34 protein-coding genes are annotated in these 43,887 nt (G+C 60.2%); 25 read left to right on the top strand and 9 right to left on the bottom strand.

Translation table 11 applies throughout. The annotated features are described in order from the left end of the window. The 3 genes from AC6FTP_RS10395 to AC6FTP_RS10405 form a co-directional block, all read left to right on the top strand. Positions 1-2,846 (top strand): beta strand repeat-containing protein (locus tag AC6FTP_RS10395; RefSeq protein WP_497206847.1); only part of this gene is annotated, 2,846 nt, incomplete at its 5' end. A gap of 8 nt (positions 2,847-2,854) precedes the next feature. Continuing rightward, positions 2,855-3,652 (top strand): hypothetical protein, encoded by a 798-nt coding sequence (locus tag AC6FTP_RS10400; RefSeq protein ID WP_497206848.1) that lies wholly within the window; start codon positions 2,855-2,857, stop codon positions 3,650-3,652. A gap of 28 nt (positions 3,653-3,680) precedes the next feature. Then, positions 3,681-4,055, top strand: coding sequence for a hypothetical protein (locus AC6FTP_RS10405; RefSeq protein WP_497206849.1), 375 nt, complete (start codon positions 3,681-3,683; stop codon positions 4,053-4,055). Positions 4,056-4,071: 16 nt separating this feature from the next. On the opposite strand, the gene AC6FTP_RS10410 is transcribed toward AC6FTP_RS10405, so the two are convergent. After that, complete coding sequence (locus AC6FTP_RS10410) at positions 4,072-4,554, bottom strand: PIN domain-containing protein (RefSeq protein ID WP_497206850.1); 483 nt, start codon at positions 4,552-4,554, stop codon at positions 4,072-4,074. Then, positions 4,547-4,801 carry a UPF0175 family protein gene (locus AC6FTP_RS10415; protein ID WP_497206851.1) on the bottom strand — a complete coding sequence of 85 codons (255 nt, stop codon included), beginning with the start codon at positions 4,799-4,801 and terminating at the stop codon, positions 4,547-4,549. The genes AC6FTP_RS10410 and AC6FTP_RS10415 overlap by 8 nt, the downstream gene beginning before the upstream one ends. A gap of 150 nt (positions 4,802-4,951) precedes the next feature. Between AC6FTP_RS10415 and AC6FTP_RS10420 the strand changes: the two genes are divergently transcribed. From AC6FTP_RS10420 to AC6FTP_RS10450, 7 genes are all read left to right on the top strand, one after another. Then, positions 4,952-7,705, top strand: coding sequence for a hypothetical protein (locus AC6FTP_RS10420; protein ID WP_497206852.1), 2,754 nt, complete (start codon positions 4,952-4,954; stop codon positions 7,703-7,705). Between the two features lie 283 nt (positions 7,706-7,988). Continuing rightward, positions 7,989-13,097, top strand: coding sequence for a DUF1549 domain-containing protein (locus AC6FTP_RS10425; protein WP_497206853.1), 5,109 nt, complete (start codon positions 7,989-7,991; stop codon positions 13,095-13,097). A gap of 182 nt (positions 13,098-13,279) precedes the next feature. Continuing rightward, positions 13,280-14,092, top strand: a complete 813-nt coding sequence (locus tag AC6FTP_RS10430) for a transglutaminase-like domain-containing protein (protein WP_497206854.1) — start codon at positions 13,280-13,282, stop codon at positions 14,090-14,092. 94 nt (positions 14,093-14,186) lie between these two features. Continuing rightward, entirely contained in the window at positions 14,187-15,281 is a 1,095-nt protein-coding gene (locus AC6FTP_RS10435) for an amidohydrolase family protein (protein WP_497206855.1), read from the top strand. Positions 15,282-15,335: 54 nt separating this feature from the next. Continuing rightward, entirely contained in the window at positions 15,336-16,115 is a 780-nt protein-coding gene (locus AC6FTP_RS10440) for an SGNH/GDSL hydrolase family protein (protein ID WP_497206856.1), read from the top strand. 98 nt (positions 16,116-16,213) lie between these two features. Beyond that, a complete protein-coding gene (locus AC6FTP_RS10445; RefSeq protein WP_497206857.1) occupies positions 16,214-18,631 on the top strand; it encodes a DUF1592 domain-containing protein in 2,418 nt (805 codons plus the stop codon). Between the two features lie 24 nt (positions 18,632-18,655). After that, positions 18,656-19,918 carry a DUF1552 domain-containing protein gene (locus AC6FTP_RS10450; RefSeq protein WP_497206858.1) on the top strand — a complete coding sequence of 421 codons (1,263 nt, stop codon included), beginning with the start codon at positions 18,656-18,658 and terminating at the stop codon, positions 19,916-19,918. Positions 19,919-19,926: 8 nt separating this feature from the next. Here the strand turns inward: AC6FTP_RS10450 and AC6FTP_RS10455 are convergent, their stop codons facing one another. Next, positions 19,927-20,676: a hypothetical protein gene (locus AC6FTP_RS10455; RefSeq protein ID WP_497206859.1), complete on the bottom strand. Its 750-nt coding sequence runs from the start codon at positions 20,674-20,676 to the stop codon at positions 19,927-19,929. Between the two features lie 97 nt (positions 20,677-20,773). Between AC6FTP_RS10455 and tsaA the strand changes: the two genes are divergently transcribed. Together tsaA and AC6FTP_RS10465 are read left to right on the top strand one after the other, a co-directional pair. Then, positions 20,774-21,448 (top strand): tRNA (N6-threonylcarbamoyladenosine(37)-N6)-methyltransferase TrmO, encoded by a 675-nt coding sequence (gene tsaA, locus AC6FTP_RS10460; protein ID WP_497206860.1) that lies wholly within the window; start codon positions 20,774-20,776, stop codon positions 21,446-21,448. Positions 21,449-21,472: 24 nt separating this feature from the next. Continuing rightward, a complete protein-coding gene (locus AC6FTP_RS10465) occupies positions 21,473-22,324 on the top strand; it encodes a phosphotransferase (protein WP_497206861.1) in 852 nt (283 codons plus the stop codon). Here the strand turns inward: AC6FTP_RS10465 and AC6FTP_RS10470 are convergent, their stop codons facing one another. Next, positions 22,325-23,512: a Gfo/Idh/MocA family protein gene (locus AC6FTP_RS10470; RefSeq protein WP_497206862.1), complete on the bottom strand. Its 1,188-nt coding sequence runs from the start codon at positions 23,510-23,512 to the stop codon at positions 22,325-22,327. A 42-nt stretch (positions 23,513-23,554) separates the two neighbouring features. On the opposite strand from AC6FTP_RS10470, the gene AC6FTP_RS10475 reads away from it, so the two are divergent. Next, positions 23,555-24,964, top strand: coding sequence for a neutral/alkaline non-lysosomal ceramidase N-terminal domain-containing protein (locus AC6FTP_RS10475; RefSeq protein WP_497206863.1), 1,410 nt, complete (start codon positions 23,555-23,557; stop codon positions 24,962-24,964). 1 nt (position 24,965) lies between these two features. On the opposite strand, the gene AC6FTP_RS10480 is transcribed toward AC6FTP_RS10475, so the two are convergent. Further along, complete coding sequence (locus AC6FTP_RS10480) at positions 24,966-26,591, bottom strand: hypothetical protein (protein ID WP_497206864.1); 1,626 nt, start codon at positions 26,589-26,591, stop codon at positions 24,966-24,968. A gap of 103 nt (positions 26,592-26,694) precedes the next feature. Between AC6FTP_RS10480 and AC6FTP_RS10485 the strand changes: the two genes are divergently transcribed. Then, the gene (locus tag AC6FTP_RS10485) at positions 26,695-28,347 is read left to right on the top strand and encodes a CocE/NonD family hydrolase (RefSeq protein ID WP_497206865.1); all 1,653 of its coding nucleotides are present in this window, start codon (positions 26,695-26,697) and stop codon (positions 28,345-28,347) included. Here AC6FTP_RS10485 and AC6FTP_RS10490 read toward each other — a convergent pair whose 3' ends face one another. Then, a complete protein-coding gene (locus AC6FTP_RS10490) occupies positions 28,348-28,935 on the bottom strand; it encodes a hypothetical protein (RefSeq protein WP_497206866.1) in 588 nt (195 codons plus the stop codon). Between the two features lie 150 nt (positions 28,936-29,085). Here AC6FTP_RS10490 and AC6FTP_RS10495 point away from each other — a divergent pair, with 150 nt between their 5' ends. Both AC6FTP_RS10495 and nadA read left to right on the top strand, forming a co-directional pair. Next, the gene (locus AC6FTP_RS10495; protein WP_497206867.1) at positions 29,086-30,669 is read left to right on the top strand and encodes a TonB-dependent receptor; all 1,584 of its coding nucleotides are present in this window, start codon (positions 29,086-29,088) and stop codon (positions 30,667-30,669) included. A 69-nt stretch (positions 30,670-30,738) separates the two neighbouring features. Further along, positions 30,739-31,680, top strand: coding sequence for a quinolinate synthase NadA (gene nadA, locus AC6FTP_RS10500; protein WP_497206868.1), 942 nt, complete (start codon positions 30,739-30,741; stop codon positions 31,678-31,680). Between the two features lie 3 nt (positions 31,681-31,683). On the opposite strand, the gene AC6FTP_RS10505 is transcribed toward nadA, so the two are convergent. The 3 genes from AC6FTP_RS10505 to AC6FTP_RS10515 all read right to left on the bottom strand — a co-directional run bounded on the left by AC6FTP_RS10505 (position 31,684) and on the right by AC6FTP_RS10515 (position 35,852). Further along, positions 31,684-33,711 (bottom strand): sensor histidine kinase, encoded by a 2,028-nt coding sequence (locus AC6FTP_RS10505; protein WP_497206869.1) that lies wholly within the window; start codon positions 33,709-33,711, stop codon positions 31,684-31,686. Between the two features lie 122 nt (positions 33,712-33,833). Next, positions 33,834-34,514, bottom strand: coding sequence for a response regulator transcription factor (locus tag AC6FTP_RS10510; RefSeq protein WP_497206870.1), 681 nt, complete (start codon positions 34,512-34,514; stop codon positions 33,834-33,836). Between the two features lie 195 nt (positions 34,515-34,709). Continuing rightward, positions 34,710-35,852 (bottom strand): vWA domain-containing protein, encoded by a 1,143-nt coding sequence (locus tag AC6FTP_RS10515; protein ID WP_497206871.1) that lies wholly within the window; start codon positions 35,850-35,852, stop codon positions 34,710-34,712. Between the two features lie 97 nt (positions 35,853-35,949). Between AC6FTP_RS10515 and AC6FTP_RS10520 the strand changes: the two genes are divergently transcribed. From AC6FTP_RS10520 to AC6FTP_RS10560, 9 genes are all read left to right on the top strand, one after another. After that, positions 35,950-36,984: a quinone-dependent dihydroorotate dehydrogenase gene (locus tag AC6FTP_RS10520; RefSeq protein ID WP_497206872.1), complete on the top strand. Its 1,035-nt coding sequence runs from the start codon at positions 35,950-35,952 to the stop codon at positions 36,982-36,984. Between the two features lie 95 nt (positions 36,985-37,079). Next, the gene (gene hisG / locus AC6FTP_RS10525; RefSeq protein WP_497206873.1) at positions 37,080-37,964 is read left to right on the top strand and encodes an ATP phosphoribosyltransferase; all 885 of its coding nucleotides are present in this window, start codon (positions 37,080-37,082) and stop codon (positions 37,962-37,964) included. A 36-nt stretch (positions 37,965-38,000) separates the two neighbouring features. Further along, the gene (locus AC6FTP_RS10530) at positions 38,001-38,105 is read left to right on the top strand and encodes an AURKAIP1/COX24 domain-containing protein (RefSeq protein WP_497200784.1); all 105 of its coding nucleotides are present in this window, start codon (positions 38,001-38,003) and stop codon (positions 38,103-38,105) included. A 155-nt stretch (positions 38,106-38,260) separates the two neighbouring features. Continuing rightward, on the top strand, positions 38,261-39,961 hold the full coding sequence (locus tag AC6FTP_RS10535; RefSeq protein ID WP_497206874.1) for a tetratricopeptide repeat protein: 1,701 nt from the start codon (positions 38,261-38,263) through the stop codon (positions 39,959-39,961). Between the two features lie 139 nt (positions 39,962-40,100). Then, entirely contained in the window at positions 40,101-40,595 is a 495-nt protein-coding gene (locus tag AC6FTP_RS10540) for a hypothetical protein (protein ID WP_497206875.1), read from the top strand. A gap of 118 nt (positions 40,596-40,713) precedes the next feature. Continuing rightward, positions 40,714-41,262 carry an STAS domain-containing protein gene (locus AC6FTP_RS10545; protein ID WP_497206876.1) on the top strand — a complete coding sequence of 183 codons (549 nt, stop codon included), beginning with the start codon at positions 40,714-40,716 and terminating at the stop codon, positions 41,260-41,262. A 78-nt stretch (positions 41,263-41,340) separates the two neighbouring features. Beyond that, a complete protein-coding gene (locus AC6FTP_RS10550; RefSeq protein WP_497206877.1) occupies positions 41,341-42,786 on the top strand; it encodes a PP2C family protein-serine/threonine phosphatase in 1,446 nt (481 codons plus the stop codon). A gap of 88 nt (positions 42,787-42,874) precedes the next feature. Further along, positions 42,875-43,483 carry a nucleotide exchange factor GrpE gene (locus AC6FTP_RS10555; protein ID WP_497206878.1) on the top strand — a complete coding sequence of 203 codons (609 nt, stop codon included), beginning with the start codon at positions 42,875-42,877 and terminating at the stop codon, positions 43,481-43,483. 36 nt (positions 43,484-43,519) lie between these two features. Then, positions 43,520-43,887: DnaJ domain-containing protein (locus tag AC6FTP_RS10560; RefSeq protein WP_497206879.1), on the top strand; the 368-nt coding region annotated here is incomplete at its 3' end.

Raw genomic sequence — 43,887 nt, forward strand, 5'->3', positions numbered from 1 at the left:
TCACCATCAATGCAGGCACCGGCCTGGGCGGCGGCGGGCTCGTCTCGCTCGGGGGAAATGTCACGCTCAGCAATGCTGGCGTGCTGTCACTCACGGGCGGCGGCGGCATCAGTGTGGATGCAGGCACCGGAGCCATCACCCTCGGCAGCAGCGCCACCAGCGCGGGCACCGCCGGGGCCATCGTCGCCCGCGATGCCAGCGGCGGCTTCACCGCAGGCACCATCACCGCAGCGCTGAATGGGAATGCCGCCACGGCCACCAGCGCCACGAGCTTCACCGGCCTACTCACGGGCGATGTCACCGGCACGCAGGCCGCCACGACCATCGCCGATGCCACGGTCACGGGGAAGGTGCTCACCGGCTTCACCTCCGCCTCAGGCAGCGTCGCCGCCAGTGACACCCTCCTCAGCGCGATCAGCAAGCTGGATGGCAATGTCGCGCTCAAGGCCCCGCTCGCCTCGCCCACCTTCACCGGCAGCGTCACTCTGCCCACAGGCAGCGCCACCGCCGCCCCGCTGCTTCTACAAACCGGCCCCCAACTCACCACCCCGGCCTTGGGAGCCGTCGAGTTCGATGGCACGAATGTCTTCGTCACGAACAACAGCGCCAACCCCACGCGGAAGACCGTCGCATTCACGGATTCCACCATCGCCGCTGCCCAGATCTCTGATGGCACCCTCACCTCGGCCAAGCTGGCCTCCAATCTCACGCTCGGCGGCACCACGTCCGGCACCTTCAGCGGCAATCTGACGGGCAACGTCACCGGCAACGTGAGTGGCAGTGCCGCCAGCTTCACCGGCAGCCTGTCGGGAGATGTCACGGGCACTCAGGCGGCCACCGTCGTGTCCACCGTTGGCGGCATCACCTCCACCAGCCTCGCTGCCGGAGCCACTCTGGCAAATGCCGCCACCCATGCCAACACCGCCAGCACTCTCGTCAGGCGCGATGCCAGCGGAAACTTCACCGCAGGCACGATCACCGCAGCGCTGAATGGCAATGCCAGCACAGCCACCAGCGCCCCGAGCTTCACCGGGATGCTTACTGGTGATGTCACGGGCACGCAGGGAGCTACCGTGATCTCCACGGTCAGCGGCATCAGTGCGGCGAATATCGCCGCAGGAGCTACCCTCGCCAACAACTCGACCGCAGCAAACACTGCCAGCACACTCGTCGCCCGCGATGCCAGTGGGAACTTCTTGGCGGGTATCATCACCGGCACCCTGAATGGCAATGCGGCCACGGCCACCACGGCAGGCAGCTCCACCAGCTTCACCGGCAGTCTGATGGGCGATGTCACTGGCACGCAATCCGCCACCGTGGTTTCAAGCTTGGGCGGCCTCACAGCTGCCAACATCGCCTCAGGTGCGACGCTCTCCAACAACGCCACCTCAGCGAACACGGCCAGCACCCTCGTCAGGCGCGATGCCAGCGGGAACTTCGCCGCAGGCACCATCACGGGCAGCCTCGCTGGCAATGCTGCCACAGCCACGAACTTCACCGGGATGCTCGCTGGCGATGTCACCGGGACTCAGGGTGCAACGGTCGTGTCCACAGTCGGCACATCCTCCTCCGCCAACGTCCACGCCGCCGAACTCGCTGCGAATGCCGCGACCAGTGCCAACACGCCGGGCACGATCATGAAACGAGATGCGAATGGTGATATCACTGCGGGAACGATCACCGCTTCGACCTTCATGGGCAAAGGAGCGCTTCCATGGGTCGTCGTGTCAGGGACTTCACAGCAAGCCGAACCAAACACGGGCTATGTCGCTGCCAATGCGGCTGAGGTGACGATCACTCTGCCGACCTCTCCAGCTATCGGCGACATCGTGAGAGTGTCGGGCGTCGGCGCTGGTGGTTGGAAAATCAGTCAAAACGCAGGCCAACAAATCGACTCGAGTATCGTCAGCCCTGTTGGAACCTCTTGGGCTCCCAGAGATGAGGCGAGAAGCTGGTCATGCGTAGCATCTTCCAGTGATGGTTTGAAACTGCTCGCCGGGGTAATATACGGGAAGCTTTATGTATCCATCGATGGTGGCCTCACTTGGACTGCTCGTGAGAGCGATCGATACTGGTCTGGGGTAACCATGTCAGCAGATGGCGGAGTCATGGCAGCAGCAGCTAAAGATGGGCAGATATATATCTCCAACAACCAGGGCGTAACCTGGATCGCAAGGGACAGCGTCAGAGCGTGGAAATGTATTGCTTCAACAACTAATGGAACCATTCTTTATGCCGCTGCTGATGGAGCTGCACTGTATCGCTCCATCAATTCGGGGGTGTCTTGGACTTTAATTCGGGTTGGTAATTCTAATTTAAACGCAAATCACATCGCTTGTTCATCAAATGGCCAGATCATCATGATGGTAGGAACACCAGATGCGACATGGTCTTCAGATGGTGGTGCAACTTTTTTTGCTCCAAGCGGTGCTTCGGCTAGCTCGCGCATGGCAATGACCCCAAGTGGAAAAGCTTATGTCTCTGGAGGCACTGCTACTTACAGCGTAAATGGAGGCTCGTTCTACAAAATTGCAGACTTCAATGTGGGTGATTTGGCGTGCTCTTCCGATGGCACCAAATTACTTGGCGGTACCCACTACTCGTATGATTCTGGAAAGACCTGGGTCAGGCATACATGTCCAGCATCTCGCCCAGCCGTATCGGCTGACTTCCGAAAATTGGTGATGGTGGAGAACGGCCACCCTATCCAGACTTCTTCTGTAGAGACCACCCTTGGAACTGGAGGGTTTATTCGTGGCAGCACTTCGACTGCGGTCGAGCTCCAGCACATTGGAAATGGTCGTTTCCTACCTTTAAGCTCCACCGGGACAATTTACTCCAATTGATCTGAAGTATGACTCAAACACAGTTGCCTATAGAGCTTGATTCAAGCGCATCTAAACAATTCCGTGAACAGCTCCGGGAGGCAAGAGAATATGCCTTGAAGGATGCAGAGGCGTTCGATGGCATCATCCATGTGATTGAACGCCTCGGCAGCTTCTTGCTGGGAGAAGTTGCGTCATTAGGTCCATATCACAAAAAATTAAAACCGCTTGCCGCTCACTCCGCCCTATCCGGGGAAATTCCGAACCTCTGGCGGGACTTTCACACACCTTTTAGCCAACTGTATTGGATGCTCACGACAGCGCGCAATGATGCGATGCATATGGGAGCGTCTGCTAGACATATAACCACCCATGCCATTGAACTCGCTTTAATTTTAGAGGACGCCCTGAATATGAATGAAGAACTGAATGCCAAAGACAAACCGAAGTGCATTAGCGATTATATGGTTCGAGACATCACGCTTGCCCACCTCTGGGAGCCAGTGAGCTTTGTCCGTCAGAAGATGCTCGCGAACTCCTTTTCTTTCCTACCACTTCAGAACAAAGACAATGAGTGGTGCATTATTTCAGACCTCGAAATCGCGCAGTTTTTACAAGGGCACCGCAAGGATGGGCGAAACGAAAGGCTTGCTGAAAAGCTCGAAAAGGTAAAGAACGGAACTCCCTTTGAACCTGCGTGTTGCCATATGGGCAATGAAGCCATCGAATCAATTCTGAAGGTGTTCAATGGCAAGCCAGTCTTGGTATTCACTGATAACTTCAAAAGCTCACCCATCGGAATCTTGACGGCTTTTGACTTACTTTAAGCGGCCATTTCGGAACTCCTCCAGCAACATGAACACAAGGCACAAGGTCATCATCGCAACTGCGCTCAGCCTTGCCGTGATTCATGCGGAAGAAGGCTCCAGCTCGAACTACACGATTGGTCTCGGCATCACTGATTCCTCCGGCGGCAAGGCCACGAGTACGAACTATAGCGACGAAGCCACGGTCGGCGACATCGTCGGCACTTCGACGGGGGCGGCTGCGAGCGTGAGCATGAAGTCGGGCTTCATCGGCCAGCTTTATGAGGCGAGGTCGCTCGCGGTGAGTGCCGCGCCTGCGGCGGTGGTGGAGAGTGGCACGACGCAGCTCAGCGCGGTGGCGACAATGGATGATGACAGCCTCGTGCGGCTCGGCGGCAGTGCCTTCATGGGGACAAACTTATGACATCGGCACCAACAACTCACTCGCCTGCCGCCCCTAGCAACTGGGCTTCGAGCGGCTTGCTAATGAAGAACCGGGCATCGCGTCGCAGCTTGAGGATTTCGTCTTTGAGTGATGGGATGGCTCCAGCCTTTCTGGCTGCGAGCAGCACGCCGAGCACGCCAATGGTGCGGATGCCGAGACTACTGGCTCGTTGGCGGCCCTCCTGCTCATCCATGAGCACCCGATCAGCGGAAATCGAAAGCGCCAGCCTGAGCGCCTCGGTTTCTCCGGCATCAAGGCCGTGCAGTTCATCAGGGAACAGGGCGGCGGAAGGCAGCGGCAGGGTCAGCAGCCAGCCATCAGCGGCAGCACGCGTGAGCAGCCTGCGGGCGGCGTGGTCGCGCAGGGCCGCCAGCTCATGCTCCACGGCGGGTGGCATGTACACGGTGCCGAACTGCTCGCGCAGCAGTTCCAGTCTGCCAATGATGGCGAGGTTCGACAACGCCGAGGTGTCACTCACCACCAGCATAGGCGAGATCGGCTGCCAGTTCGGTTTTGCCGTAATGCCGGGGGATGCCGCGCTCGCCGATCTCCCGGCCAAAGTCGAGTTTTGCCATGCCAGCGAGTTCCGCCGCCCGGCCCAGGCTGAGCAGTCCACGGGCATAGAAGGAGCAGGCGATCTCAAGCATCACGTAATGGTTCCGCTCCGCCGCCGGCACGGGCAGCGCCGCCATCACGTCGTCAGGGATGTCGAGGGTCACACTCATGGCGGATGCTACGTCGTGGCCCGGCTCGGGTCAATGCTGCGCGTCGCGGTTCTCAGCCCTGACGATGCAGATGTAACCACAGAGGCACAGAGCACACCGAGGAAAGCCAAGTATCCTGCTCTTTCAGACCTCTGTGCTCTCTGTGTCTCTGTGGTGCAATTCATAGGCTGGCTGGGCCTCGGCAGCTTGTTCTTTGCCACTGCCGCCCTGGCCAAGCAGAGCAACAGTACAAACTACGTTATCACCACGAACACTGCCGACTCCGCTGGAGGCCGTGTCTCAAGCGCGAACTACAGCGACGAAGCCACGGTCGGCGACATCGTCGGTGTCTCGACGGGGCCGAGTACGGGAGTGACCCTGAAGTCGGGCTTCATCGGCCAGCTTTATGAGGCGAGGTCGCTGGCGGTGAGTGCCGCGCCTGCGGCGGTGGTGGAGAGTGGGGCGACCCAGCTCAGCGCGGTGGCGACGATGGATGATGACTCGCTCGTGCGGCTCGGTAGCAGTGATACGAAGTGGGCCGTGCAGGCGGGGCCGCTGGCGGGGATCACGCTCAGTGGGTTGGCGGCGGCGGGTGAGGTTTTTATTAATGCTCCAGCGACGGTGCGGGCGCGGTGGGATGGCATCTCGGGGGATCTGACTTTGACGGTGCTGAATGCGAACGTGACGCCGCCCGGCGATGCGGTGGAGGTGCCAAGTTTCATGGCGCAAGTTTTCCAGCCGAGCATGGCGGGGCTGTATCACGGGCTGCTGAAGGATAGCGGCGGGAATGTGGTGGGAGCGGTGACGGGCTTCACGCTGAAGAGCACGCGCAGCTTCACGGCGAAGGTGGTCTTCAACGGCATCACTTACTCGCTGGCAGGTGCGCTGCAGGCGGATGGCAGCTTCAGCGGGGAGATCAAGCGCACGGGCAAGACAGCTCTCGTGGTGACGCTGCAACTCGGCAGCACTCCAGGCGTTGGTTTGACCCTGCAAGGGACGGTGTCGGGCGATGGCACGGTGGGTGGCGGACTGGTGGCGCACTCGCCTTTCACCAAGACGCAGCCCGTGCCGGGGACGCTGGTGAAGAGCTACACCTTCCTGGTGCCCTCCACGGTGACGGGGAATGCGCTGCTGCCGGAGGGCGATGGCTATGGATCGGCGAAGCTGACCGCGCTGGGCACGATCACCGCAGCCGGGAAGACAGGCGATGGCGTGGCCTTCACCGCTGGTGGGTTCCTGACGCAGGACCGGCAGTGGCATCTCTTTCAACCGCTCTACAGCAGCAAGGGCCAGCTCGCCGGAGTGCTGACCTTTCGCGATGTGCCGGACGTGAGCGATGTGGACGGCGGTCTGCGCTGGGTGAAGAACCCGAACGCGAAGGACAAGAGCTATTCGGGCGGCTTTGCCATGGCTCCGACGCTGGTGGGTACGGTCTATACGCCGCCGCTGACGGGTCAGCGTGCGCTCGCCGAGCTGGCGGATCAGACCTACAACACGCGGCTGACGCTGGCGGGCACGGTGCTGCCAGAAGGTGGCTTTGCCAAAACGCTGAGCTGGCTGGGCACGAACAAGCTGGCCTACTACGGCCCGGAAACCCTGACCGGCGCGCTGACCGCTGCCACGGGCATCCTGACCGGCAGCTTCACAGACCCGGCGACGAAACTGACCGTGCCCTTCGCCGGGGCGGTGCTGCAAAAGCAGGGGCTGGCAGGCGGGAACTTTCTGGTGAGCAACAAAGCGGGCTATCTCTTCATCGAGCCGGGCACGAGCTTTGGTTATCCCGGCAGTGAAGACGCAGGCACGCTGCGTCGCGTGGCCCTGCCCGATGCGGGGGCCAGCGCCCCGACGACGAGCGCGGTGACCTTCACCGCCCTGGCCGCAGGCAGCTACGGAGGTCTGCTGACGCATGGCGGCGACATCACGGGCGGGCTGGAAAGCGTGGTCATCAGCAAGACGGGTGCCCTGAGCGGCACGGTGGTCATTTTAGGCAAGCGCTATGCCTTCAAAGGCACGCTCGGTGTGGATGGCGCGGCCACGGTGGTGATCGCCCGCACGGGCCTGCCGAACATCGTCGGCACGATCCAGCTCGCCCGCGCCGATGGCACGACGGATGGCTATCAACTCACCGGCAGCTTTTCCGCCGATGGCACCGCCCACGCCGTGGATGCGGCCTTTTACCCCATCTACCCGAAGACCGCTCCCGCCCCGCAAGCAGGTCAATACACCCTCGCCATGCGAGCCCCCGACGCGGTGGATACCGCCACCCAACCCGGCGGCGATGGCTACGCCAGCCTGAATGTCTCCCCCACCGGCGACTGCACCGGCACGCTCACCCTCGCCGATGGCATGACCGCGACCTTCGGCGGTCGCGTGTCCCGCAAAGCCGAGTGGACCCTGCATCGCAGCCTTTACGGCACCACCGGCGGCTATGTGGCCGGGAAGCTGACCTTCCGCGATGTGCCCGGCGTGAGCGATCTGGACGGCACCCTGCGCTGGATGAAACCGAACGCCGTGCCTGCCACGAAAAGCTACGCGGCAGGCTTCGACACCACTCGCGGAGTCGTCGGCAGTCGCTACACCCCGCCGCTGACTGGTCAGCGCGCCTTGAGCACTTTGGCGGACCGTTTCTACAACACTTGGCTCCGCCTCAGCGGCCCCGACATGTCCTCTCTGCCCGCCTTGACCTTGACCAATCTTGACCGCGCCTTGACCTGGACGTCAGCGAATAAGCTCCTCTACTACGGCCCCGATAAAATCACGATGACCTTCACCGCCGCCACGGGCCTGATCACCGGCACCTGTGTGGATGCAGGGAAGGGGATCAACCTCACCTTCGGCGGCGCTTTGCTGCAAAAGCAGGGGCTGGTGACTGGAATGTATGCCGCCGGGGAGCAGACGGGCCAGATGGTGATGGAGGCGAGGTGAGGGGTATGCTGCGAGTCTGTTTTCGGGCAGCGCACAGAGGATTGTTCGGTGGCTGTCATCCGCCTCGTTGGAGCGTTTGGCTCCGTAGGCTTGCCCGAACGAGTGCGGTGTAAATGCGCCGAGGAATGAGAGCATCCCTTGCAGCCTTAGCCGGCGCATCCAAGTGCCCTGTCCCTTTCCACCCGTCGCCATAGACAATCCAGCCGCTTTCCCCTCGGGAGCAAGAGCCTCCTCTTCTCTGGCGTTTTGGCGTGCTGATTTTGTCCTCCCCCATTTTCCTGCCATGAAAAAGACCCCCATCATCCTCTCGGGCTTCGTGTTTCTCGCTGCGTCGCTTCAGGCCGCTGCGCCGAAGAAGGAGGAGACCATCGATCCCTCGAAGCCGGTGTCGTTTTACAAACATATCAGACCGATCCTCCAGGCGAACTGCACGGGCTGCCATCAGCCGGCGAAGGCCAAGGGCGACTACATCATGACGGACTTCGCCAAGTTGCTCGCGGGTGGTGAAGAGGGAAACGCCATCGTGCCGGGCAAGCCTGAGGAGTCGAATTTGCTCAAAGTCTCCGTGCCGAATGCTGAGGGCAAGGTCGAGATGCCGCCGAAGGGTGATCCGCTCCACGAATCCCAGATCGCGCTGATCAAAAAATGGGTCAGCGAAGGTGCGAAGGACGACACGCCTGCGTCGGCGATGGCACATTATGACATGGAGCATCCGCCCGTGTATGTCACCGCGCCTGCTGTGACCTCGCTGGAGTATTCGCCCGATGGCTCACTGATCGCCGTCGCCGGCTATCACGAGGTTTTGATCCACAAGGCAGACGGCAGCAGCATCGTCACGCGCTTGGTCGGTCTCTCTGAGCGTGTGCAAAAACTCGCTTGGTCGCCCGATGGGAAGAAGATCCTCGTCACCGGTGGCAGCCCGGCTCGCATGGGGGAAATCCAGATCTGGGACGTGGCGGCGAAGAAGCTCGAACTCTCCAAATCACTCACTTTTGACACGCTGTATGGCGCGAGTTGGTCGCCCGATGGCAAGTTCATCGCGGTCGGTTGTGGCGACAACGGCATGAGGGCCTACGAAGCAGCTTCGGGCAAAGAAGTCGTCTTCATGGGCGGGCACTCGGATTGGGTGCTGGACACGGTTTGGGGACTCGAAGGCAAGCTCATCGCCTCCTGCGGTCGCGACATGAGTGTGAAGCTCACGGAGGTCGCCACGCAGCGCTTTGTGGACAACATCAGCTCCATCACCCCCGGTGCGCTGAAGGGCGGCGTGCAGACGCTCGCACGGCATCCTTTGCGCAATGAAATCCTCATCGGCGGCACCGATGGCGTGCCTGCGATCTATCGCATGGAGCGCATCACGAAGCGGGTCATCGGCGACAACGCCAACCTCATCCGCAAATTCCCCGTGATGCAGGGCCGCATCTTCGGCGTCGATTTCGCGCCGGATGGCAAACGCATCGCTGCGGGTGCTTCGCATGAAGGCGCGGGCGCTGTGAACATCTACGCGAGTGAGTATGACAGCACGTTGCCAGAGCCGGTGAAGAAGATCATCGAAACCGTGAACGGCAAAGGCCCGGAACTCGACGCCTGGGTGACGAAGGATGTGAAGCAGCTCAGCAGCACGCCAGTGCCATGCGGCATCTTCAGCGTCAGCTTTTCGCCCGATAGTAAAAACGTCGCCGCCGCAGGTCAGGATGGCCGTATTCGTCTCATCGACGCAGCCACGGGTAAGATTGCCAAAGAGTTCGTCAGCGTGCCTCTCGTGGCCGATAAAGCCCTGGCTGCCAGTGATGTGATCGCCGACGACAGCGTCCGCGCCACGGCAAAGAAGGACGACAAAGTCGAAACACTCGTCCCCGGTCTCACCGTCGCCAGCATCGAGGTCGAGCCCAAGAGCGTCAGCATCGCCAAGCCGACCGAGTATGCGCAGCTCCTCGTCACCGCCACGATGAGCAACGGCACCAAAGCCGACATCACCCGCATGGCGAAGCTCACCAGCACCAACGAAGCCGCCGCCATCATCAATGATCGCGGTTTGGTGCGCCCTGGCAAAGATGGCAAAGGCGAGGTGAAGATCGCCTTCATGGGCAAAGCGGCCACGGTGCCCGTCAGCGTCACCGGCATGAACGTCGCGCTGAAGCCCGACTACGTCCGCGATGTGATGCCCATCTCCAGCAAGCTCGGCTGCAACATGGGCACCTGCCATGGAGCCAAGGATGGCAAAGCAGGCTTCAAACTCAGCCTGCGCGGCTACGATCCTATTTATGACGTGCTCGCCTTCACCGACGAACTCGCCAGTCGCCGTGCCAACGTGGCCTCGCCGGAGCATTCGCTCATGCTTTTGAAGGCCAGCGGCAGCGTGCCGCATGAAGGCGGCCAGCTCACCGTGCCGGGCGAGCTTTACTACGAGACGCTGAAAGCCTGGATCAGCCAGGGCGCGAAGCTCGACATGAAAACACCGCGCGTCACCAGCATCGAGATCTTCCCAAAAAACCCCGTGCTGGAGCGTATCGGCAATCGCCAGCAGATGCGCGTCATCGCCCGCTATGCCGACGGCTATGTCCGTGATGTCACGGCGGAATCCTTTGTCGATAGCGGCAATGGCGACGTGATCGAAGCCGACAAAACCGGACTCATGACTAGCCTGCGTCGTGGTGAAGCAGCGATCCTCGCCCGCTTCGAAGGCTCTTATGCCGCCACCACCATCACCGTCATGGGCGACCGCACCGGCTTCGCCTGGAAAGAGCCTGAGAAGTGGAACAAGATCGACGAACTCGTCACCCGGAAGTGGGAGCGCATGAAGATCGAGCCGAGCGGTGTTTGCAGCGATGAAGACTTCCTCCGCCGCTTGCATCTCGACCTCACCGGCCTGCCTCCGAAAGCCGAAGAAGTCCGCGCTTTCGTCGCCGATACCCGCGACACGCGAACGAAGCGCAACGAGGTCATCGACAAGCTCATCGGCAACCCCGACTTCGTCGATCATTGGTCGAACAAATGGGCCGACATGCTCCAGGTGAACTCCAAATTCCTCGGCAACGAAGGCGTGACTAATCTCCGCGCCTGGATCAAGCAGCAGGTCGCTGACAACACGCCGTATGACCGCATGGCCTACCGCATCATCACGGCCACCGGCTCGAACAAAGACAACCCCGCTGCGGCTTACTTCAAGACCGTCCGCACCCCGGAAGAACTGGTGGAAAACACCACGCATCTCTTTTTAGCCACCCGCTTCAACTGCAACAAGTGCCACGACCATCCTTTCGAGAAATGGACCTGGGATCAGTATTACCAAACCGCAGCTTTCTTTGCCCAGGTGGAGCTGAAGACCGACCCAGCCAGCGCTGGTAAAACCATCGGCGGAACTGCTGTCGAAGGTGCGAAGCCACTCTACGAAGTCGTCGCCGACAAAGCCGTGGGCGAGATGAATCACCTCCGCACGAATGCGCCTGTCGCGCCTCAGGTGCCCTTTGATGCCGAGTTGGTGAGCAAGACCGCCACCTCCCGACGCGAGCAGTTTGCCACCTGGATGACCAGCCCGGACAACGACTACTTCGCCATGAGCTACGCCAACCGCATCTGGGGCTACCTCAACGGCACCGGCGTCATCGAACCGCTGGATGACATCCGCGCTGGTAATCCCGCGAGCAATCCAGAGCTGCTGCAATACCTCACGAATGAGTTCATTACGAGCGGCTTCAACGTGCGCCACCTAATGAAGATCATCACGCAGAGCCGCACCTATCAGCTCACTCTCGCCACGAACAAATGGAACGAAGACGACAAGATCAACTACAGCCACGCCAAAGCCCGCCGCCTGCCTGCCGAGACGCTCTTTGACTCCGTCTTCGCCGTCACCGGCAGTATGCCAAACATTCCCGGCGTGCCCAAAGGCACCCGCGCCGCGCAGCTCATCGACGGCCAGACGCAGCTCCCCGATGGCTTCCTCACCAACTTCGGCAAACCCGCCCGCGAATCCGTGTGCGAATGCGAACGTAGCAATGACCTCAACCTCGGTCCAGTCATGGCCCTCATGAGCGGCCCGACCGTTGGCGATGCCATCAGCGACCCGAACAATGCCATCGCCAAACTTACCAAAGAGGTCAAAGACGACGCCAAGCTCGTGGAGGAGATTTTCATCCGCATCCTCAACCGCAAACCCACCGGTCAGGAGATCAATGCCGCGCTCGCCAGCATGGCTGGACTTGAAGCCGAAAACAAAATGCTCGCCGCCGAGTGGCAGGCCAAAGAAGCCGAGCAAAAACCCCTGATCGACAAAGCTGAGGCTGAACGTGTAGCTGCCATCGAAGCTGCGAAAAAGGAACTCGAAGTCTACAAGGTGAAGATGGCCCCCGAAGTGAAGAAGCAGGAAGTGGCCCGTGCTGCGGCGATCACCAAAGCAGAAGCCGACGTGAAGAAGGTCGCTGACACCGCCCCCGCTCAGCAGCCACGCTGGGAAAGTTATGTCGATCTCACCACCGAATGGCAGCCGCTCGATGTCAAAGTGCAGCGTGCCAATGGCGTGGAGAAACTCACCGTCGAAGCCGATGGCAGCCTCTTTGCCACCGCCATGCCTGCGGGCCGCGAAACGGCAGGCACCTACATCCTCGTCGCCAAAACACCGCTCACCAACATCACCGCCATCAAGCTGGAAATGCTGCCCGATGACCGCCTGCCTAGCAACGGCCCCGGCCTTGCCCCCGATGGCAACTTTGTCCTCAGCGAATTCAACGTCCGCGCCGACCCCGGCGATGCAAAGCGCAGCAAACGTGGTGGCGAAGCCATGACGCTGAAGAATCCGAAAGCCGACTTCATGCAAAACGGATTCGACATCGCCGAGAGCCTGAAACCGCGTAATCGCGACAAAGGCTGGGCCGTGTCTCCCGAGGCGGGTTTCCGCCACGAGGCCACCTTTGAGTTCGCCAAACCCATCGCCTACGAAGGCGGTGCACAGCTGACTATCACGCTCAGTTCGCAGTTCCAAAACGGCAAATACAACCTCGGACACTTCCGCCTCTGGGTGACAACGAATCCCGTCGTCCGTTTCGGCACCGCCAAAATCGTCGCTGACGCCATCAAGACCCCGATGGCCAAGCGCAGCAAAGAACAGCAGGCAGCCCTCACCGCCCACTTCCTGGCTCAATTCAAAGACTATCAGGCGCAGAAAGAACTCTATGCCATCGCCAAAAAGCCTCTGCCGGTGGACCCACAACTCGTCGTACTCGAAACCAAGCACACCGAAGCCCAGAAGCCGATCTCCCTGGACCCCAAACTCGTCCAGCTCCGCCGCGACGCCGACCTCAGCACCAAACAGCTCACCAACAAACGCCTGACCGCTGCCCAGGATCTGGCATGGGCCTTGATCAATTCACCGGCGTTCCTGTTTAATCATTAAACAAACTCGGTAAACCTGACTTCGTTTGGGGAATTGGTAGTGTTGATGCTCGGTTGGACGGTCTTCGTCGCCGATCACGAGGCGATTGGCTGGATATGTGCTGATTCTATTTGCCCATTGTCCAGCCCCCACGACAGGGGGGGCATGCCTCATCATCTGCCATTCCTACTCAAACCAAGCTCATGATTCTCGATGCATGTTGCCAGCTGGATTATCAGGCCATGGAGGACGTGCCGGTGGTCTTCATGCTACGCCCGCGCAGTGGCTGGGCGCAGTGGATTATGCGGGAGGAGTTTCATATCCAGCCCCAGGTGCCCGTGGTCGAGTTCACGGATGTGTATGGCAATCTCTGTCAGCGCACAGTCATGCCTTTCGGTGATTTCCACCTCTCGGTGCGGTATCGCGCACTCGTGCCTGATTATGTGGACGCAGACCCGCAGGCACCGTTGATGCTTGTACAGAATCTTCCACCCGAGCTGCTGCATTACCTCCTGCCCAGCCGCTACTGTCAGTCTGATGAGTTGTCAGCACTGGCGCTCTCGATCATCGGAGATGCCTGGCCAAACTTCCAGCAGGTGGAAACGATTCGCCAGTGGGTGCGACACAGCATTTCCTATGAGGCAGGCTCCAGCAACACCTCCACCACGGCCCTGGAGACGGTGAATCTCCGTCGCGGTGTCTGCCGTGACTTTGCGCATCTCTGCATCGCGCTGTGTCGCGCCATCAACGTCCCAGCCCGCATGGTGGTCGGCTTCCTTCACAACCTTTACCCGATGGATCTGCATGCCTGGTTTGAGGCTTACATTGGCGGACGCTGGTTCACCTTCGATGCCACCGATGAAGTGACTCGCGGTAATCGTATCGTCATCGCCTACGGGCGGGATGCAGCGGATGTGGCGCTGGCTACCATGTTCGGAAACTTCACTCTGCAAAACATGGTTGTCACAGTGACTTCCGTCGATCCATCACAGGCTCATTGGCCTGTCATGCAATGAAATAGGCGTTCTGACGGACGGGCAGGCCAGCCGCAGCTCTTCAAGGCCAATCGTCAGGAGTTGATCCGAAGATATAGCGAGCTAACGAACGTGCATGACCCTCACGCTTCCCAAGTGGTTCGACCTCCACACGCACTTCCGCCAAGGCCCGGCGATGGCTTCGTATGTCCAGGCACATCTCGACATGGGCTGCGCGGGCGCTTTGGCGATGCCAAACACACAGCCACCGGTGTCGCGAGTCTCGGGCGCAGCTCAAAGTGATGGCTGGAGCATCGAGAGTTATTCGGCGGAGCTTCGGGCGGCGGGGGCGGATGTCTTTGAGCAGCTCATCGTGCCGCTTTATCTCACGCGGCAGACGACGGCGGCGATGATCCGCGAAGGCGCGGCTTCCGGTCTGCTGCGGGCCTGCAAATACTACCCTCCACATGGCACGACGAACTCGGAGCACGGCATGCCGATGGATGACCTCATCGGCGGCGATGTTCTGCGGGCGATGGAGGAATGCGGCATCGTCCTCTGCATTCATGGGGAGCAGCATGCACTAAGCGGGCCGGACTACATCGACGCGCAGCAGAATGCGGAGACACGATTCTACACCGAGCGCATGCCGCGCCTCATCGCAGCACATCCGAAACTGCGCATCGTATGCGAGCACATCACCACGCGCACAGCGGCGGAGTTTGTGGCGAGTGCGCCGGAGCATGTGGGGGCCACGATCACGCCGCAGCACCTGCTCTACACGCTGGGGCATCTGATCCAGGGGCTGAAGTATCACCTCTACTGCCTGCCCATCGTGAAGTTTCAGGATGATCGCACCGCGCTGCGAGATGCCGTGATAACCGCAGGCCAAAACAAGTTCTTCGCCGGCACCGACAGCGCTCCCCACACGACGAAGGCGACCGCCTGCGGCTGTGCGGCAGGTTGCTTCACCGGTGGTTGCGCGCCGCAGCTCTATGCGATGGCTTTTGAAGACGCAGGCGTCGATCTCAGCACCACCGAAGGCCAGGTCATCTTCGAGCGCTTTCTCAGCCTCAACGGACCCGCCTTCTACGGCTTCCCGGCTTCCGCGAAACGTTTCCAGATGGAGAAATCTTCTTCACAAACACACATCCTCGAAACTCCTGCCGGTCCCGTGACGCCGCTGCCGCTGGGCATGGGCATTGAGCTCACATGGCGGATGGCGGGGTGACAAGAAAAGAAGATGCAAAGGCACCCATCCGGCGATCCACGAACCAACCACACCATGCACCTCCTCACCCGATTTGCGGTTCTCCTTTCCGTGATATCTGCCGCGCTGGCGGCTGATCTCGCCGCCAAGAAGCCACTACGCATCCTGCCGCTCGGTGACAGCATCACGCGGGGATCCTATCTGGCTAAGAAGGATGGCAAAGCCACCGGTCTGGCGAATCCCGCCGCCGGGGGGTGGCGGAAGACATTGCAGTCCAAACTTCGTGCCGCAGGCATCGCACATGATTTCGTCGGCGAACTGAGCTACGCCGCCTTTGGCCGCGATGGCGTGGTCGATCCGCAGTTTGATCCGGATCACCACGGGCTCGCCGGTTTCAGCAATGCTCTCATCATGAACGGAGGCGTTGTGCCCACTCCTGCGGATGTGCTGGCAGCGCTGGGTGTGCAAAACGTCCGGGTGCCCTCCATCAGCGAAGTGCTGAAGAGGCATCAACCTGATGTGATCCTGCTGATGTCCGGTGCCAATGGATTCGATGCGGCGGCACGCGATTCCCTCATCCGCCATATCGGCGACGCAAGTTCTGCGCATCTCCTGGTCGCTACCATCCTTCCACAAAAAGCGCCGCGCGCCGGGTGGGAGAAAGTGGACGCCTACAACGCCACTCTGCCCGCCATCGTTGCCGCTCAAAAGACAGCCGGGAAGGCCATCACCCTCGTGGACATGCATGGCACCATCACGACGGATGACCTCCTGTCTGATGGAGTTCATCCCACCCAGACCGGCATGGACAAGATGGCCGGCACATGGTTTGAAGCCATCAAAGCCCTGCGCTAGCCCCTGCGCCGGAAGTTCTGCAATGGACCGGGATCACAGATCCTCGGAGACTGCCGACAAAGCCGGATGTGCCGTGCGTATAACTGAGCACCAAGCAAATGTCCCCAGGCCTCATCCATCCTCGCTTCTTGAAGAACCGGTGTCACGGAACGCCTCTGGCCATCCTTTTGATTGCGGGAATGGCGTTTGCCAGCCCTGCAAAAGGGACTCAGACTCAAGTGCAGGCGTTATTCACTCAGCACTGCGAGAAGTGCCACTCGGGCGCGAAGCCCAAGGGCCACTTCGCCATTGCGAGTCTGTCGGATGACTTTAACGACAGGAAGAACCGCGAGCATTGGTTGGCCGTGCTGGAGCAGCTCAAGAATGGTGAGATGCCGCCGAAGGAGAAACCGCGCCCACGTGAAAAGGATGTGCAAAGCGTGATGGAGTGGATCAGCACGCGCGCGGCACTGGCGGAGAATGCCCGGCGGGAAGCGGAGGGGCGTGTGGTGATGCGGCGGCTGAACCGCGCGGAGTATGCGAACACCGTGCGCGATCTGCTCGGCGTGGAGGTCGATTTGACCGACCTGCTGCCGCCGGACACCTCGACGAATGGCTTCGATAACAACGCCGAGCTGCTGCACACCTCGTCGTATCTCATGCGCAGCTACCTCGATGCGGCGGATCGAGTGCTGGATGAAGCCATCGCGAACGAGCCGCAGCCCTGGATCTTGAAGAAGCGCTTCGACATCAAGGAGGAGCGCACGGTGAAAGCCAAGGGCAGTGTTTACCGACACATCGACGACGGCGTCGCCATCTTCGCCGCGTGGGAGTCGGCAAACATCCGCGTCACCATGTGGAACTTCCGCAGCCATGTGCGCGGCAGGTATCGCTTTCGCATTTCCGGCTACGGCTTTCAAAGCGAAGGCAAACCCATCACCTTCCGCGTCACCGCTGGCACGCTCAAAGAAGTGACCGAGGAGCATCTCATCGACTACTTCGCCGTGCCTGCGGACAAACCGACCGTGATCGAGTTCACCGAACAACTCGAGCCGGAGAACCGCATTCGCATCCTCGCCACCGGTCTGCCCGCGCTGCCGCCAGCCGTCGAGAAAATCGGTGCCGACAAATACACCGGCCCCGGTCTCGTGATCCAGTGGGTCGATGTCGAAGGCCCCATTCTTGAGTCTTGGCCACCACCGAGCCACAAGGCAATCTTCGGCGATTTGAAACAGACGCGTGTCTCGCCTGAGCGCTATGAAGTCGTGTCAGAACAGCCTCTGGTAGATGCCGAGCGCATCCTGCGCGACTTCGCACGGCGCGCCTTTCGTCGCAATGTCACCGACGCCGACATCCAGCCCTTCCTCGCCCGTGTGAAGTCGAAGCTGGATCAAAAATACACTTTCGAACAAGCCATGCGCGTCGGCCTTAAAGGCATCCTTGTTTCGCCCGACTTCCTATTCCTGCGCGAGAAAGGCCCCAAGCTCGATGACTTCGCGCTCGCCAGCCGCCTCTCGTATTTCCTGTGGAGTTCGATGCCGGACGAGATTCTCTTGAAGCTCGCTGCCGCCAACAAACTGCATGAGCCCAAAGTGCTGCGGGAGCAAGTCGAGCGCCTGTTGAGCGATCCCAAGGCCAAGTCATTCAACACCAACTTCACCGGCCAATGGCTCAGCCTGCGCGCCATCGACGCCACCTTGCCCGACCGCACGCTCTACCCCGAGTATGACGACATCCTCAAGACAGCGATGCTGAAGGAGACCTCTTTGTTCTTCGACGAAGTGCTGAAAAACGACCTGCCGCTCACGAGCTTCGTCAGCTCCGACTTCACCTTCCTCAATGCCCGCCTCGCGAAGCACTACGGCATTCCCGGCGTGGAAGGCATGGAAATGCGCAAGGTCGCGCTGCCGCCCGACAGTCATCGCGGCGGCGTGCTCACGATGGGAAGCGTGCTAAAAGTCACGGCCAACGGCACCACCACCTCGCCCATCATTCGCGGTGCCTGGGTGCTCGACCGCATCCTCGGCACACCGCCCGCGAAACCGCCGCCCGATGTCGAGGCCATCGAACCCGATATCCGTGGCGCCACGACGATCCGCGAACAGCTCGCGAAGCATCGCGATGTCGAAAGCTGTGCGAGCTGCCACAAGAAGATCGATCCGCCCGGCTTCGCGCTCGAAAACTTTGATGTCATCGGCGGCTGGCGCGAACACTACCGCGCCCTCACCAACGGCGGCGAAAAAGATGCTCAAGGCCGCCGGGTGCGTCCCGGCCCCGCCGTGGACCCCGCCGATGCGCTGCCCGACGAACGACGCTTTCAAAACATCGACGAATACAAGAAACTCATCCTCGAAGACAAAGACCAGCTCGCCCGCAACCTCGCCGAAAAACTCCTCGCCTACGGCACCGGTGCCATCCCGGCAAAAACAGACGCGCCGCAGATCGAAGCCATTGTCACACGCCTTCGTGACAAGAACTACGGCTTTAAATCGTTGATCCACGAGGTCGTGCAGAGCGCCCTGTTTCAGAGCAAGTAGAGATCGGTAATCCTGAACCCACCCATGAAGATCCACCGCCGCCAATTCATCCGCTCCACCGGCATCTCGCTCGCCTTGCCATGGCTCGACATCTTCGCCGCTGGCGCGGTCGAACAGTCCAAACGACGCATGATCTGCATCTGCGCACCGCTCGGGCTGCATCCCGACAACTTCTTCCCCACACAATCGGGCAAGGACTACGCGCTTTCGCCTTACCTCGACATCCTCAAGGACTTCCGTGACGAGTTCACGGTCATCTCCGGGCTGGCTCATGCGGGCATGGGTTCGAGCTTCGCGCATCAGGCATCTGCGAGCTTCCTCACTGGCGCGCCGGGCGCGGGCAGGCCGGGCTTTCGGAATGCGATCTCACTCGATCAATTCGCCGCCGATCACATCGGCACGCAGACACGGTTTCCGAGCCTCGCTTTGTCAGGTGAGGGCTCTGGTGGCCTGTCCTGGACTCGAACAGGTGCCTTGATTCCTGCCGACAACTCGCCTTCCAAAGTCTTCGCCCGCTTGTTCCTCGAAGGCCGAGCTGACGATGTGCAGGACCAACTGCGCCGTCTCGAAGACGGTCGCAGCATCCTTGATGACGTCAGCGATCAGGCGAAATCTCTGCGCTCCGGTCTCGGCAGCGAGGATCGCGACAAACTCGACGAATACCTCACCAGTGTGCGCGAACTCGAACAACGCATGGTCAACGACGAAAGCTGGGCGAAGAAACCAAAGCCCAAGGTGAACGTCGAGCCACCCAAGGACATCCCCAACGCTGCTGATCTCATCGGCCGCACTCGCCTGATCTTTGACCTCAGTCATCTCGCGCTGCAAACCGACTCCACGCGGCTCATCACCATCATGCTCGCCGGTTCCACCTTCGCCCCGCCGATTGAAGGCGTGTCACTCGGTCATCACGATCTGTCGCATCACGGCAAAGACCCCAGCAAGCTCGCGCAGCTCAAGATCGTCGAGGAGGAAACCATGAAGACCGTGCGCGACCTGCTCACGAAGCTCAAACAATCGCAGGAAGCCGACTCCAACCTGCTCGACCGCACCACCGTCTTCCTCGGCAGCAATCTAGGCGACGGCAGCAGCCACTCCACGAAGAATCTCCCCGTCTTCCTTGCCGGTGGCGGCTTCCAGCACGGCCAGCATCTGCCCTTCGATCCCAATAATCCGCCGCCCTTGTGCAACCTCTACGTCAACATGCTCCAGCGCATGGGCATCGAAACCGGCAAGTTCGGTACGAGCACTGGGACGCTGACGGGATTGGAAATGAAGCGGGGATAATGCTGCCGCTAACGCAGCAGGAATGCTGCAAATTGATCCCAGACCGCCGTCTTTGCCAGAAGCGCACTCGCCACAGAAAACACCGCCAGCATACCCACGGCAATTGCCAGCCAGCGATCCAAGGCTTTCGACAACGCTGTTTTGATCGCCAGCAGCAGGATGCCGACAAGGATGGTCGAGAGAAACGCGGTGAACCAGACCTCCAGCGAAGTTCCAGCATACCAGGAGTTGAGCACCTCAATGCGGCCCATGGCGGCAGAGCAGATCGCCAGCGTGGCCACCAGCATCATGGGCCGGTGAATCTCGGGCCTCTTCCGCTGCCATACACCGATGATCACGAAGATGAGAAATGCCACGACGCTCGACAACGGCACGGTGAGGAACTCCTTTGGCGCGAGTCCAAAGAGACGCATCTCCGGAGGCATGACACTGATCGCCGCCACACCTGTTTTCCATCCGAGGAAAAAAATGGCCAGAGCCAGCACCGCGCCGATGCGGCCCAGCATCATGTGTGCTTTTCGATTCCTGCCCGCGATCAAAAAAGGCTGCACCACTGACAGCAGAATCCACGCGGTCATCGCCATGCCGTGGGCGATGAGCAAGGTGCGAATCGGCGGCGTCAGCGGACGTCCTGGATAGGCTCCACCGCCGAAGTAAAAGTGGCGGAAACCGATGGCCGTCATCACCAGCAGCAGAAGCGCCGCCAGGGAATAGAAGTAACGTGTCGAGTGGGAACGCGGAGATGAAAGTGAGTTCATGAGAAGCGTGGCGTCATGCTAACGGAAGCCTCCGCAAGGTCAATATCCGTCACTCAAATCAACCTTGCCGCATCGGCTGCTTCGTCCTACATGCCTCATGCCATCACTGAACATCATTGCCACATTGCGCACTTGTTACACCGACAAGTTTGGCGTGCCGCGCCAGTCAGGGCTGGTGCCCAGCGCGTGGGGAGTGATCGAGTTTGAGCCAGCGTATCGACGCGCCGAAGCCGTGCGCGGGATTGAGCAATTCAGCCATCTGTGGCTCATCACGCAATTCCATCTAGTGAATGAAGAGCCGACCGCACTGACGGTTCGTCCTCCCCGGCTTGGGGGAAATGAGCGGCGAGGCGTGTTTGCCACACGCTCGCCCTTCCGTCCGAATCGTCTGACGCTGAGTGTCGTGAAGCTAGATCGAGTGGAACTCGATGGCGAAATGGCACCGCGTCTGTTCGTCTCCGGCGTCGATCTCGTCGATGGCACGCCCATTTTCGACATCAAGCCGTATGTGCGCTACGCAGACTCGATCCCCGAGGCTCGCAGTGGTTTTGCGGACACACCGCCGCAGACAGTCTCCGTGATGTGGCAGTGTGAAAGCAACGTGCCGGACGATGTGCGGCGGATCATCGATCAATCCCTCGCCCAGCAGCCGCAACCGGCTTATCACGATGATAATGATCGCGAATACGCGACAGAGATCTCGGGATGGCGAGTGAAGTGGCTGTCCAAAGAGGAAGGCGCGAGGGTGAAAAGTTGCGAACCTGTCGGCTGAGGAGCAAAGGCTGATTATTGCATCATGTCATCGACTGACCTCCCCATCCGCGCCGCCGTGGAAACCGCCATCGCCCACGGCATCACGCCGGACCGCTGTGACATCCTGCAAAACGCCAGCACACTCGTTTTGCGGCTCACAGAGACGCTCGTAGCACGCGTGGTGCAGGACACAGAAGGGCCGCGTCAGGGCACGGAGTGGTTTGCTCGGGAAAACGCCATCGCCCAGCATCTCACGCAGCATGGAGCACCGACGATCCCTCTGCATCCCGATCTGCCGCCGGGCCCTCGTGAGCATCTGGGCTATCCGCTGAATTTCTGGGAGTTCGTGACCAGGATCGATGAAGAGCCTTATCCGTGCGAGATCGGCCACACGCTGCGTCAGTGCCACAAGATCATGAGTCGGTTTTCGGAGCCGTTGCCAAAGCTGATGATCCTCACCGAGAGTCTCTCCATCCTTGATGAGCGGGAGCTTTTCCCGAAATCGACGCAGCAGATGCTGCGGGATCATCTCACGACCTCCATCGAAGTTCTGAGCAACCACCCACATCAGCCGCTGCATGGCGATGCCCACATGGGCAACCTCATGAACACGACTCGCGGCCTGCTATGGACGGACTGGGAGGACACCTTCGCCGGTCCGGTCGAGTGGGATGTGGCATCCATCATCTGGAATGCGAAGCTCCTCGATGAAGATCAGGCCACAGTGAAGGCGATCCTCGATGCTTATGGTCCTGTGAATGACGAAGGGCTGCACCAAAGCCTCATCGGACGAGCAGCGGTGATGACGGCGTGGTATCCCATCCTGTATCCGAATCCAAATGAAGAACGGCAGCGCAGACTGCGAAGCCGCATCGAGTGGCTGGAGAAGGTATGATCAAATGGCGATCAGCGGATGCGTGCGCTTCACCAGCGGGAACTCGACACGTTCACCCGTGATGCCAGCCTGGAAAACACCATGCGCCATCTCGATGGCCTTCATGGCGCGTTCTCCCGAGCCAAGCGGCTCGCGGTTTTCCGCGATGGCCTGGAGCCAGTCACGCACGACACGGCGATGCGACGCATCGTAGCCGGTGAGACCTTCAAAAGTGGTCTCGGTGGCGGGATCAACTCCGCCTGTCCAGTCGAGCCATGACTCACTGCGCGTGGTCGGCGTGCGGTTCGGATCGGTGAGCAGAGAGATCGTGGGTGCAAAGCCGGAGAGCAGCCGCACGATGCCGCGCGTGCCGATGATCTCCATGCCGAACGGACCGGCGGCCTTCTCCAAACCCACGCGGCTGCGGAAGGTGACGTTCACGCCAGAGTCCATCGCGAAGCTCGCAAAGATGTCGTCACCGACCACCGGCCCGACTTTGTCAGTGGGTGATTCTTCGGCATCGGCAATCGTTGCCATTTTGCTCTGGTGTCGAATGCGTGCCTGACAAGATTGCACCTCGCCACCAAAGAGCCGCGCGAGATCAAAGACGTGCAATCCGAGCACCATCATGTCCTGCCCACCGGCTCGCGCACCCATCTTGCCAACGGTGTGGATTTCCAACAAGTCACCGATGAGGCCCTCGCGCAGCGCTTTCTCCAGCCGCAGCACACTCGGAGCCATGCGCGTGACATGAGCGACTGCGACGCGAAGCTGTTTGGACTTCGCGAGTCGCAGAATGTCGTCCGCTTCGGCGAGGGTGATGGTGAAGGGCTTCTCCAAATACAAGTGAGCCCCAGCCTCCAGAGCCGCCATCGACATCGCATGATGCTCCGTGGCCCAGCGTGGTGCTATCGCGACGAGGTCAGCCTTCTCTTTCTCCAGCATCACGCGGTAGTCGGCGTAGTCTCGTGCCGCGCCGCAGGCAGCCTTTGCTTTCGCACGACCGACATCATCAGGATCGGCGACAGCGACGACGCTCACATTTGGCAGGCCTGCAAAGAGGCGCTCAATGCCATGACCATAATCACCCGCGCCAGTGTGGCCGATGATGGCGGCTTTGAGCTTCGTGGCATCGGCGGCATGAAGCGCGTGCGTGGCGGCCCATGCTGTGCTGCCGAGAAGAAGTTGGCGTCGGGTGGTGGTTGTCATGGTGAATGGAATACGAGCCGGGAGGCGTTGGTTTGGCATCGCATGAAAATCACCGCACTCCTTTCCGTCTTTGCTCTCATCAATCTGCCTGCTGCCGTCATAGCGCAAGACAAGGTCTTCAAAGCAGGCGCGGCCACCAGCAACATCACGCCGCCGCTGGGCATGGAGATCGTGGGAAACTTCGCCCCACGGCCGATTGCGAGCCATGTGCATGATGAGCTTCATGTGCGCTGCCTCGTGCTCGATGATGGCACCACGAAGCTCGCCTTTGCCGTGGCGGACACGATTTCACTCGGGCGCGATGTTTGGGACGAGGCCAAGAAGAATCTCGAGGCCGCCACGGGCATCCCGGTGTCGAACATGATGTTCTCCGGCACGCATACGCATTCCAGTGTCTCGGCGATCACGAACAAGGATTCGTCGCTCGATTACCGAAGCTTCATCATCTCGCGCGTGGTGGATGGCGTGCGGCGTGCGCTGAACAACCTGGAGCCTGCCCGCATCGCGTGGGGTTCAGGACAGGTTCCGCAGCACGTTTTTAATCGCCGCTGGTTACTGAAGGAAGGCGTCACAAACGACAACCCGTTTGGTGGCAAAGATCGCGCGGTGATGAATCCCAGCAGCCTCTTGCGCTCACGACTCGCCGGTCCTGCCGGACCGACGAACCCTGAGGTCTATTGCCTCTCTGTGCAGGCCATCGACGGACGCCAGATCGCGCTCATGGCGAACTACTGGCTGCATTACGTCGGCGGCGTGAACAAAGAGGATCTGTCGGCGGATTACTTCGGCGAGTTCTGTCGTCGCATCGAAGAAAAGGTCGGCGCACCCTGCGTCGGCATCCTTGCCAATGGTCCCTGTGGTGACGTGAACAACAACGACTACAGTGGCAAAACTCCCGCCGTGAAGCGAGAGCCTTACGAGAAGATCAAACTCGTCGCCGGCGACCTCGCGCAGGAGGTGTTGCGTGTGCGCGAGACACTGAAACATCAAGACTGGGTGCCTTTGAAAGCAGCCGCGAGTGATCTGGAACTCGCCGTGCGTCGTCCCACACCGGAGATGATCGCGTGGGCTGAAGGCGTGCTCGCCAAACCCAAAGACGCCACGCCCACGCACCGCCTGGAGCAGCCCTACGCCGAGCGTACGCTCGCCGCACGCGATGCGAAGCCTGACACCATTCAAGCCGTCATCCAGGCCTTTCGCATCGGCGACCTCGGCATCGCATCCATCCCCTTCGAGGTCTTCACGGAGATCGGCCTCGAACTCAAAGCCCGCAGCCCCTTTAAAGACACCTTCACCATCGAACTCGCCAACGGCAGCCAAGGCTACCTGCCCACGCCGAAACATCACGACCTCGGCGGCTACGAGACCTGGCTCGGCACCAACCGCGTCGAGCGCGAGGCTTCGGTGAAGATTACCGCGAGAGCGTTGGAGATGCTGGAAAAAGTGCGGTGACTCACACGCGCCGCAGCGGCTGTGAGAAGATCATGTCCACGATGGGAATCGGCGTGCGAAGCGCGGGGTCGGTGCTGGCAAAGGCCGAGCCTCGCAGGGCTTTTTGATCGTGGAGGAGCGAGATGTCGTGGACGTTCATGCCACGCAGTCTTTCGGCGGTGAGGGGGTCGCCTTGCAGATGCGTTTCTGGATACGCAAAGGCCTCCACACGGACGAATTGAGCCACGAGTTGGCCGCTGGCGTTACGTTTCAGCGGGAACTCGGCCTCCGCGCCATCCACGATGCTGGCGATGCCTTGATCGGTAACGAAGCGGATTTGCACCTTGGGCCGTTTGGCGGGATCGTTACCTGCGACGGCGACTTGGAGTTTATTGTTTTGCACAACGATGCGGCTGAAGCGGAAGTCGCTGCGATCATACGGTGCGACGACTTCGGCGTTCTCGCTCGCTGCGAGTGATGCCACAGAGCCGAAGAAGGCTCCTTTTCGATACGCACGCAATGCGGTGGCTTCGCGCTCGGCAGGAGGTAGCGCGGAGAGCTTCGGCACGAGCAGCACGTTGCGTCCACGACCGAAGGTGTTGTGATCTTTGACGAAAAAGCCCCAGCAGCGGCGGCCGGTGCGCAGGATGTCATCCCAGAGCTGGTAGAAGTGCAGGTTCGGCTCACCGCTGTGATCGTAGAAGCCTCGACTGGAGCCGAACCCGGAGGTGAGCTGATTCCACACCTCGATACCGAGCACGCGCGGGTCGAAGTCGAGCATCGGTGCATAGTCCGCCAGCTTGCCGGTCGGATGATTCAACGTGAGACCGCCGTCATCGCCATGCAGTAGGCCGCCGCTGCGTTTGCCATCGATCATCTCGCCATCGAGCGCGGCGCGGAAGACATCGCGCCACGGGCGGTTGGCCCCTTGCATCAAGCGATACTGCGTGACGCTGAGCGCGGCCGTGTCGAACACAAGTTTGGTTTCAACGCTCGTAGCGGTGGTGCGCAGGTAGAGCGTGTGATTGCCCGGCGGCAGTTCACGATCGCAAATCGGGCCTTTGTCGCTGAATCCTTCGCGGAATCCGCACTCATTGGCACCTTCGATCGTCAGCCGGGCGGTGGGTTTGCCCTCGGATGCGGAGAGTCGCACATCCAGCCGATACACGCCGAGCCAGGGCCGTTCGGTGTTAAAGACTTCGAGATTTTCGAAGCGATGCACGATGGGCGAGATCGCGCATTCCTTGGCGCTGACATTGCTGCCGTATCCGGTGGCCAGCAGGCTGCCGAGCGCGTTGAAATGCAGCCCGGCATCGGTGAACGAATGATGCTCCGCATTTGGCGCGGCGATCACTTCAGGATGCTTTGCCAGATAGTTGGCGGGCAACGGGTAGGTGGGCGCCGAGGGGTAGTAGTTGCTGAAGGCGAGATGCCGGTAGCCCATCTCCAAAAAGCCATCTCGCGAAGCATCGGTCTGCCCCTGGTGCTGATGGGACATCGAATGCAGGCAATCCCAGGTGTCCCAGTCCACCTCGGCATACGGATTGTCCAATTCGCGGCCCGTGGTGCTCGATGCCGCGCCACTTGGCGGCAGAGACGCGGTGGCAGGCAGTCCGGCGAGGGTGACGAGCAGGTTTCTTCGTTTCATCCATGGCAGTCGGCACCTTGGTGCTGATCCTTTCAGCCGATGATGGAGGCGAACTTATCGTCAACGGCAGCAAGGCACTCCCAAGCGCTGGCGTATCGCTCTCATGCGCATTCTCCTGCTCTTATCGTGTTTCGCTGTTCATGCATCCCTGCTTGCCGCTGATCTTCCCAAGATCGATTTTGGCAGTGTGCGCGAGGAGCACATCATGATCCCGATGCGCGACGGCAAGCGCCTCTCGGCCTATGTCTTCTTTCCCGCAGGCAACCAGAAGTGGCCCGCGATTTTCGAGCAACGCTACGCGGACATTTCCAGCGCTGGATCACGCAAAGCCGCCGCCAAATTCGCCGAGGGCGGCTTTGTCATCGCGTTGGTGAACTATCGCGGCACGCATTTGAGCGAGGGCGTATATCGCGGCTATCGCGGTCTGCAATGGGGCGAGCTGCGCGATGGCTATGACGTGTGCGAGTGGCTCGCTGCGCAGCCCTGGTGTACGGGCAAGATCGGCACCTACGGTGGGTCGCAGGCTGGCTACGCGCAGAACTATCTCGCCGTGACCCAGCCGCCGCATCTCGTTGCACAATACATGACGGACACCGGCTTGAGCCTGTATCACGAAGGCTACCGCATCGGTGGCGCGACGAAGCCGCAGCGCTTCATCAAAGGCGGTGCCGTAGCGCGCGACATCAAGGACAACGAAGCCATGCTGCGTGAGTGGGACCAGCACCCTGATTATGACGACTTCTGGAAGGACGAAGATGCCTCGCTGCATTTCGACAAGATGAACTACCCCTGCTTCACCATCGGCAGTTGGTTTGATTTCATGTGCCAGGGCAGTGTCGCCAGCTTCATCGGGCGCAATGAGAAAGGCGGACCCAACTCACGCGGGCAGCAGCAGCTCATCATTGGTCCCTGGCTGCATGGCGGCTATCCGAAGTCGAACAAGATCGGAGAACTGGTGTTCCCGGAGAATGCCTTCTTCGATGTGTATCCGCACATGACGAAGTGGTTCAATCACTACCTCAAAGGCGAGGACAACGGCATCGAGAAAGACATGCCCGTGAAATACTACGTCATGGGTGCATGCGGTGAAGTTGGCGCTCCTGGTAATGTCTGGCGTGAGGCCAAAGACTTCCTGCCTGCGAGCACGGCGGCGGATTGGTTCCTGCAACCTGATGGCAAGCTGACCCCCAAGAAGCCCTCCGCGCCAAGCGCCAGCACCTCGTATGCGAGTGATCCTGCACACCCGATGATTCTCAATGCCGTTGGTTTCCCCGGAGCCAGGGATGCGCGTGCCTTTGAAGAGCAGGCCGAGGTCCGCACCTGGACCAGCGATGTGCTGACCGAGCCGCTCGAAGTCACCGGACGCATCAAGGCCGAGGTCTTCGTTTCCTCCACGGTGAAGGACACCGACTTCGTTCTGCGCGTGACCGATGTGTATCCCGATGGCCGCTCGATCCTGCTGGTCGATTACCCGCTGCGTGCGCGTTATCACGAAGGCTTCGATCATCAGAAGCTACTCGTGCCTGGCCAGGTCACGAAGCTCGCCTGGGACATCGGCTGGGTGAGCATCATCTTCAACAAGGGGCACCAAGTGCGCATCACTATCGCCAGCACCGGTGCGCCGTATTTTGAGCCAAACACGCAGACCGGCAGCCCGATCACCCACTTCGTCACTGAGCCCGGCACCGCCGCGATCAACACCATCTGGCATGATGCCAAACACGCCTCACGCGTGATCCTGCCGACGATGAAGTAGTCAGGGCTTGGTGCCGCTCGGAAGATCCTTCGGATCGTACTTCGAGCCCTTGGATACCTGGATCAGCGTCATGCGCACCTTCGTGGGGAAGAACTTCTCGGGATCGGGGCGCTTGTGGGCGTGGAGGTTTTTGTCGTCCTTGAGCACGAGGTGCATCTCCTTGATGCCCTCGCTCCAGATGATGTCGTTGTTCTGCCAGAAGGTGGTCATCAAGAGATCCTTCTCGATCACGCCTGTCTTTGAATACGCACCGGTGCCTATGCAGCCGTAACCGTGGTTTTGGCCCTTGTAGGGGATGTAGCACACGCTCCACGACGTGGGCTGGTCACCCACCGGTTTTTCGAGCACTTCGAGACGCAGATGCACCGTGCCGTTGCGGTAATCCACCGGCGTCGTCCAGTCCTTCGGTCGCTCCGCGTTGAGCCGGTCGCTTTTGACATAGTAATGCGACTGGCTGGGCTTCGAGTTCAGCGCGTCCTCTTGTGTGAACGTGAAGGTGACATCGAAGAGCACGAACTGGTCGGCGCGGGCGAAAGGCAGGAACAAAAGGAGAAACGAAAGCAGGGCGGTGTGGAAGTAGGCTGGCATGGCTTGAGGGATCGGATCACATGGAACGCATATTTTGGCCTTCGACATCAAACATATGTGTGCCGGGGCCTGGTTGTGGTCACTCAAAAAAGCAGAATGGATAGCTTCTGCTTGCCAGTGGGAATTTGGTTGATAGGCAGGGGGGCCTCCATGGCAACTCTCCCCCGCCTCATTGTTTTACTCGGTCTCAGCGCGACTTTGGCTCAAGCTCAAGTGGGTATAGCCCCTTCATTGAGCGCCTCCTTTCTTCAGGAACTGCGTGCCCGTGACGCTGATCATGCCGATGAAGCACGCGATGTCCTCGGCGATGACCGCCAAGCCCTGGACCGTAGCCGCGAGCTCTCCCGCCCGGAGGTGTTCAAGATTTTTTCCGCTGACTCCGAGCGCATGAACGCTGACATCACGGGCTTCAACGGCCCTTACCAGCTCGGTAGAAAGTGGTTCTCCCCCTTCTGCTTCGGCGAGCAGGCACCCGCGCCCTTCATCCAGAACAAAGACGGGCTCACCCTTGGCATGGCGGTCGAGTTCCAGACGGAATACAACAGTGTGGTCAACTCCGGCAAAGGCGGCGTGGTCTTCTCCCCCAGTCTGCTGTGGGACGGCAGCTACCAGATTTCCCCGGAGCAGCGCTTCACCTTCAGCGGTGGACTCGGGCTGAACTGGATCAGCGGCAATGATCAGATCGACTCCGAATACTGGTCCGATGAGTTTGGCTTCTTCCTGCTGCCAGGCACGAGCCTCGCGTATGATGTCGATCTCGGCGCACTGCACCTCACCGCTTACGACCGTGTCAGTGCACGTTCTTATTTTGGCATGTTCCAAAACGACCTCGGGCTCGCCGCCACGATGGACCTGACCGACCGCTGGTCCTGGACCCTGAACTACACCTTCACCAAGACCTACGACATCGATGGCGCATACGGCAGCTACTGGCGCGGTGCCAATTTCGACCAGCACACGATCTCGACCGAGCTGGCATTCAAGCAATCGGACACGTTGAGCTTGGGTTTTGAGGGGGCCTGGAACTGGTATAATCCCGACAACGGCTTTGAATCTCCGGTGGTCTTCGGTTTCCCTTTTTTCTCCTTGGGTGATGACGACGCGGACCCTGCTCAGTTCATGAATGCTGGTCTGTTTGCTACATGGACGCCAAGGCAGGACACACGTGTGCGATTTGCCTTCGGGTGCCAGCACTACGACTCCAAATCCCACCGTATCTTTGACGACGATTCCATTCCGCAGGAGGACGATGCCATGCCCTACTACTCGCTAGCCCTTTCTCAGCGGCTGAATGATAAGTGGAGCCATGAGTTCGCACTCGGTTATGAGCGCATCCTCGTGCTTGGTGGGAATTACGAGCGGGCACACTATGCCAACTACGGCCTCACCGGCCAGGTCTGGGAGGGCGGACAATTCTCCAGCAGCCTCTTCATGGAGTATATCGATTCCCCGAACATCACCGGCCTGAACTTCGAAAGCACCAACGTCGGCATCGATCTTCACCTGGACCAACGCATCACCTCGAAGCTCCATCTTGATCTCGCCTATGCCTCCCAGCGCATCTACAGCGATGGCAACTACGGTTTTAATCAGCAGATGGGCTCCCTCGGCTTCCGCTATGCCCTGGATGCCAAAACGCAGGTCAAACTCGGCTGGCAGGGCTTCATTGCCCAATTCAATGAAGACAATGATGACCAGCACCGCGTCATCCTCAGCCTCCGTCGCGAATTCTGAGTCTGGGGGAAGCGCAGGGCAGTGGCTTCTTCCCGCTTGAGCCGCCGCCGCTCTCCGCTACATGCAGACATGGTCGCCACCGCCACACCCTCCCTGGTTTCTGAAATCCTCCGCCTCAAGAAGGAGCGGAATGCCGTCATTCTCGCGCACAATTATCAAACGCGGGACATCCAGGAGATCGCCGATTACGTGGGCGACTCCCTCGGGCTGGCTTACAAGGCCAAGGAGACGAACGCCGATGTCATCGCCTTCTGCGGCGTGCATTTCATGGCCGAGACCGCGAAGATCGTGAACCCCGCGAAGACGGTCATTTTGCCAGATGCCAATGCCGGCTGCTCGCTGGAGCAAAGCTGTCCGGGGCCGCAGCTTGAGGCCTTCCTCAAGGCCAACGCGGAGAAGAACTACTACGTCATCGCCTACATCAACTGCAGCGGTCATGTGAAAGCCCTCTGCGACTGCATTTGCACCAGCGGCAACGCCGTCAAAATCGTCGAAGCCGCTCCGAAGGATCGCCCGATCCTTTTCGTGCCGGATCAGAATCTCGGCTCGTGGGTCATGGAGCAGACAGGCCGGAAGATGGATCTCTGGAAAGGTGCCTGCTACGTGCATGTCGAGTTCACCCGCGACAGCATCCAGGCCATCAAAGACGAGTATCCCGATGCCAAAGTCGTGGCGCACCCCGAATGTACTTATGCCGTGCGCATCTTAGCCGATGAAGTCAGCTCCACCGAAAAGATGGTCGGCTACTGCCGCAACAGTCCTTCGAACACCTTCATCATCGTCACTGAAAGCGGCATGCTCCATCGCCTAGAGCGCGAGGTGCCGGGGAAAAAGTTCATCCCTGGTCCCACCGGCCACTGCGCCTGTGCCGACTGCCGCTACATGAAGCTGAACACCTTGCAAAAGCTGCACGACGCCCTGCGCGATCTCTCCCCCCAGGTGACGATGCCCGAAGACCTCCGCGCCCGTGCCGAAAAGCCGCTGCTGCGGATGCTGGAGCTGAGCAAGTGAGGCTCAGCGCTTTGGCAGCGTGAGGCAGAAGCAGGCACCACGTCCGGCACTGCGCTCATGCTCCAACCTCCCGCCAAGCTCCTTGGCGAGGCGACGACTGAGCGCCAAACCAAGACCAACACCCGGCGCACTGTGCGCCGCCTCCGTCGCTGATTTCGCGAAGGGCTGGAAGAGCTTCTTCAAAGCCTGTTTGGACAGACCGGGGCCGAAGTCGCGGAAGAGGAGGCGGAGGTGCTTGCCTTCGGCTTCGAGGCGGAGATGAAGCTCGCGCGGGGCGGAGTCTGGGGCGGCGTATTTGCAGGCGTTATCGGTGAGATTGAAAAGGATCTGCTCCACGGCGAGGGCATCGACCTGGGCTCTGGCGGCGATGGCGGCGGGGGCAATCTCGACTCTCAAGGCGAGGTCGCACATATCGGCGCGCTGACGCAGGCGGGGCTCGATGCGGTGGAGGAGATCGCCGACGTTGATGGTTTCCAGACGAGCGGCGGTGCGGCCACGTTCGATGCGGGAGTAGGAGAGGACGTTTTCCACGAGGTGCATTAGGCGCGTGGATTCATCGCAGAGGGTGGTGAGGTATTCCTTTCGCTGCTCCGGCTCGGGCACCATGTCGTCAGCCAGCATTTCGGAATAGAGGCGGAAGGTGGTGAGCGGGGTGCGCAGCTCATGCGTGACGGCGGAGACGAAAGCTCCGCGACGCTCACTCAAAAGCATGGCACGATGCAGCACGAAGGCGATGGCGAGCGCGGCGGCGATGAGGCAGCTCCAGGCGATGATGAGCGCGGGGCGCAGGGCGGAGCCAAAGTCGAGCGCAGAGATGGGCACGCGGCCGGTGACGAGCTTCACGGGCAGGGTGACGAGCGCGGTGGCATCTGTGCTGGCGGTGGCGGGCGAGACAGGGATGAGCTGTGCCTCGGGCAGCAGATCGCGCACGGTGTCGATGAGGCTGGTGCGGAGTTGCGGCCAGTCCAGCCACACGCCCTGGAGACGGGAGATGCCTTCGAGCCGGGCTTGGCGGACAAGAAGGAGCTCGCTGTCAGCCCACACAGGTTTGAGATCGCCAGCAAGTGCGGGCAAAGATTGGCGCTGAGCGGGTGCGGGGGCTTCCGCGAGAACGATGGAGGGCGCGGCGGCAGCTGGAGCGGCGGCTGGTGATCCTGGGGCTGAAGGGGCGGCGGTGATGGCATCGCTCATCGACTCGGCATCGGCAGGGCGGGCACCGCCTCGGGTGGTGGAACTGCGGTAGAGGTCTTTGACCTTTTGCAGCGAGCTGACGGGCTTTTCGGCTGCGGCGATTTCTGTCTTCGCCGCAGGCTTGGGTGCGGGGGCGGTCTTCTTCAGAGGCGTTTTATAGTTCTCTGTTTTCTCGGTGACGAGGTTCTTGTTAAAGATTTGCGCGCGTTGGTTCTGCTCGATGGCGTTGGAGATGGAGAGGTCGAGCTTCTGAGGCATCTCCACAGCGGCGGTCTTGGCTTTTTCTTCCGGCAGTGGCGCGGGCTTTGGCTGTGGAATGGGAGTGCTGCTGAGCGCGGGCACTGTCGTCTGTACTTCGGGATGCCCTTTGAGCAATACATCGAGCTTCTGGAGCTTCTCCGTGGCCTGGCCTGTCTGCGGGCTGGTGGCATACCAGTTCGATGCGAGCTCCTTTTGCTGGCCCATCGGTGCCTGTGGACTGCACGCAAAGCCTGACACGATTTCAAAGTGGAGCTGCACGTGCTCTGGCAGGCTGCCGAACAAGGGCGATGGCATGAGCGCCTGGCCTTTCGGAATGCTCTGCGTGCTGCTGGCGAAGAGGTCATCCGGTGCGTAGAAGGCCTGATAATGCCAGGCGGGGCGAGAGTTCTCCCGAATCAAAAGGGCGCTGGTGAGCGAGTCCATGCGCCACAGAGCGAGTCGCACTTTTTCCTGCACCTGCGCGTCTTCAGCGGTGCTGCGGCGCTGCTCTTCGAGATCGAGCATCCGCGTGCTGATCCACACCATCGCCCCGCCGAAAACGGCGATGCAGGTGAGGAAGAGGAGCCAGCGAGGGAGCATGGGAATGACGAATGACTAAAACCGAATGACGAAGGAATGACGAGTCTCGAATGACGAAAAAGGCCCGCTGATTTCGGGCTTCGGATTTGGGAGTTCTTTCGTCATTCGGGCTTCGTGATTCGTCATTGCGCCAGCATGTAGCCTTTGCCGCGAACGGTGAGGAGGAAGGCTGCGTCGGCATCGCGGAGCTTGGCGCGGAGGTTGGCGATGTGCATGTCGATGGTCCTTGTCTCGGTGTGCTGGGGTTCGAGACGCCAGACGCGGCGGAGGAGTTCATCGCGGGCGATGGCGCGGCCACGATGGGCGCTGAGGTATTCGAGCAGGTTGGATTCGCGCTCGGAGATCTCAGCGCGGGTGCCATCGTCGAAGCGCAGCTCCATGCGGGCGAGATCGGCGGTGCCGCCGGGGAAAGGGAGCTGCTGGACGGGCTTGGGTCGCTCGGGCGAGCGGCGTAGCACGGCATCGACCCGGGCGAGCAGCTCCCGCACGCTGAAGGGTTTTACGACATAGTCATCGGCTCCGAGTTTCAGGCCCTTCACGCGGTCGGCCTCTTCACCGCGAGCGGAAAGGATGATCACGGGAGTGCCGGGGCGATGCTCCTGCACGGCCTGAAGGATCTCAAAGCCGCTGTAGTTCGGCAGCACGAGATCCAGCAGGATGAGGTCAAAGCTGGCACGCTGAGCCTGCTCCATGCCCGCCTTTCCCTCCGCCGCCTCCAGCACCGTGTGCCCGGCGAAGCGCAACGCATCACACACACCACGCCGTATGGCGCTGTCGTCTTCGATGACGAGGAGAGTGGGCATTGTGGGGAACCGTTGACGGTGGTTTACGATGGTTGACGGTTGTTGACGGTTGTTGACGGTTGTTGACGGTTGTTGACGGTTGTTGACGGTTGTTGACAGTGGTTGCTGACGACGGGGACGGATTGGACAAACAACCGTCAACCATCGTCAACAACTGTAAACCACTGTCAACGGTATCGGCAGGCTTTGCCTGCCTCATTTGAACTCAATCGCCTTCTTCGCGGCCTGTTCGCGGACGACCTGGCTGATGGCGTTATCGAGGGTGGCTTCGGCACCTTTTTCTTTGGCCTTCTCGGCGACGAATTTCTTCCGCTCTTCGTTTAAGCGGCTGATGTCGGACTGGAGCTTGGTGCGTTCGGCGGCTTTTTGGTCGATGTAGGCCTGACGTGCACCTGGAGCGAGGGGCTTGAGTTCTTCGGGGAGTTCGGCGGCGGGGATACTTTCGAGCTTCACGCCGTCTTTTTTGGTCGCATCGACGAGGTCCCAGGTGCTGTTCTTATAGTTGCTGGAGGTCTTCGTCAAAGCGCGCTGCACGGCGGCTCCGGCCTTCTCGTATTTGGAGGCGTTGCTGTCCTGCGCGGTTTGATTGGCGATGCCGCGTGCGCCGTCTTTGCCATAGGTGACGTAGGTGCGGTTTAGCTCGATGCTGAGGCGGGTGATCTCCTTGTCCTGAGGGGCTTCGATGTGAACGACGGCTTTGTCCTGGTCGATGGTGAGGAAGCGGCCCTCGGCCAATGCAGCGCCCGTGCGCCAGCCGCTGTTTTCACCTTCGGCGCGGTTGCCGCAGTGGATCGTGTTCACGACGATGCCTTTTTGAATGGCGGTCTTGCAGGAGTCGTTGGGCTTGATGGGGCCTTGGTCAAAGGGCTCGTTGCCGGCGATGAAGACGGCTTTGTAGGTTTGGCCGTTCTTGTCCCAGTCGAGCTTGTCGATGGCCTCGCGGATGACGGCTCCGCAGTATTCGTCGCCGCCATTGGTGGTGAGTTTGAAAAGCTGCTCGCTGACTTTATCGAGGTCGCGGGTGAAGGGCAGGACCTGGCGGATGTAGTTCGTGCCGACGCTGAGGTTTGTGTTGCCATACTCATAGAGGGCGACCTGCACGACGGGCTTTTTGTCGCCCTGCTTGGCGTCATTGAACTCATTGACGATCTTCCAGAGCTGGCTCTTCGCCTGCTCGATGAGGCCGTCCATGCTGTTGCTGGTATCCAGCAGGATGGCGAGCTGCACGAGCGATTCGTCAGCGCTGAGTTGGGTGTCTTTGACCGGCTCTGCCGCGTGGAGCAGCGAGGCTGAGGCGATGAGACTGAGTGCGAGTTTGTGGATGGGGTATGCTTTCATAGCACCTCGAGCCTGCGTCACACCGCCATCTGCGTCTGTAAACGCGGTGTAAAAGGACACTTCTTGACACTCCCGCCGGGCCGCGTTTCGGAAAGGCATGTCCCTCGTGTCTGCCCTCTACCCCGCGCTGAAACCCTGGCTCTTCAAAATGGATGCCGAACGCGCCCATGAATGGACGACGCGTATGATGCGGATCACCCATGCGCTGGGTTTGTTGAAGCCAGACGAGCTGCCACGCTGTGCGCCCATCGATTGCCTGGGGCTGCGTTTTCCGAATGTGCTGGGGCTAGCGGCGGGCATGGACAAGTCGGCGTCTGCTGTGGAAGCATGGGCGGCGCTGGGGTTTGGTTTTGTGGAAGTGGGCACGCTGACGCCACGCCCGCAGCCGGGGAATCCGAAGCCGCGTCTGTTTCGCCTGCCGGAGCATGAGGCGCTGATCAATCGCATGGGTTTCAACAATCCCGGCATCCACGCAGCGGTGAAGCGACTGGAGAAGCGCCGCACGAAGGCCGTGGTGGGCGTGAACATTGGAAAGAACTTCGACACGCCGAATGAGAAGGCGGTGGATGATTATCTCTATTGCCTGAAGGCGGCGTATCCGGTGGCGGATTACATCGCGGTGAACATTTCTTCGCCAAATACGAAGGGGCTGCGCGACTTGCAGGCGGAGGAGTCGATCCGGCAACTGCTGTCGGCGCTGAAGAATGAGCAGGCGTCTTTGCAGAAGGAGCATGGCAAAAAAGTGCCGATGCTGGTGAAGATCGCCCCGGATCTGGATGGGGCGCAAATCGAGGCGCTGGCACGTGTCTTCAATGAGCTGGCTGTGGATGGGGTCATTGCCACGAACACCACGATCAGTCGCGAAGCGGTTGCGGGGCATCTTTTGGAAAAGGAGGCCGGCGGACTCAGTGGTGCTCCGGTGACGGAGCGCTCGACGCTGGTGATTCAGGCTTTCCGCATGCTTCTGCGGCCAGAGACACCGATCATCGGTGTGGGGGGCATCCTCAGTGGCGCGGATGCAGAGGCGAAGCTCAAGGCTGGAGCTTCCCTCGTGCAGGTGTATTCCGGTCTCGTGTATCGTGGTCCGGGGCTCATCCGACATGTCCTGGAAGGCACGCTCGGGGTGCGGTGATTCGCCGGTGTGCGACGAAGTGATGTTCAGAGAGGGCAAATTCCCCTTTGCACTCGGCCAAACCCCGCTACTCTGCGCGCCCATTTTCTCCCCCCATGCCTGAACCCAAGAACACTCTCCGAATCGGACTGCCCAAAGGCAGCCTCCAGGAGCCGACGCTTGAACTCTTCAAGCGCGCCGGGTTCAACATCGTGATTTCCTCCCGCTCCTACCGCCCGACGGTGGACGATGATCAGCTCGAGTTACGCCTGCTGCGTGCCCAGGAGATCGGCCGGTATGTGGACCATGGCTTTCTCGACTGCGGCATCACTGGCCGCGACTGGATCGCCGAGAACAATGCCGATGTCGAAGTGTTGACAGACCTGCGCTACTCGAAGGCCACATCGAAGCCCACTCGCTGGGTGCTTGTGGTGCCGGATGATTCTCCGGTGCAGTCGGTGAAGGATCTCGAAGGCAAGCGCATCGCCACTGAAGCGGTGGACATGACCAAGGCCTATTTGGAGAAACACGGCGTGAAGGCCGAGGTGGAATTCAGCTGGGGTGCCACGGAAGTGAAGGTGCCCGAACTCGTGGACGCCATCGTGGACATTACTGAGACGGGAAGCTCCCTGCGTGCGAACAAGCTACGCATCGTGGACACCCTGATGGAGAGTTATCCGCAGTTCGTCGCCAGCAAGCCTGCCTTTGCTGACGCATGGAAGCGTGAAAAAATGGAGACTCTCGTGCTGCTGCTGCGCGGAGCTTTGGAGGCGCGCGACAAGGTCGGCCTCAAGATGAATGTGCCTGCCAGTGCCCTGCAGAAGGTCGTGGAGACCCTGCCGAGCGCCCGCTCGCCCACCGTGTCCCAGCTTGCCACGCCCGATTGGGTGGCCGTGGAGACGGTGATCGCCGAATCTGTCGTGCGGGAGATCATCCCCCGACTCAAATCACTGGGTGCCGAAGGCATCGTCGAGTACCCGCTGAACAAAATCGTCCATTAAACCGGACATCACTAGAAACAACCGAGACACACGCACATGGGATCGCTCAAAAAGCGCCGTAAGACTAAGATCAACAAGCACAAACGCCGGAAGCGCATGCGCGCCAACCGTCACAAGAAGCGTTTGCGCTACAAGTCGTAAGAGCTAGCCTCGCGCGCATGACTTGCCTCCGACCAGTGAATCGATTTTGTCTATTCACTGGCGGAGGTTTTATGTCATTCAGACTCACTTTTCTGTCGGGTATGATCGCGCGATTTCGGCCCAATTTTTCATGCCTTTGGCTCGCCCTCTCAGGCGTGCTTGTTTCTCATGGGCTGGCATCACCGCAGATCCTGACGCGGGCAGACCTTTCCCTGCCAAAGATCACCACCCAACCGCCGGCGAATCTCGAGCTTCGGGCCGAAGGAGCGGCGCTGGCCGAGGCGATGGCACATTTTACGACCGCGCTTCAATTTGAAAGTGCGGGCAAGATGCGTGAGGCACTCCAGCACTACCTGGAGGTGCTGAAGGTCGATCTTGCGAATCCCGATCTCGCGGCTCACACCGCCGAGCTGGCCTATCATTATCAGAGTCGTGAACAGGCGGTGGGTGTTCTTGAAAAGGCCAAAGCTTCCCGCCCGGACGAGCCTGCGGTGTATCTGAACTTGATCCGCTTTCTGAGCACCTATGTGCCGGATGATCCGTTCGAGCGTGACCGCACGCGTCAGTTGATGGGGGAGGCGGTCACTCGTTTCTCTCGTCGGGCGGAGGTGATCAGCTTTGCCGTCAGGCATCATCTGAGCCTCAGCCAACGTGATGACGCGCTGAAGGTCATTGATCAGGCTTCGAAGCTGGAGATCAAGAGCCCGAACTACTGGCTGGAACTCGGACGCGCGGCCCAGGAGATCTGGCCACTGGCGCAGATCGAGATGAAGGATGAGCACACCAAGCGGGTAAATTTCTTCTTCCAGAAGGCACTCACCAATGCGGCCACCGGTGCCAAAGGCGAGCCTTCACGTCTTGAAGTGGCGCAGTATTATGTGCTGTCCAACCAGCTCGATCTCGCACGCACCTTGTGCGAGCAGATCTCTACGGAGACGGGGAATTTGCAGGCGAGGAAGATTCTTTACCGCCTCTACGAAGCGAATGAGCAAAAGGATCTGGCGCTCGCCGTGCTGGAAAAGATCGTTCAGGATGCACCCGAAGATGTGGAGCAGCGGCGCTTGCTCGTGCAGGCTTATGAATCACGAGAGCAGTGGGATCGGGCGGTGCCCCACCTGGAGGCCGCCATCCAGATCGGAGGTGGCGATCCCAGCGAGTATCAGGCGCTTGGCCAGCTCATGCTTCAATCCCAGCTTTACGAAAAGCTTATCCAGCTCTGCGAGCGCACGACAAAGCTGTATCCAGACAATCCGGTCTTCCATCTACACGCCGCCTTTGCGCAGCGCAGTTTGCAGCGCTGGGAGAAGTCCATCGAGTCTTTTTGCCGTGCGGCAGCCATGGCGGAGACCGGTCAGGCGGAACTGGTGAACCATCGCTTCTTTTTCCAATATGGCATCACGCTGGAGCGCAGTGGTCGGCACGATGAAGCTGCGAAGATGTTTGAAAAGGCCATCACGCTCACGCCGAAGGACGAGATCGAGGATGTGGCAAACACGATGAACTACCTCGGCTACATGTGGCTGGAACTCGGGCGCTATCTGGACAAGGCCGGCGAACTCATCCGCAAGGCCAACGAACTCCAGCCCGACAAGGCCGCCTATGTGGACAGCCTCGGCTGGTGGCATTTCAAAAAGGGCGACTACGCCCATGCTCTCGCTGAACTCCAGCGCGCACTTGCTTTGCTGACGAATCCCGAACCTGACGATGCCGAGATCATTGAGCACATCGCCCAGACTTATGTGAAACTCGGCGACAAAGCCAAGTCCCGCGAATGGTTCCAGAAGGCCCGCGACATGAAGCCCACCGATCCGAAGTTGCTCCAGCGGATCGAGGAAGGTTTGAAGGCGACGCCGTAGCTCGCCGGGACAGATAACCTCCTTCAAGGAGTGGCAGGGGCCGATCTCTGGAGGGAAGTCCACCCGCAGAGGGATTGCGTGAGATAGTCATTCCACACGTTGACAGAGCGGACTACGCTCTGATAATCGGTCCCCACGCATGACTTCTGGATCACGCAGCATTCTCCTCCGCCTCCTGGCGCTCACAGTGACGGCCTCCACGCTCATTTCCTGTTCTTCAGCCGTCGTCGGCAATGGGGGCAGGATCACGAAGGTCAATTACTACCATCTCGTGCCGACCAAGCCCATCCTCGTGGTGGACCCGGCCATCAATTTCGAGCGCCAGCATCATCTCTTCGGAGCGGTGACGAAAGCTGAGGTGATGGACCGAGGAGGGCATTACTACTCCATCTTTTGGAAGGTGGACGACCGCTCCCAGCCCGTGACCGTTCGTTTCGAATATCGTCAGGCGAACAACGGCCTCACCACCAAAGTGCTGGAGGAGACCATCGACGACGTGGGCCGCTGGAACACGACGAAGTTTCAAGTCACGGGAGATGAATATAACACCAATGGACGAGTCACATCCTGGCGCGTCACCCTCATGCGTGGGAAGGAAGAGCTTGTGAGCAAGGCATCCTATCTCTGGAATTAAGTCAGCCCCGGTTCGCGATGAAAACCATTTCTTACAGTCATTTTGCTTTCCGACAGTGCGTAGAAGCGCATCCGGTTGGATCGGACAAGCGAATTGACTTATAGCCCATTGTCCCGCCGTGCCTGCTGCCCCCACCATACTCGTCGGCCGGATAGGCAAAGTGTTCTGGCTTCGCGTGGAGGGACGCGGCAGCTTTCAAAATTCCGTCCAGGTGAAGCGAGCCTTTCAGACAGTGCTTGAGGAGGGCACCCAGGATCTCGTGGTGGATCTGGAGCACTGCCCGATGATGGACTCCACCTTCCTGGGCACGCTCACATGCACGGCGCTCAACCTCCTCGAAAAGGGGGTAGGCAGTCTCAGCGTTTTGAATGCGAACGCGCGCAATCAGCAACTGCTCACTGACTTGGGGCTGGATCACATCCTTGATGTCGATATCTCAGGCACTCTTTGGCCAGAGGAGCGAAAGGCTGTTTGCGCCGAACTCTCCGACTGCGTGGAGAATGGGGCCACATGCAAGGAGGAGCAGACCGAGCATGTCCTCACCGCCCACCGGGTGCTCTCGGATGTCAGCCGTCAGAACCAGTCGCGCTTCCGCGACGTGATTCATTTTTTGGAAAAGGAACTCATCTCAGGAGGACAGCCCGCGCTCGCTGCTGCCACCTCCTGATCAAGCCATCGGGACGCCGCCGGAGAATCGCCTTCTCCGTTGTTCGAAAATCACCCGCTCGTCCCGTGGCACCCATGCATGAACACCGTCCTGATAGTCCTCCTCGTTTTGTTGCTCGTGGCAGTGCTCGCCCTGCTGCTGCGCACGGCGAAAGAGAAGAATGAAGCGATCACGCGCCTGCTCAAGGAAGAGCAGGCCATCGTGGAGGAGGAGCGGCGCATGTTCAGTTTTCTCCACGATCTAGGGGAGGCCATCTCGCGTGAGGACAGCCAGGCGGCCATGTATCGTTTGATCGTCGAGGGGGCCGTGCGTGTCATGGAGAGCACGGGCGGCGCGCTCTACCTGCTTGATGGTGCAGAGCGCTCGCTCGTGCCGCGCCATCATTCGGATAAGTGTGTCCCGCTCGTCGGTCTGCCTGAGCGCATCGCCAGCATGGCGCGCTCAAACCGCACCGCTCTGCTGAGTTTCCTGCGCCTGCATTCCATCGGTGCCAGCGAAGGTCTGGTGGGCAGCATTTTTCAGAGCCAGAAGGTCGAGATCATTGAAGATTTGGCGGATGAGTCCCGCATCGGCGGCCATGGCGGCAGCATTCATGCCGACACGACGGTCATGATCGGTCCGCTGAACTCGGGCACAAAAAAACTCGGCGTCCTCGCCGTCACCGCCCCGAAGGGCATCCGCCATTTCAGCGCCAATGACTTCGAGGTCTTTCGCTCGCTCGTCGAGCAATGCGCCTTTGCCCTCGCGAACGCGATGGCGCATCAGGCCGCCGCCGAGAAAAAGCAGATTGAAGCCGAGTTGCGCAGTGCGAGTGACATCCAGCGCATCCTTCTCCCCGAGAGCTCGCCTGAGTTTCCCGGCTACAGCATCGCTGGCAGAAACATTCCCGCCAAGGTTCTGAGCGGAGACTACTTCGACTACATCCCACTCACCGATGGCAGTCTTGGCGTGGTCATCGCCGATGTGTCTGGCAAGGGTACGGCTGCCGCCATCATCACCGCTATGTGCCGCAGCGCGCTCCGTTTCAGCGCCCGTTGCGGAAGTGCTCCCGCAGCCACGCTCGCGGCTGTGAATCAACAGCTCTACCCTGATATCCGTGAGGACATGTTCATCACCATGATCTACCTCATGATCGCACCTGATGGCGGCGGTATCCGGCTTGCCCGTGCTGGGCACACACGCCCGCTTGTTTGGAGAAAACAGTCCGGTCAGATCGAAACCCTCAACAGCGGCGGTCTCGCTGTCGGCATCGACAAAGGCGCTGTCTTTGGACGGGTGACCAAGGATCTCGAGTTCCGACTCGATTCGGGCGACACCCTCCTCCTTTATACGGATGGCGTGAACGAAGCCATGGACGCCCAAGGTGAGGAATTTGGCGAGGAGCGTATCCACAAAATGCTCGCAGCCATCGCCCCACAGGGGCCACAGGCTGTGATCGACGCCCTCATCAATGAAGTGGACCAGTTCTGCGGAGGTCGTCGAGGCCATGACGACATCACGCTCGTCGTGCTGCAGAAAGCGTAGCTGATCGGAGATCCTGGGTAACGTAGTCCCCCTGCTCGCCGCTTGATTGCGCGCCAGACCGTCCCATACTCCGCGCCCCCTTACCCCCTTGTTTTTCAAAAAAGCCCCCTCCAAAAACATGAACGAGCCGAGTCCCACCCCCGAGACCCAGCCCGAAGCCATTCCGGCAGCCGATATTTCTGTCGAGGCAACGGTTGAAACCCCACCCCTTGATCCGCTGGAGGCCGCACTGGCCGAAGTGAATCAGTGGAAAGACCTCGCCTACCGCAATGCCGCCGAGCTGGACAACTTCCGTAAGCGCGCTGCCCGTGAGGCCCAGGAAGCCCGCGCCTACGCGAATGCGGACCTGCTTCGCAGCCTCATTCCAATCATGGATAACTTTGAGATGGGCATCGAGGCCGCCCGTGCCGAGTCGGAGAAGTCCATGATCTTCATGGGCATGAGCATGGTGCAGCGTCAAATGGCCGACTTCCTCCGTGACATGGGCGTGACGGAGGTCGAGGCCCTTGGCAAAGCTTTTGACCCAAATCTTCACGATGCCGTCTCCCAGGAAGTGCGTGAAGACATCGCCGAAGGCACCGTGCTGCGTGTCACTCGCCGCGGATTCCGTCTAAAGGACCGCCTCCTGCGCGCGGCCAGCGTCATCGTATCAGCCGCGCCTGCGCCCGAAGCGCCTGCCGCACCTGTCGAAGCGTAATTCCAGACTCAATCCCCACTTTCGATTCCAAACACGATGCCCGAAAAACGCGACTACTACGAAGTCCTCGGTGTCTCCCGCGATGTCTCTGCGGACGAGCTCAAGAAGGCTTACCGCAAGCTCGCGGTGAAGTTTCACCCGGATAAAAACCCCGGCGACAAGACCGCCGAGGACAAATTCAAGGAAGTCGGCGAGGCCTACGACATTCTCAGCGACGATCAAAAGCGCGCCGCGTATGACCGCTACGGTCACTCCGCCTTTGCTGGTGGAATGGGCGGGCCGAGCGCTGGTGGTGGCGGTGGTTTCCACGATCCTTTCGATATCTTTCGCGAGGTCTTCGGCGGCGGCGGTGGCGGAGGCGTTTTCGAAAGCTTCTTCGGTGGTGGTGGAGGCGGTGGCGGTGG

Origin of the sequence: Prosthecobacter sp., from assembly GCF_044378005.1 — a bacterium.
Taxonomy (GTDB): Bacteria; Verrucomicrobiota; Verrucomicrobiia; order Verrucomicrobiales; family Verrucomicrobiaceae; genus Prosthecobacter.

Coding starts and splice junctions, on each gene's coding strand:
- AC6FTP_RS10400 (WP_497206848.1), top strand. CDS start 2,855: ATGACTCAAACACAGTTGCCTATAGAGCTTGATTCAAGCGCATCTAAA.
- AC6FTP_RS10405 (WP_497206849.1), top strand. CDS start 3,681: ATGAACACAAGGCACAAGGTCATCATCGCAACTGCGCTCAGCCTTGCC.
- AC6FTP_RS10415 (WP_497206851.1), bottom strand. CDS start 4,801: ATGAGTGTGACCCTCGACATCCCTGACGACGTGATGGCGGCGCTGCCC.
- AC6FTP_RS10425 (WP_497206853.1), top strand. CDS start 7,989: ATGAAAAAGACCCCCATCATCCTCTCGGGCTTCGTGTTTCTCGCTGCG.
- AC6FTP_RS10430 (WP_497206854.1), top strand. CDS start 13,280: ATGATTCTCGATGCATGTTGCCAGCTGGATTATCAGGCCATGGAGGAC.
- AC6FTP_RS10435 (WP_497206855.1), top strand. CDS start 14,187: ATGACCCTCACGCTTCCCAAGTGGTTCGACCTCCACACGCACTTCCGC.
- AC6FTP_RS10440 (WP_497206856.1), top strand. CDS start 15,336: ATGCACCTCCTCACCCGATTTGCGGTTCTCCTTTCCGTGATATCTGCC.
- AC6FTP_RS10445 (WP_497206857.1), top strand. CDS start 16,214: ATGTCCCCAGGCCTCATCCATCCTCGCTTCTTGAAGAACCGGTGTCAC.
- AC6FTP_RS10450 (WP_497206858.1), top strand. CDS start 18,656: ATGAAGATCCACCGCCGCCAATTCATCCGCTCCACCGGCATCTCGCTC.
- AC6FTP_RS10455 (WP_497206859.1), bottom strand. CDS start 20,676: ATGAACTCACTTTCATCTCCGCGTTCCCACTCGACACGTTACTTCTAT.
- tsaA (WP_497206860.1), top strand. CDS start 20,774: ATGCCATCACTGAACATCATTGCCACATTGCGCACTTGTTACACCGAC.
- AC6FTP_RS10465 (WP_497206861.1), top strand. CDS start 21,473: ATGTCATCGACTGACCTCCCCATCCGCGCCGCCGTGGAAACCGCCATC.
- AC6FTP_RS10470 (WP_497206862.1), bottom strand. CDS start 23,512: ATGACAACCACCACCCGACGCCAACTTCTTCTCGGCAGCACAGCATGG.
- AC6FTP_RS10475 (WP_497206863.1), top strand. CDS start 23,555: ATGAAAATCACCGCACTCCTTTCCGTCTTTGCTCTCATCAATCTGCCT.
- AC6FTP_RS10480 (WP_497206864.1), bottom strand. CDS start 26,591: ATGAAACGAAGAAACCTGCTCGTCACCCTCGCCGGACTGCCTGCCACC.
- AC6FTP_RS10485 (WP_497206865.1), top strand. CDS start 26,695: ATGCGCATTCTCCTGCTCTTATCGTGTTTCGCTGTTCATGCATCCCTG.
- AC6FTP_RS10490 (WP_497206866.1), bottom strand. CDS start 28,935: ATGCCAGCCTACTTCCACACCGCCCTGCTTTCGTTTCTCCTTTTGTTC.
- AC6FTP_RS10495 (WP_497206867.1), top strand. CDS start 29,086: ATGGCAACTCTCCCCCGCCTCATTGTTTTACTCGGTCTCAGCGCGACT.
- nadA (WP_497206868.1), top strand. CDS start 30,739: ATGGTCGCCACCGCCACACCCTCCCTGGTTTCTGAAATCCTCCGCCTC.
- AC6FTP_RS10505 (WP_497206869.1), bottom strand. CDS start 33,711: ATGCTCCCTCGCTGGCTCCTCTTCCTCACCTGCATCGCCGTTTTCGGC.
- AC6FTP_RS10510 (WP_497206870.1), bottom strand. CDS start 34,514: ATGCCCACTCTCCTCGTCATCGAAGACGACAGCGCCATACGGCGTGGT.
- AC6FTP_RS10515 (WP_497206871.1), bottom strand. CDS start 35,852: ATGAAAGCATACCCCATCCACAAACTCGCACTCAGTCTCATCGCCTCA.
- AC6FTP_RS10520 (WP_497206872.1), top strand. CDS start 35,950: ATGTCCCTCGTGTCTGCCCTCTACCCCGCGCTGAAACCCTGGCTCTTC.
- hisG (WP_497206873.1), top strand. CDS start 37,080: ATGCCTGAACCCAAGAACACTCTCCGAATCGGACTGCCCAAAGGCAGC.
- AC6FTP_RS10530 (WP_497200784.1), top strand. CDS start 38,001: ATGGGATCGCTCAAAAAGCGCCGTAAGACTAAGATCAACAAGCACAAA.
- AC6FTP_RS10540 (WP_497206875.1), top strand. CDS start 40,101: ATGACTTCTGGATCACGCAGCATTCTCCTCCGCCTCCTGGCGCTCACA.
- AC6FTP_RS10550 (WP_497206877.1), top strand. CDS start 41,341: ATGAACACCGTCCTGATAGTCCTCCTCGTTTTGTTGCTCGTGGCAGTG.